The 44,505-nt window shown below is 56.1% G+C and carries 34 protein-coding genes (1 of these 34 only partly in view); 19 read left to right on the forward strand and 15 right to left on the reverse strand.

Annotation, left to right across the window (positions count from 1 at the left end; translation table 11 throughout):
* The 6 genes from gspL to IPZ49_RS15185 all read left to right on the forward strand — a co-directional run.
* Window positions 1-622 carry the 3' portion of a type II secretion system protein GspL gene (gene gspL / locus IPZ49_RS15160; RefSeq protein WP_063146166.1) on the forward strand. The gene continues 512 nt to the left of window position 1, outside the view, so the window shows 622 of its 1,134 coding nt (coding positions 513-1,134); its start codon lies beyond the left edge, outside the window; it ends in the stop codon at window positions 620-622.
* The gene (gene gspM / locus IPZ49_RS15165) at window positions 619-1,104 is read left to right on the forward strand and encodes a type II secretion system protein GspM (RefSeq protein ID WP_063146165.1); all 486 of its coding nucleotides are present in this window, start codon (window positions 619-621) and stop codon (window positions 1,102-1,104) included. The genes gspL and gspM overlap by 4 nt, the downstream gene beginning before the upstream one ends.
* Window positions 1,101-1,898: an A24 family peptidase gene (locus tag IPZ49_RS15170; protein WP_023299702.1), complete on the forward strand. Its 798-nt coding sequence runs from the start codon at window positions 1,101-1,103 to the stop codon at window positions 1,896-1,898. The genes gspM and IPZ49_RS15170 overlap by 4 nt, the downstream gene beginning before the upstream one ends.
* 253 nt (window positions 1,899-2,151) lie before the next feature.
* Window positions 2,152-4,854 (forward strand): glycosyl hydrolase family 18 protein, encoded by a 2,703-nt coding sequence (locus IPZ49_RS15175; protein ID WP_063146164.1) that lies wholly within the window; start codon window positions 2,152-2,154, stop codon window positions 4,852-4,854.
* A gap of 101 nt (window positions 4,855-4,955) precedes the next feature.
* On the forward strand, window positions 4,956-5,396 hold the full coding sequence (gene iagB / locus IPZ49_RS15180; RefSeq protein WP_023299704.1) for a type III secretion system invasion protein IagB: 441 nt from the start codon (window positions 4,956-4,958) through the stop codon (window positions 5,394-5,396).
* A gap of 134 nt (window positions 5,397-5,530) precedes the next feature.
* On the forward strand, window positions 5,531-7,357 hold the full coding sequence (locus IPZ49_RS15185; protein WP_063932824.1) for a chitinase: 1,827 nt from the start codon (window positions 5,531-5,533) through the stop codon (window positions 7,355-7,357).
* A 144-nt stretch (window positions 7,358-7,501) separates the two neighbouring features.
* Here IPZ49_RS15185 and IPZ49_RS15190 read toward each other — a convergent pair whose 3' ends face one another.
* The 8 genes from IPZ49_RS15190 to aqpZ form a co-directional block, all read right to left on the reverse strand.
* On the reverse strand, window positions 7,502-8,515 hold the full coding sequence (locus IPZ49_RS15190; RefSeq protein WP_063146162.1) for an NAD(P)-dependent oxidoreductase: 1,014 nt from the start codon (window positions 8,513-8,515) through the stop codon (window positions 7,502-7,504).
* A 92-nt stretch (window positions 8,516-8,607) separates the two neighbouring features.
* Window positions 8,608-10,044, reverse strand: coding sequence for an SDR family oxidoreductase (locus IPZ49_RS15195; protein ID WP_063928998.1), 1,437 nt, complete (start codon window positions 10,042-10,044; stop codon window positions 8,608-8,610).
* Window positions 10,045-10,054: 10 nt separating this feature from the next.
* Window positions 10,055-11,056 (reverse strand): low-specificity L-threonine aldolase, encoded by a 1,002-nt coding sequence (gene ltaE / locus IPZ49_RS15200; RefSeq protein ID WP_048966132.1) that lies wholly within the window; start codon window positions 11,054-11,056, stop codon window positions 10,055-10,057.
* A 38-nt stretch (window positions 11,057-11,094) separates the two neighbouring features.
* Entirely contained in the window at window positions 11,095-12,813 is a 1,719-nt protein-coding gene (gene poxB, locus IPZ49_RS15205; protein ID WP_023305792.1) for a ubiquinone-dependent pyruvate dehydrogenase, read from the reverse strand.
* A gap of 152 nt (window positions 12,814-12,965) precedes the next feature.
* On the reverse strand, window positions 12,966-13,934 hold the full coding sequence (hcr, locus tag IPZ49_RS15210; RefSeq protein WP_063146160.1) for an NADH oxidoreductase: 969 nt from the start codon (window positions 13,932-13,934) through the stop codon (window positions 12,966-12,968).
* Window positions 13,935-13,944: 10 nt separating this feature from the next.
* A complete protein-coding gene (gene hcp, locus IPZ49_RS15215) occupies window positions 13,945-15,597 on the reverse strand; it encodes a hydroxylamine reductase (protein ID WP_063146159.1) in 1,653 nt (550 codons plus the stop codon).
* Between the two features lie 144 nt (window positions 15,598-15,741).
* Complete coding sequence (locus IPZ49_RS15220; RefSeq protein WP_022647606.1) at window positions 15,742-16,641, reverse strand: lysine exporter LysO family protein; 900 nt, start codon at window positions 16,639-16,641, stop codon at window positions 15,742-15,744.
* Between the two features lie 176 nt (window positions 16,642-16,817).
* Window positions 16,818-17,513: an aquaporin Z gene (gene aqpZ, locus IPZ49_RS15225; protein WP_026080729.1), complete on the reverse strand. Its 696-nt coding sequence runs from the start codon at window positions 17,511-17,513 to the stop codon at window positions 16,818-16,820.
* Between the two features lie 291 nt (window positions 17,514-17,804).
* Here aqpZ and IPZ49_RS15230 point away from each other — a divergent pair, with 291 nt between their 5' ends.
* Complete coding sequence (locus IPZ49_RS15230) at window positions 17,805-19,463, forward strand: ATP-dependent endonuclease (protein ID WP_023299709.1); 1,659 nt, start codon at window positions 17,805-17,807, stop codon at window positions 19,461-19,463.
* Here IPZ49_RS15230 and IPZ49_RS15235 read toward each other — a convergent pair.
* A complete protein-coding gene (locus IPZ49_RS15235) occupies window positions 19,460-20,416 on the reverse strand; it encodes a VirK/YbjX family protein (protein ID WP_063146158.1) in 957 nt (318 codons plus the stop codon). The two genes, IPZ49_RS15230 and IPZ49_RS15235, sit on opposite strands and share 4 nt — an antisense overlap.
* Before the next feature lie 159 nt (window positions 20,417-20,575).
* Between IPZ49_RS15235 and macA the strand changes: the two genes are divergently transcribed.
* Entirely contained in the window at window positions 20,576-21,691 is a 1,116-nt protein-coding gene (macA, locus tag IPZ49_RS15240; protein WP_022647609.1) for a macrolide transporter subunit MacA, read from the forward strand.
* Window positions 21,688-23,628: a macrolide ABC transporter ATP-binding protein/permease MacB gene (macB, locus tag IPZ49_RS15245; RefSeq protein WP_023305795.1), complete on the forward strand. Its 1,941-nt coding sequence runs from the start codon at window positions 21,688-21,690 to the stop codon at window positions 23,626-23,628. The genes macA and macB overlap by 4 nt, the downstream gene beginning before the upstream one ends.
* A 70-nt stretch (window positions 23,629-23,698) precedes the next feature.
* On the opposite strand, the gene cspD is transcribed toward macB, so the two are convergent.
* Window positions 23,699-23,920 (reverse strand): cold shock-like protein CspD, encoded by a 222-nt coding sequence (gene cspD, locus IPZ49_RS15250; RefSeq protein WP_006174390.1) that lies wholly within the window; start codon window positions 23,918-23,920, stop codon window positions 23,699-23,701.
* Window positions 23,921-24,187: 267 nt separating this feature from the next.
* On the opposite strand from cspD, the gene clpS reads away from it, so the two are divergent.
* The 3 genes from clpS (at window position 24,188) to IPZ49_RS15265 (ending at window position 27,518) form a co-directional block, all read left to right on the forward strand.
* Window positions 24,188-24,508, forward strand: coding sequence for an ATP-dependent Clp protease adapter ClpS (gene clpS, locus IPZ49_RS15255; protein ID WP_006174393.1), 321 nt, complete (start codon window positions 24,188-24,190; stop codon window positions 24,506-24,508).
* Between the two features lie 27 nt (window positions 24,509-24,535).
* Complete coding sequence (gene clpA, locus IPZ49_RS15260) at window positions 24,536-26,815, forward strand: ATP-dependent Clp protease ATP-binding subunit ClpA (protein ID WP_022647611.1); 2,280 nt, start codon at window positions 24,536-24,538, stop codon at window positions 26,813-26,815.
* 253 nt (window positions 26,816-27,068) lie between these two features.
* The gene (locus tag IPZ49_RS15265) at window positions 27,069-27,518 is read left to right on the forward strand and encodes a hypothetical protein (RefSeq protein WP_045309092.1); all 450 of its coding nucleotides are present in this window, start codon (window positions 27,069-27,071) and stop codon (window positions 27,516-27,518) included.
* 71 nt (window positions 27,519-27,589) lie between these two features.
* On the opposite strand, the gene infA is transcribed toward IPZ49_RS15265, so the two are convergent.
* The 5 genes from infA to trxB form a co-directional block, all read right to left on the reverse strand.
* Entirely contained in the window at window positions 27,590-27,808 is a 219-nt protein-coding gene (gene infA, locus IPZ49_RS15270) for a translation initiation factor IF-1 (RefSeq protein ID WP_002211347.1), read from the reverse strand.
* Between the two features lie 284 nt (window positions 27,809-28,092).
* A complete protein-coding gene (gene aat, locus IPZ49_RS15275) occupies window positions 28,093-28,797 on the reverse strand; it encodes a leucyl/phenylalanyl-tRNA--protein transferase (protein ID WP_023299713.1) in 705 nt (234 codons plus the stop codon).
* Window positions 28,798-28,842: 45 nt separating this feature from the next.
* Window positions 28,843-30,564, reverse strand: a complete 1,722-nt coding sequence (cydC, locus tag IPZ49_RS15280) for a cysteine/glutathione ABC transporter ATP-binding protein/permease CydC (protein ID WP_023299714.1) — start codon at window positions 30,562-30,564, stop codon at window positions 28,843-28,845.
* Window positions 30,564-32,330 carry a cysteine/glutathione ABC transporter permease/ATP-binding protein CydD gene (cydD, locus tag IPZ49_RS15285; protein WP_063146157.1) on the reverse strand — a complete coding sequence of 589 codons (1,767 nt, stop codon included), beginning with the start codon at window positions 32,328-32,330 and terminating at the stop codon, window positions 30,564-30,566. Before cydD ends, cydC begins: the two co-directional genes overlap by 1 nt.
* A 114-nt stretch (window positions 32,331-32,444) precedes the next feature.
* A complete protein-coding gene (gene trxB / locus IPZ49_RS15290) occupies window positions 32,445-33,413 on the reverse strand; it encodes a thioredoxin-disulfide reductase (protein WP_022647616.1) in 969 nt (322 codons plus the stop codon).
* 543 nt (window positions 33,414-33,956) lie between these two features.
* Between trxB and lrp the strand changes: the two genes are divergently transcribed.
* The 7 genes from lrp to IPZ49_RS15325 form a co-directional block, all read left to right on the forward strand.
* A complete protein-coding gene (gene lrp / locus IPZ49_RS15295; protein ID WP_000228469.1) occupies window positions 33,957-34,451 on the forward strand; it encodes a leucine-responsive transcriptional regulator Lrp in 495 nt (164 codons plus the stop codon).
* A gap of 135 nt (window positions 34,452-34,586) precedes the next feature.
* A complete protein-coding gene (locus tag IPZ49_RS15300) occupies window positions 34,587-38,252 on the forward strand; it encodes a DNA translocase FtsK 4TM domain-containing protein (RefSeq protein WP_063932823.1) in 3,666 nt (1,221 codons plus the stop codon).
* 127 nt (window positions 38,253-38,379) lie between these two features.
* The gene (gene lolA, locus IPZ49_RS15305) at window positions 38,380-38,994 is read left to right on the forward strand and encodes an outer membrane lipoprotein chaperone LolA (RefSeq protein ID WP_063146155.1); all 615 of its coding nucleotides are present in this window, start codon (window positions 38,380-38,382) and stop codon (window positions 38,992-38,994) included.
* Window positions 38,995-39,003: 9 nt separating this feature from the next.
* Window positions 39,004-40,347, forward strand: a complete 1,344-nt coding sequence (gene rarA / locus IPZ49_RS15310; RefSeq protein ID WP_022647619.1) for a replication-associated recombination protein RarA — start codon at window positions 39,004-39,006, stop codon at window positions 40,345-40,347.
* A 92-nt stretch (window positions 40,348-40,439) separates the two neighbouring features.
* On the forward strand, window positions 40,440-41,732 hold the full coding sequence (gene serS, locus IPZ49_RS15315; RefSeq protein WP_003858266.1) for a serine--tRNA ligase: 1,293 nt from the start codon (window positions 40,440-40,442) through the stop codon (window positions 41,730-41,732).
* Window positions 41,733-41,943: 211 nt separating this feature from the next.
* The gene (dmsA, locus tag IPZ49_RS15320) at window positions 41,944-44,388 is read left to right on the forward strand and encodes a dimethylsulfoxide reductase subunit A (protein WP_038415775.1); all 2,445 of its coding nucleotides are present in this window, start codon (window positions 41,944-41,946) and stop codon (window positions 44,386-44,388) included.
* A 10-nt stretch (window positions 44,389-44,398) separates the two neighbouring features.
* On the forward strand, window positions 44,399-44,505 hold a 107-nt coding region (locus IPZ49_RS15325), incomplete at its 3' end, for a 4Fe-4S binding protein (protein ID WP_168929095.1).

Genomic DNA, 44,505 nt, shown 5'->3' on the forward strand with positions numbered 1-44,505 from the left:
GAAAGCCGGAGACGGGGAAGTGTGTTGCTACGGCGACGCGCCTGCGGACGTTCACGTTGACGTACAGCATGCCTGGCAGCATCCGCTGGTGCTGATCCAGCCGCAGTGGAAAACCTGTCGTGTGAATCTGCTTCACGGTGAATTCAGCCTTAAGGCCGGTCATGTCCAGACCGCAAAAAGCATGAAAGCAGCGATGATAGCGGCGGGCCTGCTGTCCGTTGGTCTGCTGCTGGGGCCGCGCATTGCGATGGCCTGGATGCTGGTGCAGCAGGAAAATCGGGTTCAGCAGGAGATCGTTCAGGTTTATCAGCACCATTTCCCCAGCATGCGCCAGCAGACCAATATCAAATATCACTTTGGCCAAAGCCTGAAAAAACAGAGCAAGGGGTTCTTTCTTCAGCTTGAGGAGCTGGAGAAAGCCCGGCAGTCAGTCCCTGCGATGGAGATCGATCTGCTGGAATACGATGCGCAGCAAAACACCCTGACGCTGAGCGTTAGCGCGCAAAGCCAGCCCGCGTTGCAGGCGTTTGTGAACCAGACCAGTGAGAATTTTGATTTTACCTTACAACCTGTTTCAACAACCGAACCGTATACCGCCATGATCGCAGGGAAACATAAATGAAAGAGCGAATCGCGCAGCTGAAATCACGCTATCAGAATTACAGCGCCCGGGAAAAAATCATTTTAAAAATATGTGCCGTTGCCATTGTGGGGGCTGCGGTGTATTACACAGGAGTAATTCCCCTGGATAATATGATCCAAAATAGTAAATCGACGCTTAAAAGACAAAAAGAGACGCTTAACTGGATGCGCAGTGAAATTGATAAAAATCATCTTCAGGTCCAGTTAGTTAAAACGAATAATCTGCGTACGGTGGTCGAGAACAGCGCTCATGAAATTAATCTTTCACTGACGGATGTGCGCCAGGAGGGGCAAACTTTATCGTTCGTGGTGAATCGGGTAAATGTATATGAATTAAAAAGCTGGCTGCGTGAAATTAATCAGACCTCCGGCGTGACATTGCAAAAAATAAACCTCACGCCGGTTGACCACCTCAGCGATGTGAAAGCACAGGTGCAGCTTACCTGGTCAAAAAGCGCATGAATACCTTCACGCTGATGCGGGAGGCCTGTCCGCTCGGTTTCCCGATGATGAGTGCTATCCTGGGCGGGATTATGGGCAGTTTTCTCGGCGTTGTTGCCGAGCGCGTACCGGGAATGGTGATGGATGAGGAGGGGAGCGGCAATCTGCTCTTTCCTGCCTCGCACTGCCCGGTGTGTCAGCACACGCTTGCTGCATGGGAAAATATCCCGCTGCTCAGTTGGCTGTTATTACGGGGGCGCTGCCACCAGTGCGGCAGCGCGATCCCACTGCGACTCTTTTTGGTGGAACTGTTCTCCGCGCTGTTTTTTGGCATCACGGCCTGGTGCATGCCGGACGTTCAGGCGCTGTTCTCTTTGTGGTTACTGGCGGCTTTTTTACTGCCGCTGGCCATGATCGACTGGCAGCATCAGTTGTTGCCGGACTGCCTGACCCAGCCGCTGCTGTGGGCGGGGTTAGTGCTCCATGCTATTGACCACACATTGCCGCTACGTGATGCGCTGTTTGGCGCGGTGGCGGGCTATCTGTCGCTCTGGCTGCTCTACTGGGCTTTTCGTCTGATCGCCGGACGAGAAGGGCTGGGTTACGGGGATTTTAAGCTACTGGCGGCGCTGGGCGCCTGGTGCGGCTGGCAGGCATTACCCTCCATTGAACTGGCAGCAGCGTTAAGCGGTATTGTCGGTTATTTCGCCGTCAATAATTTAAATAAAAATAACCTCACTATTTCTTTTGGTCCTTACCTCGCCTTTTCTGGAATCGTGGTGTTTATTAGTCAGCAGTTTGCTTTCACATTTTAAATATACTGGTCAAGGTTTTTTATAAATCTTTTTGATGCTGGGAGAGAAGGACGACTCTTTACGCTCGGTGTATCGTAGGAGATATAAGCTACACGGGATTTGGCTTGTATCTTTTTATGGAGGAATACAGCGCAGCAACAATTTTTTGTTCACGGCACTCACGTTGGTTAAATACGCATTACGCGAAACGCATCCATGATCTCACGGAAGGCATGGGTTATTACGTTATAAATAAATTTATCAGGAAATAAAAATGAAATTTATGAAACCAAAATATCTGGCGCTCTTTATTGCGGCGGCCACCAGCTCCGCATTTGCAGCTGCGCCGGGTACGCCTTCTATTACATCGGGCAATGATAAATTTGCGCTGGTAGAAGTGGATCAGGCGGCACAGGATTACAACAACCTCATCAAAGTGCATAAAGAGGGTGTTGATGTAAAAGTGGAATGGAACGTCTGGAGCGGTGACGCCCCAACGTCTGCAAAAGTGCTGCTGGACGGCAAGACCGTCTGGACCGGCGCGGGCAGCGCGGCGGGTTCTGCGACCTTCAAAGTCAAAAAAGGGGGCCGCTATCAGGAACAGGTCGAACTGTGTAACGACAGCGGCTGTACCAAAAGCGCAAGCAAACTGATTATCGTGGCGGATACCGACGGAAGCCATTTGCTGCCGCTGAATACGCCGCTGCTGGAAAATAACAAAGCTTTCGCTCAGCATACCGATAAAGTCGTCGGTGCCTATTTCCCTGAGTGGGGCGTTTACGATCGAAACTTCTCTGCGGATAAGATCCCGGTCGCGAACATTAACCACCTGCTGTACGGCTTTATTCCAATTTGCGGCGGTGACGGTATTAACGACAGCGCCAAATCTTCAGGTGCACTGGAATCCCTGAAACGCGCCTGTGCTGGCCGTCAGGACTACACCGTGGCCATTCACGATCCATGGGCTGCGTTGCAGAAACCGCAGAAAGGCGTAAGCAACTGGGACGATCCCTACAAAGGTAACTATGGGCAGCTGATGGCGATGAAAAAAGCCCATCCTGACCTGAAAATTCTGCCATCCATTGGTGGCTGGACCCTGTCCGATCCGTTCTATCAGATGGATAACAAAGTACTGCGTGACCGTTTCGTGGCGTCGGTAAAAGACTTCCTGACCACCTGGAAAGTGTTTGACGGCGTGGATATTGACTGGGAATTCCCGGGCGGCGGCGGTGAAAACGCCAAACTCGGCAATCCTCAGACCGATAAAGCCACCTACACCGCGCTGATGCACGACCTGCGTCAGATGCTGAATGAACTGTCTGCGGAAACCGGTCGTACCTACGAGCTGACTACTGCAATCGGTGCCGGTAAAGATAAGATCGAAGACGTGGACTATAACACCACGCAGCAGTACCTCGACCATATCTTCCTGATGAGCTACGACTTCTACGGTGCCTGGAGCAATACCGATCTGGGCCACCAGACCGCCCTGTACGGTGCTTCCTGGAAACCAGACACTAACTACACCACCGATAACGCGGTGAAAGCGATGCTGGAGCAGGGCGTTAAGCCAGGCAAGATCGTGGTAGGCGCAGGTATGTATGGCCGCGGCTGGACCGGCGTTCATGGTTATACCGGCGATAATCCATTTACCGGCACCGCAACCGGACCAATTAAAGGGACATGGGAAAACGGTATCGTTGACTATCGTCAAATCGTCAACCAGATGCTGGGCAAACCGGGCTGGGAATACAAATATGACGAAGCGGCTGAAGCGCCGTACGTGTTCAACAAGTCCACCGGTGAGCTGGTGACGTACGATAACGCCCGTTCCGTTATGGCGAAAGGCAAATACGTACTGAACAAAAACCTGGGCGGACTGTTCGCATGGTCTATCGAGTCTGATAACGGCGATATCCTGAACGCCATGAACGAAAGCCTGCTGGGCGGAAGTTCCATCCCGGATCTGCCTGTTGAGACTAACCATGCGCCAGTGGCTTCAGCTGCCGATCAAAATGTCACCGGTCCTGCAACCGTGACCCTGGATGGCTCTGCTTCCAGCGACCAGGACGACGATGCGCTGACCTATAAATGGACGCAGGTTTCAGGCCCTTCTGTGACCATCGCCAATAGCACCAAAGCAAAAGCCAGCTTTAGCGTTCCGGCTGTGACAAGCGACCAGAACCTGGTCTTCCGTTTGACCGTAACCGACGCTAAAGGGCTGAGCAATGCTGTTGACGTCCAGGTTGTGAATAAAGCGCCTAAAGCCAACCAGGCGCCGGTAATCAATGCTATGGAAGCCGTTACCGTTCAGTCCGGTGAAGCAATTTCTCTGCACGCGCAGGCATCCGATCCTGATGGTGACGCGCTGACCTACAGCTGGAGCGTACCGGCTGATATGAACGCGACCGGCACTGATTCGGCCAACGTTCGCATCACTGCGCCAGAAGTGCACAATACTTCTTCCTACACCCTGAGCGTTATTGTGACGGACGGTAAAACCAGCGTGCAGTCTGACGTGCAGGTGACGGTGGAGCCTAAGCCAGCTGACGAGGTAACGCCTCCTGCCGATGACGTCACACCACCGGCTGACGACGTAACCCCTCCAGCTGACGACGTAACCCCTCCAGCTGATGATACCGCCGGCAGCTGCGACGCACCTGTCGATGCCAACGCCAGCAAATACGCTGCGTGGGACGCGAGCAAAATCTATAACAACGGCGATACCGTAAGCTTCGACCACCTCGTGTGGAAAGCGAAATACTGGACTCAGGGCAATCAGCCTGGCTTCGGTATGGACGCGTGGGAGCTGGTAAGCAACGTGACGATGAACTGGCGTTCTGACCTGGTCTACAACGGCGGCGACACCACCACCTATGAAGGTAACGTTTACCGTGCGAAATGGTGGACCCGTGGTGATAACCCAGCAAATAGCGACGTATGGGTAAAAGAAGGCGCATCAACAGATTGCAAATAATTTAACCCATTAATTACTCCCCCCTTCTGAGGGGAAGTAATTAGAAATTCATTTACAGGATGTTTCTAAGGAGAAATAACCAATAAAGTCAGCAGGTAAAAATGAAAAAGCTCATTTTGTTGTTATTAATAATAAGCCAGGGTGCTCTGGCAAACTGTTGGGATAAAGCGGCGCGTTATTATCATGTCGACCCTTATTTACTCTACGCGATAGCGAATGTGGAATCCGGTATGAATCCGTACGCGGTTGGGAAAAACCGCGATGGCACGCGGGATGTCGGGCTGATGCAAATCAACAGCTCGCATTTTACCGCGCTGGAAAGCAGAGGCATCGATGAGTATCGCTTAATGACCGAGCCGTGTACCTCCATCATGGTGGGTGCCTCCATTCTCTCCGGAATGATAAGAGTATATGGCTATAACTGGGAAGCGGTAGGCGCTTATAACGCCGGGTTGAAGAAAGAGAATTATCCGCAGCGGATGAAATATGCCCATAAGGTCTGGGCTAAATATCAGCAATTAAAATTAGCAGCACGTGATTAACGTTTTTTATTTTTGAAGAATTCCTGAAGGTGTTCTTCGAAAAGTGAAAACAGCTGAATGTGGTTTATGTATTAACGGAATAATACCTAAGCCGGGATATTAACATTCAATTTGAAACGAACAGGAAAACTGAAATGAACAAAAGGACGTTACTGAGTGTACTTGTTGCTGGTGCTTGCGTTGCACCTTTTATGGCGCAGGCCGCCTCTTTGCAGGCGACCACCGGCGAGCCGTACACCATGAAAGCCAGCGATCTGGCGAAGAAAGAGCATGAGCTCACTAACTTCCCGCTGATGGCCTCCGTTAAAGAGACTATTCAGACCCTGGACAACGCGCAGGTCGAACTGATTGAGCCAGGCCGCGCGGCGAACCCGGACAACGTCAAACGCGTTGAAGGGATTGTGAAAGCCAGCGACTGGGAATATCTCTTCCCGCTGCGTGCACAGGCTTATACCTACAGCAACTTCCTGAAAGCCGTGGGTAAATTCCCGGCGCTGTGTAAGACCTACAGCGACGGTCGTGACAGCGACGCTATCTGCCGCAAAGAGCTGGCGACCATGTTTGCCCACTTTGCCCAGGAAACCGGCGGCCACGAAAGCTGGCGTCCGGAAGCCGAATGGCGTCAGGCGCTGGTCCACGTGCGTGAAATGGGCTGGAGCGAAGGGCAGAAGGGCGGCTATAACGGCGAATGTAATCCGGACGTCTGGCAGGGACAGACCTGGCCTTGCGGTAAAGACAAAGACGGCGATTTCCTGAGCTATTTCGGACGCGGTGCGAAACAGTTGTCCTACAACTACAACTACGGTCCATTCTCTGAAGCGATGTACGGCGACGTGCGTACCCTGCTCGATAAACCTGAGCTGGTGGCGGACACCTGGCTGAACCTGGCCAGTGCTATCTTCTTCTTCGCCTATCCACAGCCGCCAAAACCAAGCATGTTGCAGGTGATCGACGGTACATGGCAGCCGAACGATCACGATAAAGCCAACGGCCTGGTCCCGGGCTTCGGTGTAACAACCCAGATCATCAACGGTGGCGTTGAGTGCGGCGGCCCGACTGAAATTGCGCAGTCTCAGAACCGTATCAAGTATTACAAAGAATTTGCGAACTACCTGAAAGTACCTGTTCCGGCGAACGAAGTGTTGGGTTGCGCCAACATGAAGCAGTTTGACGAAGGTGGCGCAGGCGCCCTGAAGATTTACTGGGAACAGGACTGGGGATGGAGCGCGGATACCCCTGACGGCAAGACTTACTCTTGCCAGCTGGTGGGTTATCAGACACCGTTCAGCGCGTTCAAAGAGGGCGACTACAGCAAGTGCGTGCAGAAGTTCTATAACGTGAATATCGTGAATGACGACGGTTCCTCGGTGACGCCGGACGAAACCCCGGTCACGCCAACGCCAACACCTTCTGAAGATGTTACGCCGGCCCCAACGCCAGCGCCAGTTCCGGATGAAACTCCGGTTGAACCTGTCGCGGTGAACCACGCGCCGGTTGCGCAGATTGCGGGCCCAATCGGTGCCGTAGAAGCGGGCGCGCAGGTTTCTCTGAGCGCGGAAGGCTCTACCGACGCAGACGGCAACAAGCTGACCTACACCTGGCGTTCTCAGGATGGCCAGACCGTGACCGGCGAAGATAAAGCGGTGGTGACCTTTAAGGCGCCTGAGTCTGCAACGGCGCAGCAGTATGAAGTGAGCCTGACCGTCAGCGATGGCGAGCTGAGCAGCACCACGTCTTATCTGCTGAACGTGAAAGCGAAAGCGACAACGCCATCCGGAGAAGATACGTCTTACCCGGCATGGAGCGCGAACAGCAAGTACAACGCCGGTGATATCGTGAATAACCACGGTAAATTGTTCCAGTGCAAACCGTTCCCGTACAGCGGCTGGTGTAACAGTGCGCCGACGTACTATGAGCCGGGTGCAGGCCTGGCATGGGCTGAAGCCTGGACGGCTCTGTAAAAGCAAACGGCAACCCTCGGGTTGCCGTTTTAATGTTTGCACCCTCTAACTGTGGGAGAGAGCCGGGGTGAGGGCATCAGTCCGCACTCTCTGTTTTTTGCCGGGTGGCGCTGCGCTTACCCGGCCTACATGAGGCTGGAACGCTTACCGGTGTAACTTCCCGTGATCCCGCAACCACGCCGCCGTACGCACTATCCCTTCATCGAGCGAGATAATCGGTTTATACCCCAGCTCGTTCTCCGCCCGAGAAATATCCAGCGTAAAATCAAAGTTGAGCTTCGACACACCGTAATGCGTCAGCGCAGGCTCTTTCGCCGATTTACTGCCAAAGCGCTCCATGCTGCGGGCAATCATGTCCAGCATCGGGTAGGGAACGGAACGGATCCGGCAGTCGATTTTTAACTCATCAATCAGCCTTTGCACAATGCTGCGCAGGGTACAGGGTTCGCCGTTGGTAATGTTATAGGCGCGGCCCGACACCAGCTTATCGCACTCCGGCTGGCTCGCCAGCCACATGGCGTGAACGGCATTTTCGTAATAGGTCATGTCTACCAGCGCATCGCCGCCGCGTGGTAACAGCACGCTACCGTAATGGTGCATCATCTGGGCCAGTCGCGGGATAAAGACTTTGTCGTGCGGCCCAAACAGGCTCTGTGGTCGCAGCACGGTAAAGCGGGTGTGCGGATTTGACTGGGCCAGCAGGTCGATCACCTCTTCGCCAGCCGCTTTACTGCGGGCAAATTCACAGGCAAAGCGCGCAGGGCGGAAATCTTCCTGAATATCACGATGATGGTGATAATCAAAATAGAGCGACGGGGAAGAGATATGAATAAAGTTACGCACGCCCCAGGCGACGGCCCATTCGCCCAGACGGCGCGTGGCGCGCACGTTGGCGAGATCGAAGGCTTCCTGGGTACCCCACGGGGAGGTAAAACTGGAGCAGTGCCACAGCGTATCAATACCGGCGAGCATCACCTTGGCCTGAGAGGAGACCAGCTCCGTCAGGTCGGCATGGACAAACTCAGCGCCCATTTTTTGCAAGAGCTTGCCCATCGCCTCGTTGCGACCGGTGGCCCTCACGCAGATGCCTTTGTTGCGCAGAAATTCGACCGCATTTCGGCCTAAGCCGCTGGTCGCCCCGGTAACCAGTACCTTCATAACAATCCACTGTGTTGAAAAGAATTTCGTGCGCATTCTTTCGTGAATTACGATGTGTTGCAATGGGAAAGGTGAAAGATTAAGAGTTTTATTTAGTTACTTTCCCGCTTTTCTTCTGCCAGTTGCGCAATCCGTTTCGCCATTCCGCGGAAGATAAACAGGTGTGCCGGGATCATCAGCAGCCAGTAGAACAGCCCGGGCATTCCGTGCGGGTGCCACCACGCCCGAACGTCCAGCTCGCGGTGATCGCCTTTGTCTTTAAGGGTGAAGCAGAGCCGCCCCAGCCCCGGTGCCTTCATGCCAAACAGCAGCGCCAGCTGTTTTTCCGGCTCAACGATGATCACCTTCCAGCTGTCGACCGTATCGCCCACGTTCAGATACGGGGCGGCAGGACGGCCTTTTGCCAGCCGGTGACCCACCAGCAGATCCAGCGTGCCGCGCGTTTGCCAGAGGATATTGCCGAAGAAATAGCGCTCTTTGCCGCCGATCTGGTTCACAACGTCCCACAGCGCTGAGAGGCTGGCAGTGGTTTTTACCGTACAGCCCGCCTGTTTTGGGTAATAGCCGTACTCGGGCCGCCAGCGGGCAAACGCCTGCGCGTCGTAGCCCCAGTCACTGGAGTTCACCAGCTTCTCTTCTTCTTTCAGCGTATTGCGTACGGCATCGTCGAAGGGGATCAATTCCTGAGGGATCAAGGCACGCAGTTCACGATCGTCCGCCAGCAGATCGTGTTTCAGTCCCTGTATAAGCGCTTTGGCAGTCGTCGGCGGCACGGAGGTGATCACATTCAAAAACCACACCGAAATCCAGCGGGTCGGGAAGGGGACGGGCACCAGCCAGCGGCGGCGGCCACTCACCCGCATAAAATGTTCGAACTGCGCCTGATAGCTCAACACTTCCGGGCCAGCCGCCTCCAGCACACGATGCGCCGCCGCCGGATGATCCAGCAATGCCACCAGATAGTGGAGTAAATTCTCCAGCGCAATGGGCGTGGTGCGCGAGCGTACCCAGCGCGGCGGTGTCAGCACAGGCAGGTTGTAGACCATATCGCGCATCACTTCGAACGCGGCGGAACCCGCGCCGACGATGATCCCTGCCCGCAGTTCGGTGACGGGGATACGGGCGCTTCGCAATGTCTCTGCCGTCAGTTGCCGGGCGCGCAGATGGTCTGACTGCTCGTTCTCAGGCGCCTGAAGCGAGCTTAGAAAGATCACCTGCTTTACCGGCGTTTGCAGCAGCGTATCACGTACGTTCATCGCCACCTGACGCTCGTGGGCGATAAAATCGCCGCCTTCGCCCATGCTGTGAACAAGGTAGTACAGCGTATCGACCCCTTCCAGCAGCGCAGGAAGCGCTTTCGGCCAGTTAAGGTCAACGTTGTGACACGTCACGCCAGGCAAAAGTAGCTTTTGCAGGCGTTCCGTGTTGCGTGCCACTGCCAGCACCTGGTGCCCCTGCTGGCTTAACGCAGTGGTCAGATGCTGACCGATATACCCGCTGGCACCGAGCACCAGAATACGTTGCGGCACGGTATGCTCCTTAACGCTGTAAAAACGCCTGCCAGTGTTTCACCACCTCGGTCAACTGCTCGCGGTTAACGTCAAGATGCATCACCAGTCGCACGACCGGGGAGGCGTTGATCAGCACGCCTCGGGCTTTCATAAATTCGCCCAGCGCGGCAGCATGCTCATTGCCGACGCGGACAAACAGCATGTTGGTGTCATGACGCATGACATCAGCGCCGATTTCACGCAGCTGCGCTGCCATCCACGCCGCATTGTCGTGATCGTCTTTCAGGCGTGACACGTTATTTTTCAGGGCGTACAGTCCGGCAGCCGCCAGAATACCCGCCTGACGCATCCCGCCGCCGGTCATTTTGCGCCAGCGGTTGGCGCGTCTGATGTAGTCTGCATTGCCAACCAGCAGGGAACCTACCGGCGTGCCCAGCCCTTTTGAGAGGCAAATGGTGAACGAGTCGCAATATTGGGTGATCTCTTTCAGCTCGCAGCCGTACTCCACCACGGCGTTGAAGATACGTGCGCCGTCAACGTGCAGGCCGAGCTTGCGCTCGCGGGTAAAATCCCATGCCGCTTTCAGGTATTCGCGCGGCAGAACTTTACCGTTATGGGTGTTTTCAAGGCTCAGCAGTTTAGTGCGGGCGAAGTGAATATCGTCGGCTTTGATTTTTGCCGCGACTTTGTCCAGCGGCAGCGTACCATCCGGCGCGGCATCGATCGGCTGCGGCTGAATGCTGCCAAGCACCGCCGCGCCGCCAGCTTCGTACAGGTAGTTATGTGCCCCCTGGCCGACGATATACTCTTCGCCGCGCTCGCAGTGGCTCAGCAGCGCCACCAGGTTAGCCTGCGTGCCGGTGGGCAGGAACAGGGCAGCCTCTTTACCGCTCAGCTCGGCCGCATAGCGCTGGAGTTCGTTGACCGTCGGGTCATCGCCGTAGACGTCGTCCCCGACCGGGGCGGCCATCATCTCTTCGAGCATGGCGCGGCCCGGACGGGTAACGGTATCACTACGTAAATCAATCATTTCACATCCCTTTCATTTAAGAGGTCTTGTGAAATGTTTTACCTGAGCCAGTTGGTTTTTGCCAGTTCGATCACTTCGTCACCGCGCCCGCTGATGATGGCGCGCAGCATGTAGAGGCTAAAACCTTTAGCCTGTTCCAGCTTGATTTGAGGCGGGATTGCCAGCTCTTCTTTGGCGACCACCACATCCACCAGCACCGGGCCGTCGATGGCGAAGGCACGTTGCAGGGCTTCGTCCACCTCTGAGGCTTTCTCCACCCGAATACCGGTGATACCGCAGGCTTCGGCGATGCGGGCGAAGTTGGTGTCGTGCAGCTCGGTGCCGTCCGTAAGGTAGCCTCCGGCCTTCATCTCCATCGCCACAAAGCCCAGCACGCTGTTGTTAAAGACCACGATTTTCAGCGGAAGCTTCATCTGCGCCACCGACAGGAAATCCCCCATCAGCATACTGAACCCGCCGTCGCCGCACATCGCCACCACCTGACGTTCCGGTGCCGTCGCTTTTGCGCCCAGCGCCTGCGGCATGGCGTTGGCCATTGAGCCATGGTTGAACGAGCCAAGCAGGCGTCGTTTGCCGTTCATTTTCAGATAGCGCGCGGCCCAGACGGTGGGCGTACCCACGTCGCAGGTGAAGATGGCATCGTCGTCGGCGAAGTGGCTGATCTGCTGCGCCAGATACTGCGGGTGGATCGCTTTTTCGCTCGGTTTGGCGAGATCGTCCAGCCCCTTACGCGCATCGCGATAGTCGCTCAGGGCTTTATCGAGGAATTTGCGGTCCGTTTTTTCTTCCAGCAGTGGCAGGAGGGCGGCGAGGGTGGATTTAATATCGCCGATAAGCGCCATATCCACCTTGCTGTGCGCGCCGATGCTACCGGGATTAATGTCGATCTGGATAATTTTGGCATCCGTCGGGTAGAACGCGCGGTACGGGAACTGGGTGCCGAGCAGGATCAGCGTATCGGCGTTCATCATGGTATGGAAGCCGCTGGAAAAACCGATCAGCCCGGTCATGCCCACATCGTACGGGTTATCGTATTCAACGTGCTCTTTCCCGCGCAGGGCGTGCACAACTGGCGCCTTCAGCTTAGCGGCAAATTCCACCAGCTCTTTATGCGCGCCGGCGCAGCCGCTGCCGCACATCAGGGCGATATTGCTGGAGTATCGCAGCAGTTGCGCCAGCTTTTTAAGCTCTTCATCCGCAGGGGTAATGGTTGGCTGTGGCGCAGAGTACCAGTGGGTGGTGGCGGTTTCAGGTGCGGCCTTCAGCGCCACGTCCCCCGGCAGCACAACCACCGAAACCCCGCGATTCAGGATCGCCTTACGCATGGCTATCGCCAGCACCTGTGGGATCTGCTCCGGCGACGAGACCAGCTCGCAGTAGTGGCTGCATTCACGGAACAGCTCCTGAGGATGCGTCTCCTGAAAATAGCCGCTGCCGATTTCGGATGACGGAATATGTGCGGCAATCGCCAGCACCGGAACATGGTTGCGGTGACAGTCGAAAAGACCGTTGATAAGGTGCAGGTTTCCCGGTCCGCAGGAACCTGCACAGACGGCGAGTTCGCCCGTGAGCTGCGCTTCGGCACCCGCGGCAAAGGCGGCGACCTCTTCATGGCGGGTGGGCATCCATTCAATGGTCTTCATCTTGTTAAGGCTGTCGCTGAGTCCGTTCAGCGAATCGCCGGTGACGCCCCAGATACGCTTTACGCCAGCCTGCTCCAGGGTTTTCGCTATGTATGCAGCCACGGTTTGTTTCATGGTGGTCCTTCTCCTTTATGTGATATCGCTTACAAGCTTAGAAGAAAGTCACTGTATTGGCTGCCTGGTATTCCATACGCACAGGCAGTAGGCACAACGTAAGCCGGGTAAACGCAGTGCCACCCGGCAACAAATGGGGGCACTGCGCCAGATTATGCCAGCACCAGGTCTCCCTGCGGATGGCATGAACACGCCAACACGTAACCCTCTGCAATTTCCGCATCGGTCAGCGTCATGGTGCTGGTGACGGTGTATTCACCGGAAACCACCTTCGTCTTACAGCAGCCGCACACACCCGCGCGACAGGCTGCCGCTACCGGCACGTTATTGCTTTCGAGCGCTTCAAGCAGCGTGGTGCCCACGCGACCAAAGAAGGTCTGCGCCGGTTGCAGCTTCGTGAACTTCATCCCGCTGGTCGCCGCTGCCGCTACAGGCGTGAAGAACTGCTCTTTAAAGAAGCGGGTCACGCCGAGCGCTTTCACTTCTTTCTCCACGATCTCCATGTACGGCGCCGGGCCGCAGGTCATCACGGTACGATCCGCAATGTCCGGCACGCTTTGCAACATTTCGCGGCTCAGACGCCCCGCGACAAAACCGTGCGTCGCGTTGTGCTCAGCCACCAGGGTCACCGGATAATTTCGCCATTCCTCGGCAAAAATCACATCTTCCGGGGAACGCACGCTAAAGATCACCTGCACGTCGGCCTGAGGACGGTATTTCGCCAGCCAGCGGCGCATCGACATAATCGGCGTTACGCCACAGCCTGCCGCCAGAAGCAGGAATTTGTCTTCCTTCTTGTCGTCACAGGTGAACTCGCCCTGCGCGTCAGACAGCCAGATGTAATCCCCGCGCTTTACGTCACGGGTCAGCCACCGGGAGCCTGCGCCGTCATCAATACGACGGACGGTGAGCGTTATGTATTCGCTCACGCCCGGCGTGGAGGAGATCGTGTAGGCGCGCAGGGTATCCACCGAATTACGCACGCTCACCAGCGCATACTGACCTGCGCGGTACGGGTAGTAGTCATGGCACAGCAGCGACAGTGTCCACACATCCGGCGTCTCCTGTTGGATGTGATGAACCTGCATCCGCCACGGACATTGTGAGGTTGGCATGGTCATGAGTTACTCCTTACGCGCTCAGCAGTTGCTTCATATCATCTTCAACGTTGGTCACGGAACGCAGACCAAATTTCTCGTTCAGGATGGCCAGCAGGTCCGGCGTCAGGAAGCCTGGCGCGGTCGGCCCGGTGACGATGTTGGTCACGCCGAGAGAGAGCAGGGTCAACAGAATAACGATCGCTTTCTGCTCGAACCAGGAGAGCACCAGCGACAGCGGCAGATCGTTCACGCCGCAGCCCAGTTTCTCTGCCAGCGTGACCGCCAGAATGATGGCTGAATATGCATCGTTACACTGACCAGCATCCACCAGGCGTGGCAGACCTTCGATGTTGCCGAAGTCCAGCTTGTTGAAACGGTATTTACCGCAGGCCAGGGTCAGGATCAGACAGTCTTCCGGAACGCGGGTGGCGAAATCGGTGAAATAGTTACGTTCCCCGCGCGCGCCGTCACAGCCGCCGATCAGGAAGATGTGACGTAGTTTTTCACGGCTGACGAGGTCAATCAGGGAATCCGCCGCACCCAGCAGGGTTTCACGGCCAAAACCGACGGTGATGAGGTGCGGAATTTCGCTGTACGGGAAGCCTGCCATCTGCTGCGCCTGCGCAATAACCGGACCGAAATCATCGCCTTCAAGGTGGCTCACGCCCGGCCAGCCGACGATGCTGCGGGTCCAGATACGGTCGTCATACGCGCCCACGGTAGGGTCGATAATGCAGTTAGAGGTCATGACGATTGGGCCAGGGAAGCGGGCGAACTCCACCTGCTGGTTCTGCCAGCCGCTGCCGTAGTTACCGATCAGATGCTTAAATTTACGCAGTTCCGGGTAGCCGTGCGCGGGCAACATTTCGCCGTGGGTATAGACGTTAACGCCGGTGCCTTCGGTCTGCTTCAGCAGGTTGTAGAGATCTTTCAGGTCGTGGCCGGAGATCAGGATGCATTTACCTTCGGTCGCTTTGACGTTGACCTGCGTCGGCGTTGGGTGACCGTAGGTGCTGGTTTCACCGGCATCCAGAATGCTCATCACTTTGAAGTTCATCTGGCCGATTTCCATCGAGCATTCCAGCAGGGCGTTCATGTCGGAAGGCCAGGTGCCCAGCCATGCCATGATTTTGTGGTACTGGGCATAAATGTCGTTGTCGTACTGGCCGAGTACGTGCGAGTGCTCCATATACGCCGCAGCACCTTTCAGACCGTACAGGCACAGCAGGCGCAGGCCGAGGATGTTCTCGCCAATCGCCGCTTTGTCTTTATTGGGAGTAAATTCGGCGGCCTGACGCTGTAGCTCGCCCAGGTCGTCGCTCACCAGCTGTAGTTCCGCCATCGGGTTGTCCACGCGGGCGCTGGCGTCGGCATTCAGGCATTGCGCTTTCAGGGCTTCACGCAGGGCAATCGCTTCGCGGGCATAGCCCACAATGCGTGGCGAATCGAAGTTAACGTTAGTCAGCGTGGAGAAAAATGCGCGCGGCGCAAAGCTGTCGACATAGTGATCGACAAGGCTATATTCACGGGCCTTGAAGGCCCAGGCGGATAAGCCTTGCAGCGCCGCAATCAGCAGGTCCTGGAGATCGGATGTTTCTGCGGTTTTGCCGCACATACCCTGCGCGTAAGAGCAGCCGTTGCCTGCCGGGGTACGGATGGTTTGTTCACATTGCACACAAAACATAATCACACCTGTTAAAGTTATATTTGAGATACATGTTTAAGGTTATGCCTGTGCCACAACGGAGAAAAGTGCTTTCTTATACTAAGTGGAGGGTTATTGATTTAGCGCAATTTTGGCGGCAGGTTCACTACCGCCAAAGCAGTATCAGGCTGAGAAGAACGCCATCAGAATGGGGACCAGCAGGCTCAGAATAAAGCCGTGTACAATAGCGGCAGGAACCATCTCCAGACCTCCCGAGCGCTGTAACACCGGCAGGGTAAAGTCCATTGAGGTGGCCCCGCACAGGCCCAGCGCGGTAGAGCGGCTGCGGCGTACCAGGCCGGGGATCAGCATGATGGCTATCAGCTCGCGCGCCAGATCGTTAAAGAAGGCGGCGCTGCCGATCACCGGACCAAACGATTCGGTCAGCAGAATACCGGAGAGCGAATACCAGCCAAAACCGGATGCCATCGCCAGGCTGGTTTTCAGCGGCAGATCGAGAATAAAGGCGTTAATCACTCCCCCAGCCATTGAGCTGGCCACAACGATAACGGCAACCATCATGCCCCGGCGGTTCAGGACAATCTGTTTCAGCGTCATGCCATTATTTCGCAACTGAATACCGATCAGGAAGAGCAGGAAAATCAGCGTATATTCGCTGGCTTCCGTAGCGTGCTGTAAAAAAGCCCATCCGGTTAGCCCCAGTAAAAAACCGAGCACCACCACGCCGCACAGCTTTAATGATTCCAGCGCCATCGCAATTCGGGAGGGAAGCTTTTCCTGATGGTGGTGATTTTTCCAGGGAATAGTGCGTTCCAGCCAGAACAGCGCGGCAATATTGCACAGCAGAATCACCACTACCGTAACCGCAGAATAATGCAGGATGGAAAGCAAGTTCGTCGCCAGATTATCCAGGAAGGCCAGGCTGATCCCCATAAAGAACAGAATGACGTAAACAATCCAGCTGAGAAAACGATTAATAAGCTTTAAGGCCGATTCATGACGCAGCGGAATAAGGTAGCCCACTATCAGGGGCAGAAGAATGATGAGGAGTCCTGAGAACATGAACAGCCGGTCCTTTTGAGTATCATTTAAGCGCCAGAGACACTACCCAATAAAGGCTGTGAGGTAAAGCTACAAAAAAAGCCGGGTGGCGGCTACGCCTTACCCGGCCTACAAAGTGCACACTCACGTAGGTCGGGTAAGCTTTAGCGCCACCCGACATTACAGGCCGCACTTAATTAATCGCGTTTTTCCAGCAGGGTGCGATACAGCACGCCGCCCAGAATACCGCCAATAATTGGCATCACCCAGAACAGCCACAGCTGTTCAAGCGCCCAGCCGCCCTGGAAAATAGCCACCGCGGTGCTACGTGCCGGGTTAACGGAGGTATTGGTCACCGGGATGGAGATCAGGTGGATAAGCGTCAGCGCCAGACCAATAGCAATGGGGGCAAAGCCCGCAGGCGCGTATTTGTCCGTTGCGCCGTGGATCACCAACAGGAAACCTGCGGTGAGCACAATTTCAATCACGATAGCAGACAGCATTGAGTAGCCGCCTGGAGAGTGTTCGCCGAAGCCGTTTGACGCAAATCCGCTGGCCGCGGCGTCAAACCCGGCTTTTCCGCTGGCAATGACGTACAACACCGCCGCGGCAATAATACCGCCAATAACCTGGGCAATAATATAGCCAATAATATCTTTCGCCGGGAAACGTCCGCCCGCCCATAAACCTAACGTGACGGCCGGGTTGAAATGACCGCCGGAAATATGCCCCACGGCGAATGCCATGGTTAATACGGTTAAACCGAATGCCAGCGCGACGCCGACAAATCCAATACCTAATTCCGGAAATGCGGCTGCCAGTACTGCGCTACCGCAGCCACCAAACACCAGCCAGAATGTACCAAAGCATTCTGCCGCTAATTTTCTGAACATAACCACCTCAATAATAAACGTCCGCGCCCATTCCTGCGCGCGGGTTATATCGCCATAAAGGGATGACGACTCAAAGAGCCAGTATTTTGAAACCATCAACATCCCTTCGCCACTCAAATAAATTCACTAAATTTGATTTAAGGCAATGTGATGTCAATCCTTGTTCAGAGCGGAGGTAATTAGAGCATAGCCCAATATTTAAGGGGGCGTATATTCTGCTGTCGTGACCTACAGCCTGCCGCTATACTGCTGATAACTTGAAGGAAAAAGTGGCCGAATTGCGGGGGATGTATGCTACTCGAACGTGTGGAGATTGTCGGGTTTCGCGGGATTAACCGCCTGTCGCTGCAACTGGAACAGAACAACGTCCTGATAGGCGAAAACGCCTGGGGTAAATCCAGCCTGCTGGATGCCCTGACGCTGCTGCTTTCGCCCGAAGAGAACTTGTACCACTTCGTCCATGATGACTTCTGGTTTCCGCCGGGGGATGTCAACGGGCGCGAGAAACACCTGCATATCATTCTGACCTTCCGCGAATCCGAGCCCGGTCGCCATCGCGTGCGTCGTTTTCGCCCTATGTCGCCCTGCTGGGTGCCCTGTGAAGATGGGTTCCAGCGTATTTTCTATCGCCTTGAGGGCGAAATGGCGCAAAACGACGGGGTATTAACCCTGCGTGAATTTCTTGATGAGAAGGGGAATCCGATCCCGCTCGATAATATTGACGAGCTTGCCCGCCATCTTATCCGCCTCTCCCCCGTGTTGCGCTTACGAGACGCGCGCTTTATGCGGCGGATCCGTAACGGCACCGTGCCGAATATGCCCGAGGTGGAGGTGACCGCCCGCGAGCTGGATTTCCTCGCCCGTGAACTGGTCTCACGGCCGCAGAACCTCACCGACGGCCAGATCCGTCAGGGGCTGTCTGCCATGGTGCAACTGCTGGAGCACTACTTCTCCGAGCAGGGAACGGGGCAGGCGCGCCACCGCCTGATGCGCCGCCGCTCGCACGACGAGCAACGAAGCTGGCGCTATCTCGATATTATCAACCGCATGATCGACCGCCCCAGCGGGCGCACGCATCGGGTGATCCTGCTGGGATTATTCTCCACGCTGTTACAGGCGAAAGGGACGGTGCGCCTGGATCGGGACGCGCGCCCGCTGCTGCTGGTAGAAGATCCGGAAACGCGGCTGCACCCGATTATGCTTTCCGTGGCGTGGCATCTTCTTAATCTGCTGCCGTTGCAGCGTGTCACCACCACGAATTCCGGCGAGCTGCTCTCCCTGACGCCGGTGGAGTATGTCTGCCGCCTGGTGCGTGAATCCTCGCGGGTCACCGCCTACCGGCTCGGGCCCGGCGGGTTAAATGCCGAAGATGGCCGACGCATTGCGTTTCATATCCGTTTTAACCGTGCCTCTTCCCTGTTTGCCCGCTGCTGGTTGCTGGTGGAAGGGGAAACCGAAACCTGGGTGATAAACGAGCTGGCTCGCCAGTGCGGACACCACTTTGATGCCGAAGGCATCAAAGTGATCGAATTTGCTCAGTCTGGCTTAAAGCCGCTGATCAAATTTGCGCGCCGGATGGGGATAGAGTGGCACGTGCTGGTGGATGGCGATGAGGCGGGTAAAAAATATGCGGCGACCGTGCGCAGCCTGCTCAATAACGATCGTGAAGAGGAGCGGGAACATCTGACCACGCTGCCCGCGATGGACATGGAGCACTTTATGTACCGCCAGGGATTTGACGACGTCTTTCACCGCGTGGCGATGATCCCGGTGGATGTGCCCATGAATATGCGTCGGGTGATCGCCAAAGCTATCCATCGGTCGTCAAAACCGGATTTGGCCATTGAAGTCGCGACGGAAGCGGGCAGGCGGGGCGTGGAGTCGGTGCCCACGCTGCTGCGTAAAATGTTCTCCCGCGTCCTCTGGCTGGCACGCGGGAGAGCCGATTAACGGGCAGTCGCCTGCGATACCTGTTGATGCAGGCTATCAAGCAGGATATAGCGGCGGCGGTACTCGGACCGTTTTTTACTCGCAATCTCTTCCATCGGTTTGCGTGGCATGGTCAGTGGCAGGGCAAAGTTGCCGTTCTCCTGCTGCTGTCCGCCAAGGGAGCGCCAGAAGCTGTCATAGTCAGCCAGCAATTTTCCCTCTTTTTTCTTGCGATAGCGCCAGCTGCGGTAGATGTGGGTGGCGTTACTCACCGCGAGGATCTGCTCGACGGGGAAGGCGCCTGCCAGCGCCATGACCGCTTCAACCAGCAGACGTTTTGGGAACAGTCCGTGACAGGCTTTGGTCGCCAGCTGAATGTGCTCGTGCGGGACATGCGCTTTCGCCCCCTGCATTCCGCCGATGAAGAGCGTTGACTTGCCCTGGTATTTGCACAGCGTAAAGGTCAGCTCGGCCAGCACCGTGTTCTGGTGGTCACAAAAAGTGAGGGTCGCTTCCCCTTCTTTGTCCAGAAACGCATCCGCGCTCAGGCGAACGCTAAACTGCTGCTCCTCTTTGCCCGTTAACGTCACCAGCGTGATGCCCTGGCTGGAAAGGTAGCCGTTCAGCAGTGACGCCGGAAGATGGCGGCTCATCATCTGATAGTGATTGTCCAATGCGTCCAGCGTATTCTGACGGCCCATATTGACGGTCAGCCACGGTCGGTGCAGGCGGCACGGCAGGCCGGGCTGCACGCGCAGGATCTGCATCAGACGGGGCTGTTTTGCAAGGTTTCCGAGCAGGCGCGCAGTGGTGAACGGCGTTGCCAGCGAGCGCAGCATAAACTTACGTCGATAGGCCGGATTTTGCCACGCCAGCCCCGGCGTGAGGGAACCCGATGCCAGGCTTTTAAACAGTTGCCAGCCCGATTTAGGCTGGGACAGCGTTGAATAAGGTGTATCGACGATGGAAGACATGTTAGATCCTGCTTCTGGTGGAATTTCGCTATTTCAGCAGGCGCTTTATCAACATCGGGTAAACAATTCCCGACGATAACGGGGATCGGGGGTTTCGTTGAGGAGTGGTTTAGATAAAATCAACGGTGATGATAGCCAGAACAATTATTTGGAATATTTATGAACCTGAAGGGAAAACGCAGAAAGCTGTTTCTGCTGCTGGCGGTAGTGGTGTTAGCAGGCGGATTCTGGTTATGGAAGGTACTGAACGCGCCGGTACCCCAGTATCAAACGCTGATTGTTCGTCCGGGCGAGCTGCAACAAAACGTGCTGGCGACGGGGAAGCTGGATGCCCTGCGTAAGGTTGACGTGGGCGCGCAGGTCAGCGGTCAGCTTAAAACCCTGTCGGTTGAGATTGGCGATAAGGTTAAAAAAGGCCAGTTGCTGGGCGTGATCGATCCTGAGCAGGCGCAAAACCAGATCCGCGAAGTGGAAGCGACGCTGATGGAGTTGCGCGCGCAGCGCGCTCAGGCTCAGGCGGAGCGTAATCTCGCTCAGGTCACCCTGTCGCGCCAGCAGGCGCTGGCGAAAACGCAGGCCATCTCGAAACAGGATCTGGACACAGCCGCCACGGAGCTGGCGGTGAAGCAGGCGCAGATTGGCACCATCGATGCGCAAATCAAGCGGAATCAGGCCTCGCTGGATACGGCGAAAACCAACCTCGATTACACGCAAATCGTTGCGCCAATGGCCGGGGAAGTGACGCAGATAACGACCCTGCAAGGCCAGACGGTCATCGCCGCGCAGCAGGCGCCGAACATCCTGACCCTGGCGGATATGAGCACCATGCTGGTGAAAGCCCAGGTATCTGAAGCGGACGTCATTCACCTTAAGCCGGGGCAGAAAGCCTGGTTTACGGTGCTGGGCGATCCGCAAACCCGCTATGAAGGGGTGCTGAAAGATATCCTGCCGACGCCGGAGAAGGTCAACGACGCCATCTTCTACTATGCGCGTTTTGAGGTGCCAAACCCGCAGGGCGTGCTGCGTCTGGACATGACCGCTCAGGTGCATATCCAGCTGACCGGCGTGAAAAACGTGCTGACGGTTCCGCTCTCCGCGCTGGGCGAATCCGCCGGGGACAATCGCTACAAAGTTAAGGTGCTGCGCAACGGTGAAACCCGCGAGCGGGAAGTGGTGATTGGCGCACGTAACGACACCGACGTGGTGGTGGTAAAAGGGCTGGAAGAGGGTGAGGAAGTGGTCACCAGCGAAAGCCTGCCTGGAGCCGCGCAATGACGGCGCTGCTTGAGCTGAATGACATTCGTCGCAGCTATCCGTCCGGCGACGGGCCGGTGGAGGTGCTGAAAGGCATCTCCCTGCGCGTTGAAGCCGGTGAAATGGTGGCGATTGTCGGGGCATCGGGCTCGGGTAAATCAACGCTGATGAACATTCTCGGCTGTCTGGATAAGCCTACCAGCGGCACCTATCGCGTGGCCGGGACGGATGTTTCCACCCTGGACGGCGACGCGCTGGCGAAGCTGCGTCGCGAGCATTTTGGCTTTATCTTCCAGCGTTACCATCTGCTTTCACACCTGAGCGCGGCGCAGAATGTGGAAGTGCCAGCGGTGTATGCGGGCGTCGAGCGCAAAAAACGCCTCGAACGCGCGAAGGCGCTGTTAACGCGTCTTGGGCTGGCGGAGCGTGTTGATTATCAGCCTTCGCAGCTTTCCGGCGGTCAGCAGCAACGCGTGAGTATTGCCCGCGCGCTGATGAACGGTGGGCAGGTGATCCTCGCCGATGAGCCAACCGGTGCGCTCGACAGCCATTCCGGTGAAGAGGTGATGGCGATCCTGCATCAGCTTCGCGATCAGGGGCATACGGTGATTATCGTCACCCACGATCCGCAGGTGGCAGCGCAGGCGGAACGCATTATCGAGATCCACGACGGCGAGCTGGTCAGCAACCCGCCGCCACGTCAGTCCAGAGCGGCGGCGGCGAAAGAGGCGCTGCCGGCCGCAACTGGCTGGGGCCAGTTTTCCAGCGGTTTCCGCGAGGCGCTGACCATGGCCTGGCTGGCGATGGCGGCCAACAAAATGCGCACTCTGCTGACCATGCTTGGCATCATTATTGGTATTGCCTCAGTGGTGTCGATTGTGGTGGTGGGCGATGCGGCGAAACAGCTGGTGCTGGCAGATATTCGCGCCATCGGGACTAACACCATCGACGTTTACCCCGGCAAAGATTTTGGCGACGACGAGCCGCAGTATCAGCAGGCGCTGAAGTATGACGATCTGGCGGCTATTCAGAAGCAGCCGTGGGTGAACTCCGCCACGCCTGCCGTCTCGCAAAACCTGCGTCTGCGCTACGGCAACATCGACGTGGCGGCCAGCGCTAACGGCGTCAGCGGAGATTACTTCAACGTCTACGGCATGACCTTCAGCGAAGGGGCGACCTTCAACGCTGAACAGCTGGCGGGCAGGGCGCAGGTGGTGGTGTTAGACGCTAACTCCCGCAGGCAGCTGTTCCCGAATAAGACCAATGTGGTGGGGGAAGTGATCCTCGTAGGCAACATGCCAGCGACGGTGATCGGCGTGGCGGAAGAGAAGCAGTCGATGTTCGGCAGCAGTAAAATCCTGCGCGTCTGGCTGCCGTACACCACCATTTCCGGGCGCATCATGGGGCAGTCCTGGCTTAACTCTATTACCGTTCGAGTGAAGGAGGGCTACGACAGCGGGCTGGCGGAACAGCAGCTGGAGCGGCTGTTAACCCTGCGCCACGGGAAAAAGGATTTCTTCACCTGGAATATGGATGGCCTCTTGAAAACGGCGGAAAAGACCACACGTACTCTTCAGCTGTTCCTGACGCTGGTGGCGGTGATTTCGCTGGTCGTCGGCGGGATAGGGGTGATGAACATTATGCTGGTGTCGGTGACCGAACGTACGCGGGAGATCGGCATCCGCATGGCGGTCGGAGCCAGAGCCAGCGACGTGCTGCAGCAATTTTTGATTGAAGCGGTGCTGGTGTGTCTGGTGGGCGGTGCGATGGGGATTGCGCTCTCGATGATGATCGCCTTTGCGCTCCAGCTCTTCTTACCGGGCTGGGAGATTGGCTTCTCGCCGATGGCGATCCTGACGGCGTTTTTATGTTCCACCTTCACCGGTATTCTGTTCGGCTGGCTACCGGCGCGAAACGCGGCGCGGCTGGATCCGGTGGATGCGCTGGCGCGCGAATAACCCGAAAATAAAAATGCCAGCCGATCGGGCTGGCATTTTGCCTGCAGGGTGTACACAATGAATCAGAGAGCTATGCAACCGCTTCTGCTTCAACGGGGACGATCAGACTGGCATGATTGCCTTTTGGCCCCTGGTGTACATCGAACCGGACGGACTGCCCGGCTTTGAGCGTCCTGTAACCATCCATCTGAATGGTGGAATAGTGAGCGAAGATATCCTCGCCGCCGCCTTCGGGGCAAATGAAGCCAAACCCCTTGGCGTTGTTGAACCACTTAACAGTACCCATTTCCATGCTTCGACATCCTTCGTAAATCTTATAAATTAAGATGGAATGAACCGGTGGTGGAGTGGGGGCTGTTCAAAACCTCGCCAACTCACGCTTGTACAATTTAGAGAAACGGAAGAAGCCGTCAAGCGTTTGGCGCTGGAGTTGGGACAATAATCAACCAAAATTTGAGGCAGTTAACGCTATTGCAACAGTTTGTGACAGACATCGCGGATGACAGTAATAGATGATTGTTATCTAACATCTGAGGTAGATTCAAAGTGGTTATGCATAATGGGTAAGACCAACGATTGGCTGGATTTTGACCAGCTGGCGGAAGATAAAGTGCGCGACGCGCTAAAACCGCCATCTATGTATAAAGTTATGTTAATGAACGATGATTACACGCCGATGGAATTTGTTATTGACGTGCTACAAAAGTTCTTTTCTTATGATGTTGAACGTGCAACGCAACTGATGCTTACCGTTCATTATCGTGGCAAAGCGATCTGCGGCATCTTTACTGCCGAAGTAGCGGAAACCAAAGTAGCGATGGTGAACGACTATGCAAGGGAGAACGAGCATCCGTTGCTGTGTACGCTGGAAAAGGCCTGATAAGGCATAAAATTGGGGGAGGTGCCTATGCTCAATCAAGAACTGGAACTCAGTTTAAATATGGCTTTCGCCAGAGCGCGTGAGCACCGACATGAGTTTATGACCGTCGAGCATTTGCTGCTCGCACTGCTTAGCAACCCATCTGCCCGCGAAGCGCTGGAAGCCTGCTCCGTGGATCTGGTGGCGCTACGTCAGGAACTCGAAGCCTTCATCGAACAAACCACACCGGTGCTGCCAGCCAGTGAAGAAGAGCGCGACACACAGCCGACGCTCAGCTTCCAGCGCGTGCTGCAGCGCGCGGTTTTCCACGTCCAGTCTTCCGGACGTAGCGAAGTGACGGGCGCCAATGTGCTGGTCGCCATCTTCAGTGAGCAGGAGTCCCAGGCGGCCTACCTGCTGCGTAAACACGAAGTCAGCCGGCTCGACGTGGTCAACTTCATCTCTCACGGAACGCGAAAAGACGAGCCTAACCAGGCATCGGATCCCAGCGGACAGATCAACAGCAATGAAGAGCAAGCAGGCGGGGAGGATCGTATGGAAAACTTCACCACCAACCTTAACCAGCTTGCTCGCGTTGGCGGTATCGACCCGCTGATTGGCCGCGACAAAGAGCTGGAGCGTGCCATCCAGGTGCTGTGCCGTCGCCGCAAGAATAACCCGCTGCTGGTGGGGGAATCTGGCGTGGGTAAAACCGCGATTGCCGAAGGTCTGGCCTGGCGCATTGTGCAGGGCGACGTGCCGGAAGTGATTGCCGACTGCACCATCTACTCGCTGGATATCGGCTCGCTGCTGGCGGGCACCAAATACCGCGGTGATTTTGAAAAACGTTTCAAAGCGCTGTTAAAACAGCTGGAGCAGGACACCAACAGCATCCTGTTTATCGATGAGATCCACACCATCATCGGCGCAGGCGCGGCTTCCGGTGGTCAGGTAGATGCCGCCAACCTGATCAAACCGCTGCTCTCCAGCGGCAAGATCCGCGTGATGGGCTCTACGACGTACCAGGAGTTCAGCAACATCTTTGAGAAGGATCGTGCGCTGGCGCGTCGTTTCCAGAAAATCGACGTAACCGAGCCGTCGGTTGACGAAACGGTGCAGATCATCAACGGCCTGAAAACCAAGTACGAAGCGCACCATGACGTGCGTTACACCGCGAAAGCGGTGCGTGCGGCGGTGGAGCTGGCGGTGAAATACATCAACGATCGTCATCTGCCGGATAAAGCGATCGACGTGATTGATGAAGCGGGTGCGCGTGCGCGCCTGATGCCAGCGAGCAAGCGTAAGAAAACCGTGAACGTAGCGGATATCGAGTCCGTGGTGGCCCGTATCGCACGTATCCCTGAGAAGAGCGTCTCTCAGAGCGACCGTGATACGCTGCGCACCCTCGGCAATCGCCTGAAAATGCTGGTCTTTGGTCAGGATAAAGCCATTGAGGCCTTAACCGAAGCGATTAAGATGGCCCGTGCTGGCCTGGGGCATGACCACAAGCCTGTCGGTTCCTTCCTGTTCGCCGGCCCGACCGGTGTGGGTAAAACCGAGGTAACGGTGCAGCTCTCCAAAGCGCTGGGCATTGAGCTGTTGCGCTTTGATATGTCCGAGTATATGGAGCGTCACACCGTCAGCCGTTTGATTGGTGCGCCTCCGGGCTACGTGGGCTTTGACCAGGGCGGCCTGCTCACCGACGCGGTGATCAAGCATCCGCACGCGGTACTGCTTCTTGATGAAATTGAGAAAGCGCACCCGGACGTGTTCAACATCCTGTTGCAGGTGATGGACAACGGGACGCTGACCGATAACAACGGGCGCAAGGCCGATTTCCGCAACGTGGTGCTGGTGATGACCACCAACGCCGGGGTGCGTGAAACCGAGCGCAAATCCATCGGCCTGATCCATCAGGATAACAGCACCGATGCGATGGAGGAGATCAAGAAGATCTTCACGCCGGAGTTCCGTAACCGTCTGGACAACATTATCTGGTTCGATCACCTGTCTACCGAGGTGATCCATCAGGTGGTGGATAAGTTCATCGTCGAGCTGCAGGTTCAGCTGGATCAGAAAGGCGTGTCGCTGGAAGTGAGCCAGGAGGCCCGCAACTGGCTGGCCGAGAAAGGCTACGACCGTGCGATGGGTGCCCGTCCGATGGCGCGCGTGATTCAGGACAACCTGAAGAAACCGCTGGCGAACGAGCTGCTGTTTGGCTCGCTGGTGGACGGCGGCCAGGTGACCGTGGCGCTGGATCAGGCGAAGAACGAACTGACGTACGATTTCCAGAGTGCGGCGAAGCACAAGCCGGAAGCGGCTCACTGAGTTGAAAGGTAAAAGCAAAACGGCAACTTCGGTTGCCGTTTTTTTTGTTTGCTCCCTCTCCCAGTGGGAGAGGGCTGGGGTGAGGGCATCAGGCCGCAGAGGAATTTTGCGCGGCGCTTTCCAGATTCTTTCGAAGTCAGTTGCTGGATAAATCTACAGTAATAAAATGGCGTCGCACCTGCAAAATCGGGTGCCGGGATTGGCGTCCTGAAAGTGTGTGCACAGACAATCTTGCGTGCATAAAGGATTACATATGACTAATATTAATAGCTTCGCCCAGCTCTACACCGAACTCTCCCTCAACCCCGATCTCCCAACCCTGGCCGAGCGCTGCAAGCTGCTCACCGAAATCCTTCTCGACTGCAAATCTCTCCCGCAAACGCAGCCCGTTTGCCGCTGTCTCGGAGCTTATCTGGAAGAGGTAAAATCCGGCCTCACAGAATCCATGCGTGATTTTCAGGTGGTGGAATTTGAGGACGAAGCGGAACAGCCGCGACAAAAAGAGTGGTTGCTGGAAGATACAGAAACGAAATGTGACTACTGCCGGGCGTTAAACCACGTGCTGCTGGTTTCGCATTTTGACCGCGATATGTTGCCGCACCTGACGGGACTGTTGCATGACATTACCCACGCGATAGCTGAAGATTTAATCGTACCCATGAACCCGTGCATGACAATACATCTGCCGACACAGCCACACTAAGGCCATAAATAAAAAAGGCCGGGATTGTCCCGACCTTTTAAATATTCATCTGCCATTACAGGCGAAAACAATTAGCGACTACGGAAGACAATGCGGCCTTTGCTCAGGTCGTACGGGGTCAGTTCAACAGTCACTTTGTCGCCCGTCAAAATGCGGATATAGTTTTTGCGCATTTTACCGGAGATGTGCGCAGTTACCACGTGACCGTTTTCCAGTTCTACGCGAAACATGGTATTAGGCAACGTATCAAGTACGGTACCCTGCATTTCAATATTGTCTTCTTTGGCCATCTAATCCTCTGGGGTATCACTACCAAGTTTTGAACCGGCAAGATAATGCCGAAATTCATCAATTAAGTAAAGAATTGCGCGTTTAAAACGCAGCAAAACAATTTCAGCGTATTGCCCAAGCGTCACGGTACAACCGAACGGAAAGCGCATTCGTAAAGGGGATACGACAGGATAAACGTCAGGACGTTATCTGAAGCGAGGGTCCCAAACGGCGGCGGGGCAACAGGCAGAAGCTACTCTGCGGCGTAATTATAACACCCTCATAAAAAATATGCGGAAAACATTTAGGCATTGGGCATAAAGAGCATTCTGGGAACCCAAAAATCGCGCGGAAGAGTCTCCTGTCGGCACTGTTCAAGGTGTTCGATATAGCGTCGGCGGGAAATTTCAACCGCGCCGAGCGAGGCGGTGTGCTCATTCAGCACCTGACAATCCATCAGTTGTCCGCCGCGTTGGGCAAATTCCTGGCTAAAAACCAGCAGCGCGGTTTTCGACGCATTCGTGGCGCGGGAGAACATCGACTCACCGCAGAAAAGCGTGCCCTGCGCCACCCCGTACATCCCCCCAACGAGGTCATCATCTTTCCATACTTCGATGGAGTGCGCGTAGCCCAGCTCATGAAGCTGGTGGTAGGCGATAATGATGTCGCGGGTTATCCAGGTGCCTTCATGACGATCTTCAGCGCAGCCTTCGATAACCTGCCCGAAGGCATGATTGAGCGTGACGCGATAGGGCGAATTTGCGTGAAAACGTTTCATGCTGCGGCTCAGGTGAAACTGCCCGGGCCACAGCACGGCTCGCGGGTCCGGAGACCACCATAAAATCGGGTCGCCGGGAGAAAACCACGGGAAGATGCCGCGCTGGTAAGCCATTAAGAGACGCGCCGGGCTGAGATCGCCGCCCAAAGCCAGCAATCCGTTAGGTTCACGCAGCGCCCCCTCCGGAGAAGGGAACGCAATATTATGGCGAGAAAGCTGCACCAGGCGCATGACAACAGAACTCCAGTACGCGAGAGAGGACGCTACAAATATAGTCTACAGGCGCTGTTTAAACTGGTAGTAGCGACCCTGTTTTGCCAGCAGCTCTGCGTGATTACCTTGCTCAATTATGTGTCCGTTGTCCATCACAATTATTCGATCGAAATTCACCAGCCCGCGCAGGCGGTGAGTGACCATCAGCACGGTTTTGCCTTTCATCACCTTTGTCAGTAAATCAAGAATTTGACTCTCGGTTGTGGCATCCAGACCTTCTGTCGGTTCATCCAGCAACATCAGCGGCGCATCGTGCAGCAAGGCGCGCGCGATGGCCAGACGACGCAGTTCGCCGCCGGAAAGCTGTCGGCCCCCTTCACCCAGCCAGCTGTTCAACCCGTCGTCCTCAAGCAGCTTGTGCAGCCCAACCTGTTCCAGCATCGCCCGCAGCGTATCGTCAGAGGCGTCCGGTGCCGCCAGAAGAAGATTATCGCGCAGCGTAGCGCTGAACAGGTGCACACGCTGGGGCACGACGCTGACGGTTTTACGCAAGGCCGCTTCGCTAAAATCAGACAGCGGAAGGTCGTTAAACCGAATCTCGCCCTGCTGCGGGTCCCAGGCGCGCGTGAGGAGTTGCAGAAGCGTCGATTTGCCACATCCCGTACGGCCAAGGATCGCAATGCGCTGCCCGGCATCAACAGAAAGGCTGATATCTTCCAGCGCGTTTTGCGCCTGCTTGTCGTAGGCGAAGGTGACGTTGCTGAGCGTCAGCGCGACCTGCTCCGGCACAGCGGTTTGACCCGCGCTGAACTTCACTTCCGGCTCCTGCTCTGCAATATCCGTAATGCGCAGCGCAGAGGCAATCACCTGGCCGAGATGCTGAAAGGCGCCGGTGACCGGGGCTAAGGCTTCGAAGGCTGCCAGGGCACAGAAAACAAACAACGCAATCAGCGGGCCAGGCTGCGGGTTACCGCCCACGCCACCGGAGGCCATCCAGAGCATGGCGATAACGGCAAACCCACCGATTAACATCATCAGCGCCTGAGAAAACGCGGTCAGTTCAGACTGGCGACGCTGGGCTTCATGCCAGTTCAGTTCCGTATTTTCCATACGGGTGCGGTAGCGCTTGCTGGCACCAAAAATGGTGAGCTCGGCCTGACCCTGCAACCAGGAGGTGAGCTGCTGGCGGTATTCCCCGCGCAAACGCGTCAGGTTTTCCCCGGTGGTTTTACCTGCACGATAAAACAGGGGCGGCAGAATAATCAGCGTCATCAGCATGATGCCGCCGAGCGTCAGTGCGATGGGAACATCCAGGAAACTCAACCCCAGCGTGACCACGACAATCACCACAAACGCGCCCACCATGGGCGAGATGACGCGCAGATAGAGGTGATCCAGCGTATCCACATCCGCAACTACGCGGTTGAGTAATTCGCCCTGCCGAAAACGTGCCAGCCCGGCAGGGGAGAGGGGCAGCAATTTGCTGAACGTATAAATACGCAGGTGTTGCAGCACGCGGAAGGTCGCGTCGTGGCTGACCAGGCGTTCGAAGTAGCGCCCGGCAGTTCGCGTAATCGCCGTGCCGCGCACCCCGGCGGCAGGCAGCATGTAGTTAAAGCTGTATAGCCCGGCAAAGCCTGCGGCCGCAGACGCGGAGAGGAACCAGCCAGAAAGCGTAAGCAGGCCGATGCTGGCGAGCAGAGTGATAATCGCCAGTACGATCCCGAGCGTCAGCATCCATTTGTGGCGTTTATACAAAGCAAGATAGGGAAGCAGGGCGCGCATCAGATATCCTCCTGACGGTTCGCCAGCAGGGTCGCAAAGGGCCCCTGCGCGGCAACAAGCGCGGCGTAATCGCCTTGCTCAACAATGTGTCCGTTTTCCATCACCCAGATCTGATCCCAGTCGGCAATACCTTCCAGCTGGTGGGTCACCATCAGGGTAGTTTGCTGGCGTGAGGCTGCGTTAAGCGCATCCATCACGCGCTGCTCGCTGTGAGCGTCCAGGCTGGCGGCGGGTTCGTCCAGCAGCATTAACGAACAGGGGTTCAGCAGCGCACGGGCAACCGCGACGCGCTGTGCCTGGCCCACTGACAGCCCGGCAGACTGATCGCCAATGACGGTATCGACACCCTGCGCAAGCAGCGGCAAAAACTCGCTGACCCAGGCGCGGTCGAGGACAGATTGCAGCTCATCGTCACGTGCATCCGGCCTTGCCAGCAGCACATTCTCGCGCAGCGTCGGGGCAGGCAGCTGAGGGTTTTGACCCACCCAGCTTAGCTGTTTACGCCAGGCATCAGGATCGAGCTCGCGTAGCTCCGTTTTGTTGATACGCAGCGATCCGGTGTACGCCATAAAACCTGACAGCGCATTCAACAATGAGCTTTTACCTGAGCCGCTGGTACCCACCAGCACCATACGATGCCCGGCAGGCAGGGTAAAGTTCAGCGGGCCGGCCAGCACTTTGCCTTCAGGCGACAGAACAGAAAAATCCTGTGCTTCAATGGTCACCGGATCGTTCGTATTCAGCGTCACCTCACCACGCTCCGGATGCGCCAGCGGCGTTTCCATAAAGGTTTTCAGGCTGTCGGCAGCACCCACCGCCTGCGCTTTGGCATGGTAAAAGGTGCCGAGATCGCGAAGCGGCTGGAAAAATTCCGGGGCCAGGATCAGCGCCAGGAACCCGGCGGAAAGCGTGACCGCCGTACCGTAGTGGCCAAAGTCCAGCGCGCCGAGGTAGGAGAAGCCAAAGTAAACCGCCACCAGCGCAATCGACAGGGAGGTAAAGAACTCGAGCACGCCGGAAGAAAGGAAGGCCATGCGCAACACTTCCATGGTGCGCTGACGAAAATCCTGCGACGCCAGGCGAATGTTTTCGGTTTCCGCTTCACCACGACCAAAGATCCGCAGAGTTTCCATTCCGCGCAGACGGTCCAGGAAATGACCGCTCAACCGACCCAGCGCAAGGAAGTTGCGACGGTTAGCATCTGCCGCGCCCATGCCGACCATCGCCATAAACAGCGGGATGAGCGGGGCGGTCCCCATCAGGATCAGAGCCGCTACCCAGTTAACAGGGAAGATGGCGATAACAATCATCAGAGGCACAAACACTGCCAGCGTCATCTGTGGAAGATAACGCGCATAGTAATCGTGCATATCGTCGATTTGCTCAAGGATCAGCGTCGCCCAGCTACCGGCCGGTTTGCCCTGGATCCACGCAGGCCCGGCTTCCGAAAGCCGGTCGAGCACTTTGCGGCGGATCTCATAGCGGATGTGCTGGCCGGCATGGAACCCAACCCGCTCGCGCAGCCAGACCACCCACGCACGCAGGACGAAAACCAGCACCAGAACGATAAACGGCAGCAGCAGCGCTTCGCGCGGGATGCTCTCCATGATCATATGATTGAGAATGCGGGCCAGCAGCCATGCCTGGGCAACAATCAACAGACCGCTGATAAATCCCAGAACGCGGGAGATCATAAGCCAGCGGCGGGACAGAACGCTTTGCTGTTTCAGCCAGCGCGTTAACTCTTGTTGACGGGTTTTTTCCATTGCGTACTTTGCAGGTGACGTTATAAGAAATTAGACATCTGCATGTTACACGTGAGCAAAAATAAAGGCGACCAGTGGCCGCCTTTATTTACGTTTGTTACTGACTTGTAAAGATTATTTACCTTGTTCTGCCAGTCCGTCCAGATAGCGTTCTGCGTCCAGCGCGGCCATACAGCCGGTGCCCGCAGAGGTGATCGCCTGACGATAAATATGGTCCATCACGTCGCCAGCCGCGAAGACGCCTGGGATGCTGGTCTGCGTGGCATTGCCGTGAATGCCAGACTGCACTTTGATGTAGCCGTTCTCCAGCTCAAGTTGGCCTTCGAAAATGGCCGTGTTCGGGCTGTGACCGATTGCCACAAACAGGCCTGCCACCTCCAGCGTTTCGACGGTGTCGGTGTTCTGCGTATCACGAATTCGCAGACCCGCCACACCCATCTGATCGCCGGTCACTTCTTCCAGCGTACGGTTGGTATGCAGCACAATGTTGCCGCTCGCCACTTTATCCATCAGGCGTTTGATCAGGATCTTCTCGGCGCGGAAGGTGTCGCGACGGTGGATCAGGTGTACTTCTGAGGCGATGTTCGCCAGATACAACGCTTCTTCCACAGCGGTGTTGCCGCCGCCGATCACCGCAACTTTCTGGTTGCGATAGAAGAAACCGTCGCAGGTCGCGCAGGCTGATACGCCGCGCCCTTTGAATGCTTCTTCAGACGGCAGACCGAGATAACGGGCAGAGGCACCGGTAGCGATGATCAGCGCATCGCAGGTGTATTCACCGCTGTCGCCGGTCAGACGGAACGGACGGTTCTGCAAATCCACTTTATTAATGTGGTCGAACAGGATTTCGGTTTCGAATTTAGCAGCATGCTCGTGCATGCGCTCCATCAGCAGCGGCCCGGTCAGGTCGTTCGGGTCGCCCGGCCAGTTTTCCACTTCCGTGGTGGTGGTCAGCTGACCGCCTTTTTCCATCCCGGTAATCAGTACCGGTTGCAGGTTAGCGCGTGCAGCATAGACCGCTGCGGTATATCCCGCAGGTCCAGAACCAAGGATTAGCAGCTTACTGTGTTTGGTCGTGCCCATGAGATCCCCATTGTTGTTGGCAGGCAATGGGCTGGATTGTAGGGAATTTGTTGCCGTAAAAAAAGAGCACGACAGTTTTGCTTCCGATATATGCAATAGTCACGCCCTATGGATCAGACACGGTCATATCACGTCTGCTACTGAAAATCGCGCGTTTATAAGGCAATAAAATGATGATTAATACCCCCCCGTAATGAATATCCGGCATCTTGTACTAAAAATCGATGTTTTGCTTTGACAATCCCCTGCGCTTTTGCGAAAACATTCAAGGAAGAAAAAAAGACGCATGAACTGCATGCCGAATAGACATGCACGTAAATGCCATTTTTACCGGGTCAGTGAAATCTACGCATGGTGTGGACAGACGCCATACGTGATGTCTGTGACTGCTTTCGGGCAACGGTCTTCTTACCGCAGACCCCGAATCCACATCGCGTCTAATACATAACCAGGCGATGTGATGAATAACGGGTGCAGGCTCTGAACAGTGATGTGCACAGGGTCCAGGCAGGAGTAGGGAAGGAATACAGAGAGACAATAATAATGGTAGATAGCAAGAAGCGCCCTGGCAAAGATCTCGACCGTATCGATCGTAACATTCTTAATGAATTGCAAAAGGATGGGCGTATTTCCAACGTCGAGCTTTCAAAACGTGTGGGACTTTCCCCGACGCCGTGCCTTGAGCGTGTGCGTCGACTGGAAAGACAGGGTTTTATTCAGGGCTATACGGCTCTGCTAAACCCGCATTATCTGGATGCCTCACTTCTGGTATTTGTTGAGATTACTCTGAATCGTGGTGCGCCGGATGTGTTTGAGCAATTTAACGCCGCTGTACAAAAACTTGAAGAAATTCAAGAGTGTCATCTGGTTTCCGGTGATTTTGACTACCTGTTAAAAACCCGTGTGCCTGATATGTCCGCCTACCGTAAGCTGCTGGGTGAAACCCTGCTGCGTCTGCCAGGCGTGAACGACACCCGTACTTATGTGGTGATGGAAGAGGTCAAACAGAGCAATCGTCTGGTTATTAAGACGCGCTAACACGGAACAGGTGCAAAATCAGTGTAGTTTGATTACACTCCTGTTAATCCATACAGCAACAGTGCCGGGGATACCCGGCGCTGTTGTCCGTTTTAGCACACAGGCAGGACATGCCTGATACCTGGAGAGCCTTTCTTGAGCCAGGAATACACTGAAGACAAAGAAGTCACATTATCTAAGCTAAGCAGCGGACGTCGTCTCCTCGAGGCGTTACTGATTGTTATTGCCCTTTTTGCCGTCTGGCTGATGGCCGCCTTACTCAGTTTCAACCCCTCAGATCCCAGCTGGTCGCAAACCGCATGGCATGAGCCTATTCATAACTTAGGTGGCGTTCCCGGTGCCTGGCTTGCGGACACGCTCTTTTTCATTTTCGGAGTGATGGCTTATACCCTTCCCGTCATCATTATTGGCGGATGCTGGTTTGCCTGGCGTCATCGACAGAACGACGACTACATCGATTATTTTGCCGTTTCGCTGCGCCTGATTGGCGCCCTGGCGCTGATCCTCACCTCCTGTGGGCTGGCGGCGATCAACGCTGATGATATCTGGTACTTCGCCTCCGGCGGGGTGATCGGCAGCCTGTTGAGCTCCGCGCTGCAACCGATGCTTCATAGCAGCGGCGGCACGCTGGCGCTGCTCTGTATCTGGGCGGCGGGCCTGACGCTGTTTACCGGCTGGTCCTGGGTGAGCATTGCTGAGAAGATCGGCAGCTTTATTCTGACGCTGCTGACGTTCGCCAGCAACCGTACCCGTCGTGACGATACGTGGGTCGATGAAGACGAGTATGAAGATGAGTACGAAGAGGAAGACGAGGCGCCTGTACAGCGGCGTGAATCTCGCCGCGCGCGTATTCTGCGCGGTGCTCTGGCGCGCCGCCAGCGCGTCGCTGAAAAATTTGCTAACCCGTTAGGCCGTAAAACGGATGCCGCGCTGTTCTCCGGCAAACGTATGGATGAAGACGAGCAGATTGAGTATCGCGGTGCGGCCGTCGACCCTGATGACGTACTGTTCTCTGGCCATCGAGCCACGCCGGGAGAGTATGACGAATACGATCCGCTGCTGAATGGCCACTCCGTGACTGAACCGGTAGCCGCTGCTGCTGCCGCAACGACGGCTGCTCAGGCCCATGTTGCGCCTGTTGAAGCCGTGATGCCGTCCTCGCCTGTTCCGGCACCGAAGTCCGCGATCCAGCAACCGCAGGTAGACTGGCAGACTGCGCCAGGCGTCCATACGCCTGAACCGACCATTGCACCTGAGCCTGAAAGTTATATTCCTGTGCAGCAGGAACAGTGGCAGCAAACGTATCAGCCGCCTGAGCCTGCCAGCGTACCGCAACAACCGTATCAGGCTTATACGCCCGAACCCGCTGTACCTGAACAGCCATACGTTGCACCGGTGTCTGAACCCGAAGTGGTGGAGGAAGCGAAGCCATCCCGTCCGCCATTATACTATTTTGAAGAAGTGGAAGAGCGCCGCGCCCGTGAGCGCGAGCAGCTTGCCGCCTGGTATCAGCCCGTGCCCGAGCCGGTGCAGGAGCCTGTTGCAAAAGCGCCTTCGGTCAGCGTTCCACCTGTAGAACCTACGCCAGCCGTTGCGTCGGGTGCAGAAGCCGTGAAGCAGGCAACGGCAGCCGCTGCCGCGTCCGCTCCGCTATTCAGCCCGGCAACCGACAGCGCCCCGCGTCCTCAGGTGAAAGAGGGCATTGGTCCACAGCTGCCGCGCCCTAACCGCGTGCGCGTACCGACTCGCCGGGAGCTGGCCTCTTATGGCATTAAACTGCCTTCCCTGCGTATGGCGGAAGAAAAAGCCCGTGAGTCCGAGTACGAAGATGATGCCGACGAACTGCATCAGGATGAGCTGGCGCGTCAGTTTGCTGCCCAGCAGAATCAGCGTTACGGCGAAGAGTATCAGCATGACGTGCCTTCACAGCAGGACGAGGATGATGCGGCCGAAGCGGAGCTGGCGCGCCAGTTTGCAGCAACGCAGCAGCAGCGTTATTCCGGTGAGCAACCTTCGGGGGCAAACCCGTTCTCGCTGTCGGATTTCGAATTCTCACCAATGAAAGATCTGGTGGATGATGGCCCAAGCGAACCGCTGTTCACGCCGAGCGTAATGCCGGAAGCGGAGCCGGTGCGTCAGCCGCCTGCACCACAGGCTTACGTGCAGCCGCAACAGCCGGCGCCGCAGGCGTATGCGCAGCCGCAGACACCTTCTCAACCGCCTCAGCCACAGTTCCAGCAGCCAGCACCACAGCCGCAGGAGAGCCTGATTCACCCGCTGCTGATGCGTAACGGAGACAGCCGACCGCTGCAACGACCAAGTACGCCGCTGCCGTCGCTGGATCTGTTAACGCCACCGCCAGCGGAAGTCGAGCCGGTGGATACCTTTGCCCTTGAGCAGATGGCCCGTCTGGTGGAAGCGCGTCTGGCTGACTTCCGCATTAAAGCGGACGTGGTGAACTACTCACCGGGCCCGGTGATCACCCGTTTCGAACTGAACCTGGCACCGGGCGTAAAAGCGGCGCGTATTTCTAACCTCTCCCGCGACCTGGCGCGTTCTCTGTCCACCGTGGCGGTACGCGTGGTGGAAGTGATCCCAGGCAAGCCTTACGTTGGCCTTGAGCTGCCAAACAAGAAACGCCAGACCGTTTATCTGCGTGAAGTTCTGGATAACACCAAATTCCGCGACAACCCGTCTCCGCTGACCGTGGTGTTGGGTAAAGATATCGCCGGCGATCCGGTGGTTGCCGATCTCGCAAAGATGCCGCACCTGCTGGTTGCGGGTACTACCGGCTCCGGTAAATCGGTCGGGGTGAACGCCATGATCCTCAGTATGCTCTACAAAGCGCAGCCTGAAGATGTGCGTTTCATCATGATCGACCCAAAAATGCTCGAACTGTCCGTCTACGAAGGCATTCCGCATCTGTTAACGGAAGTGGTTACCGACATGAAGGACGCCGCCAACGCATTACGCTGGAGCGTCAATGAAATGGAGCGTCGCTACAAGCTGATGTCGGCGCTGGGCGTGCGTAACCTGGCCGGTTATAACGAGAAAATCGCCGAAGCGGCGCGTATGGGCCGTCCGATTCCGGACCCATACTGGAAGCCGGGTGACAGCATGGATGCCCAGCATCCGGTGCTGGAAAAACTGCCTTACATCGTGGTGCTGGTGGATGAATTTGCCGACCTGATGATGACCGTTGGCAAGAAAGTGGAAGAGCTGATTGCGCGTCTGGCACAGAAAGCGCGTGCGGCGGGCATCCACCTGGTACTGGCAACGCAGCGTCCGTCCGTGGATGTAATCACCGGTCTTATTAAGGCAAACATCCCGACCCGTATCGCGTTTACCGTGTCGAGTAAAATTGACTCCCGTACTATCCTTGACCAGGGCGGAGCAGAGTCGCTGCTGGGGATGGGGGATATGCTCTATTCCGGGCCGAACTCCACCTCGCCGGTGCGTGTTCACGGTGCGTTTGTTCGCGACCAGGAAGTGCACGCGGTTGTGCAGGACTGGAAAGCGCGCGGGCGACCGCAATATGTTGACGGCATCACCTCTGACAGCGAAAACGAAGGTGGCGGCGGTGGTTTTGACGGCGGCGAAGAGCTGGATCCGTTATTCGACCAGGCGGTTAATTTCGTCACCGAAAAACGCAAAGCGTCCATCTCCGGCGTGCAGCGCCAGTTCCGTATCGGTTACAACCGCGCGGCGCGTATCATTGAGCAGATGGAAGCCCAGGGCATCGTGAGCGAACAGGGGCACAACGGTAACCGTGAGGTGCTGGCGCCACCGCCTTTTGAGTAATCTTCAGCGATTGCAAAGAAGGGTAAATCAGCAAAAATTAAGCATATTCTTCTGTCGCCTGCCTTCGGGCAGGTACAGAATAGAAACGGAACCCCCATATCGGGAAGACGTATTTTAAGGAATAACAATGAAAAAAATCGCCATCGCCTGTGCATTACTCTCCAGTTTTGTTGCCAGCAGCGTCTGGGCTGATGCAGCCAGCGACCTTAAAAGCCGACTGGATAAAGTGAGCAGTTTCCACGCCAGCTTCACGCAAAAAGTGACTGACGGCAGCGGCAACGCGGTGCAGGAAGGCCAGGGAGATTTGTGGGTAAAACGCCCAAATCTGTTCAACTGGCACATGACCCAGCCGGATGAAAGCGTGCTGGTGTCTGACGGTAAAACCCTGTGGTTCTACAATCCGTTTGTTGAGCAGGCGACCGCCACCTGGCTCAAAGACGCGACCAGCAATACGCCGTTTATGCTCATTGCCCGTAACCAGTCCAGCGACTGGCAGCAGTACAACATCAAACAAAACGGTGATGAGTTCGTCCTGACGCCAAAAGGCAGCAACGGTAATCTGAAGCAGTTCACCATTAACGTGAGCAGCAACGGTACCATCAATCAGTTCGGCGCGGTTGAGCAGGACTATCAGCGCAGCAGCTATCAGTTGAAGTCTCAGCAAAACGGCGCCATTGATGCATCGAAATTCACCTTTACGCCGCCGCAGGGCGTAACGGTGGACGACCAACGCAATAAGTAAGAGGCATGAGTGAGCAACCTGTCGCTCGATTTTTCAGATAATGCGTTTCAACCTCTGGCCGCCCGTATGCGGCCAGAAAATTTAGCGCAGTACATCGGTCAGCAACATCTGCTGGCTGCGGGGAAACCCTTGCCGCGCGCTATTGAGGCGGGGCATCTGCACTCCATGATCCTCTGGGGGCCACCCGGCACCGGAAAAACCACGCTCGCTGAAGTGATCGCCCGCTATGCCAACGCGGACGTTGAGCGCATCTCGGCGGTCACGTCGGGGGTGAAAGAGATCCGCGAGGCGATCGAGCGGGCGCGACAAAACCGCAATGCCGGACGTCGCACCATTCTGTTTGTCGACGAAGTTCACCGCTTCAACAAGAGCCAGCAGGACGCCTTTCTGCCGCACATTGAAGACGGTACGATTTTCTTTATTGGCGCCACCACGGAAAACCCGTCGTTTGAACTGAACTCTGCGCTGCTCTCCCGGGCGCGCGTGTATCTGCTTAAATCGCTGACCACGGAAGATATCGAAAAAGTTCTGACGCAGGCGATGGAGGACAACGCGCGTGGTTACGGCGGGCAGGATATCGTTCTGCCGGACGAGACGCGTCTTGCTATCGCCGAACTGGTTAACGGTGATGCCCGTCGTGCGTTGAACACGCTCGAAATGATGGCCGATATGGCCGAAGTGGACGATGCGGGCAAGCGCGTATTAAAGCCTGAACTGCTCACCGAAATTGCCGGTGAGCGTAGCGCGCGTTTCGATAATAAAGGCGATCGTTTTTACGACCTCATCTCTGCTTTACATAAGTCCGTGCGCGGCAGCGCTCCGGATGCGGCGCTCTACTGGTATGCGCGTATCATCACCGCCGGTGGCGATCCGTTATATGTCGCGCGTCGCTGCCTGGCGATTGCGTCAGAAGATGTCGGTAATGCCGATCCACGCGCCATGCAGGTCGCTATTTCCGCCTGGGACTGCTTTACCCGCGTCGGGCCTGCGGAGGGCGAGCGTGCCATTGCGCAGGCAATTGTCTATCTGGCTTGCGCACCGAAAAGTAACGCGGTGTATACCGCCTTCAAAGCGGCGATGTCGGATGCTCGTGAACGTCCGGACTACGATGTGCCGGTTCATCTGCGCAATGCGCCTACCAAATTGATGAAAGAGATGGGTTACGGGCAGGAGTATCGCTACGCCCATGACGAACCCAACGCCTACGCCGCCGGGGAAGAGTATTTCCCGCAGGAGATGGCACAAACCCGCTATTATCACCCCACAAACAGAGGTCTTGAGGGTAAGATTGGCGAAAAGCTCGCCTGGCTTGCCGGACAGGATCAAAATAGCCCTATAAAACGCTACCGTTAGTTCAATCGTTGCGGTAATGTTGGCAATATATCTCTGTGGCTGCAGGCTGTGGTCACTTTTTCCTCTTTTAATTCGATAAGCACAGGATAAGCATGCTCGATCCCAATCTGCTGCGTAATGAGCCAGACGCAGTCGCTGAAAAACTGGCACGCCGGGGCTTTAAGCTGGATGTAGATAAGCTGCGCGCTCTTGAAGAGCGTCGTAAAGTTTTGCAGGTACAAACAGAAAATCTGCAGGCAGAGCGTAATTCTCGATCGAAATCCATTGGCCAGGCGAAAGCGCGCGGGGAAGATATTGAGCCATTACGCCTGGAAGTGAACAAACTGGGTGAAGAGCTGGATCAGGCGAAAGCTGAACTGGACGTTCTTCAGGCTGAAATTCGTGATATCGCTCTGGCGATCCCAAACATTCCTGACGACAGCGTCCCTGTCGGCAAAGACGAAAACGACAACGTTGAAGTGAAACGCTGGGGTACGCCTCGCGAGTTTGACTTCGAGGTGCGCGATCACGTGACGCTAGGCGAAATGCACGCGGGCCTGGACTTTGCGGCTGCGGTTAAGCTGACCGGTTCTCGCTTCGTGGTAATGAAAGGTCAGATTGCTCACCTGCACCGCGCGCTGGCGCAGTTTATGCTGGATCTGCACACCGAGCAGCATGGCTACAGCGAAACCTACGTTCCGTATCTGGTTAACCACGATACGCTGTACGGTACAGGCCAGCTGCCGAAATTTGCCGGCGATCTGTTCCATACCCGTCCGCTGGACGAAGAAGCTGACAGCAGCAACTACGCGCTGATCCCAACCGCGGAAGTGCCGCTGACCAACCTCGTGCGTGATGAGATCATCGACGAAGACGATCTGCCAATCAAACTGACTGCGCACTCTCCATGTTTCCGTTCTGAAGCCGGTTCTTACGGTCGTGATACGCGCGGTCTGATCCGTATGCACCAGTTCGATAAAGTTGAGATGGTGCAGATCGTTCGTCCGGAAGAGTCTATGGACGCGCTGGAAGAGATGACAGGTCACGCAGAGAAAGTGCTGGAGCTGCTGGGGCTGCCATACCGCCGTATGGCGCTGTGCACCGGTGACATGGGCTTCGGCGCCTGCAAAACCTTCGACCTCGAAGTCTGGGTGCCTGCGCAAAACACCTACCGTGAAATCTCCTCTTGCTCTAACGTCTGGGATTTCCAGGCGCGTCGTATGCAGGCGCGTTGCCGCAGCAAGTCCGATAAGAAGACCCGTCTGGTTCATACCCTGAACGGTTCTGGTCTGGCGGTTGGCCGTACGCTGGTTGCCGTGCTGGAGAACTACCAGCAGGCAGATGGTCGTATTGAGATCCCTGAGGTGCTGCGTCCTTACATGAAAGGCCAGCAGTTCATCGGCTAATATTTTGCTGCAAAACAAAAAAGCGCCTCAGGGCGCTTTTTTTATATCTTTGATTTGATACGACGCAATATTCCCTCCCTCTAAAGTAGTAATACTCCTCCGAACGAAAGTTAGCATAAAACACCTGTAACGAAGGAATTCGTTATATATAAAACTACATAGCGGTATGCGCCGCCTCTCTTTTCTTTGTGAGCAACCAAAGTGAGTCTTTATGAAAATCAAAGCGCCTGAAGCGTTAATGGCTGCCGAGGTCACTCGCCGTGGGTTGATGAAAACCACAGCAATAGGTGGTCTGGCGGTTGCCAGCAGCGCCTTTACGCTTCCTTTTACCCGTCTGGCGTCGGCGGCGGAGGCTCTGTCTCCCGCTTCAGCCCCGGAAAAAGTGGTGTGGAGTGCCTGTACCGTTAACTGTGGTAGCCGTTGTCCCCTGCGTATGCATGTTGTGGACGGTGAAATCAAATACGTTGAAACCGACAATACCGGCGATGATAACTACGAAGGGTTACACCAGGTTCGTGCCTGTCTGCGTGGCCGCTCAATGCGCCGTCGCGTTTATAACCCGGATCGTCTGAAATATCCGATGAAGCGTGTCGGTAAGCGTGGGGAAGGGAAGTTCGAGCGCATTAGCTGGGACGAAGCCTACGATATTATCGCGACCAACATGCAGCGCCTGATCAAAGAATACGGCAACGAATCCATCTACCTGAACTATGGCACCGGGACGCTGGGCGGCACCATGACCCGCTCCTGGCCGCCGGGTAAAACGCTGGTAGCGCGCCTGATGAACTGCTGCGGCGGCTATCTCAACCATTATGGCGACTACTCTTCCGCACAGATTGCCGCGGGCCTGAACTACACCTATGGCGGCTGGGCAGACGGTAACAGCCCGTCGGATATAGAAAACAGCAAGCTGGTGGTGTTGTTCGGCAACAACCCGGGCGAAACGCGTATGAGCGGCGGTGGGGTAACCTATTATCTTGAGCAGGCGCGCGCCAAATCCAACGCACGAATGATCATCGTCGATCCGCGCTACACCGATACCGGCGCGGGGCGAGAAGACGAGTGGATCCCTATCCGCCCTGGTACCGATGCGGCGCTGGTCAATGCGCTGGCGTATGTGATGATCACTGAAAACCTCGTCGATCAGCCGTTCCTTGATAAATACTGCGTCGGCTATGACGAGAAGACGCTGCCAGCCAGCGCACCGGCTAACGGGCATTACAAAGCGTATATACTTGGTCAGGGCAGCGACGGGGTAGCGAAAACCCCTGAGTGGGCATCCACCATCACCGGCATTCCAGTCGAACGTATTGTTCAGCTGGCCCGTGAAATTGGTTCAGCAAAACCGGCTTATATCAGCCAGGGCTGGGGACCGCAGCGTCACGCGAACGGCGAAATTGCCACCCGCGCTATTTCTATGCTCTCGATTCTGACTGGCAACGTCGGCATTCACGGCGGTAATAGCGGGGCGCGTGAAGGCTCGTATGAAGTACCGTTTGAGCGTATGCCAACGCTGGATAACCCGGTTCAGACCAGCATCTCCATGTTTATGTGGACGGACGCGATCGAGCGCGGCCCGGAAATGACCGCGCTACGCGACGGTGTTCGGGGCAAAGATAAGCTGGATGTGCCGATCAAAATGATCTGGAACTATGCCGGTAACTGCCTGATCAACCAGCACTCAGAGATCAACCGCACCCACGAAATCTTGCAGGACGACAAGAAGTGCGAAATGATTGTGGTGATCGACTGCCACATGACCTCATCGGCGAAGTATGCCGATATTCTGCTCCCAGACTGCACCGCGTCTGAGCAGATGGATTTCGCGCTGGACGCCTCCTGCGGCAACATGTCCTATGTGATCTTCACAGACCAGGCCATCAAACCGCGCTTCGAGTGCAAAACTATCTATGAGATGACGTCCGAGCTGGCGAAACGTCTTGGCGTTGAGCAGCAGTTCACAGAGGGGCGTACTCAGGAAGGGTGGATGCGCCATCTGCACGAGCTCTCACGCAAAGCCATTCCAGACCTGCCGGACTTCGATACCTTCCGCAAGCAGGGCATGTACAAGCAGCGCGATCCGGAAGGGCATCACGTGGCGTATAAAGCCTTCCGCGACGATCCGCAGGCCAATCCGCTGACCACGCCGTCGGGCAAAATCGAGATCTACTCCGAAGAGCTGGCAAAAATTGCCGCAACGTGGGAATTGCCGGAAGGGGACGTTATCGATCCGCTGCCGATCTATACGCCAGGCTTCGAAAACTACAACGATCCGCTGACGGAGAAATTCCCACTTCAGTTAACCGGTTTCCACTACAAAGCGCGTGTTCACTCCACCTACGGCAACGTTGACGTTCTGAAAGCGGCCTGCCGACAGGAGATGTGGATCAACCCGATGGATGCGAAAGCGCGCGGCATCAGTAATGGCGATCGCGTACGTATCTTCAACGGACGTGGCGAAGTGCATATCGAAGCTAAAGTGACTCCGCGCATGATGCCTGGCGTTGTCGCGCTGGGGGAAGGGGCCTGGTATAACCCGGATGCGAACCGTATCGATCAGGCGGGCTGCATCAACGTTCTCACTACGCAGCGTCCATCGCCGCTGGCGAAGGGCAACCCATCCCACACAAACCTCGTTCAGGTTGAAAAGGCGTAAGGAGTAACCGATGACAACCCAGTATGGATTTTTTATTGATTCCAGCCGCTGCACCGGGTGCAAAACCTGCGAGCTGGCCTGCAAGGATTATAAAGACCTGACCCCGGACGTCAGCTT

It is taken from the genome of Enterobacter cloacae complex sp. S2 (assembly GCF_015159675.1).
GTDB classification, from domain to species: Bacteria; Pseudomonadota; Gammaproteobacteria; order Enterobacterales; family Enterobacteriaceae; genus Enterobacter; species Enterobacter intestinihominis.

Coding starts and splice junctions, on each gene's coding strand:
- gspM (WP_063146165.1), top strand. CDS start 619: ATGAAAGAGCGAATCGCGCAGCTGAAATCACGCTATCAGAATTACAGC.
- IPZ49_RS15170 (WP_023299702.1), top strand. CDS start 1,101: ATGAATACCTTCACGCTGATGCGGGAGGCCTGTCCGCTCGGTTTCCCG.
- IPZ49_RS15175 (WP_063146164.1), top strand. CDS start 2,152: ATGAAATTTATGAAACCAAAATATCTGGCGCTCTTTATTGCGGCGGCC.
- iagB (WP_023299704.1), top strand. CDS start 4,956: ATGAAAAAGCTCATTTTGTTGTTATTAATAATAAGCCAGGGTGCTCTG.
- IPZ49_RS15185 (WP_063932824.1), top strand. CDS start 5,531: ATGAACAAAAGGACGTTACTGAGTGTACTTGTTGCTGGTGCTTGCGTT.
- IPZ49_RS15190 (WP_063146162.1), bottom strand. CDS start 8,515: ATGAAGGTACTGGTTACCGGGGCGACCAGCGGCTTAGGCCGAAATGCG.
- ltaE (WP_048966132.1), bottom strand. CDS start 11,056: ATGATTGATTTACGTAGTGATACCGTTACCCGTCCGGGCCGCGCCATG.
- poxB (WP_023305792.1), bottom strand. CDS start 12,813: ATGAAACAAACCGTGGCTGCATACATAGCGAAAACCCTGGAGCAGGCT.
- hcr (WP_063146160.1), bottom strand. CDS start 13,934: ATGACCATGCCAACCTCACAATGTCCGTGGCGGATGCAGGTTCATCAC.
- hcp (WP_063146159.1), bottom strand. CDS start 15,597: ATGTTTTGTGTGCAATGTGAACAAACCATCCGTACCCCGGCAGGCAAC.
- IPZ49_RS15220 (WP_022647606.1), bottom strand. CDS start 16,641: ATGTTCTCAGGACTCCTCATCATTCTTCTGCCCCTGATAGTGGGCTAC.
- aqpZ (WP_026080729.1), bottom strand. CDS start 17,513: ATGTTCAGAAAATTAGCGGCAGAATGCTTTGGTACATTCTGGCTGGTG.
- IPZ49_RS15230 (WP_023299709.1), top strand. CDS start 17,805: ATGCTACTCGAACGTGTGGAGATTGTCGGGTTTCGCGGGATTAACCGC.
- IPZ49_RS15235 (WP_063146158.1), bottom strand. CDS start 20,416: ATGTCTTCCATCGTCGATACACCTTATTCAACGCTGTCCCAGCCTAAA.
- macA (WP_022647609.1), top strand. CDS start 20,576: ATGAACCTGAAGGGAAAACGCAGAAAGCTGTTTCTGCTGCTGGCGGTA.
- macB (WP_023305795.1), top strand. CDS start 21,688: ATGACGGCGCTGCTTGAGCTGAATGACATTCGTCGCAGCTATCCGTCC.
- cspD (WP_006174390.1), bottom strand. CDS start 23,920: ATGGAAATGGGTACTGTTAAGTGGTTCAACAACGCCAAGGGGTTTGGC.
- clpS (WP_006174393.1), top strand. CDS start 24,188: ATGGGTAAGACCAACGATTGGCTGGATTTTGACCAGCTGGCGGAAGAT.
- clpA (WP_022647611.1), top strand. CDS start 24,536: ATGCTCAATCAAGAACTGGAACTCAGTTTAAATATGGCTTTCGCCAGA.
- IPZ49_RS15265 (WP_045309092.1), top strand. CDS start 27,069: ATGACTAATATTAATAGCTTCGCCCAGCTCTACACCGAACTCTCCCTC.
- infA (WP_002211347.1), bottom strand. CDS start 27,808: ATGGCCAAAGAAGACAATATTGAAATGCAGGGTACCGTACTTGATACG.
- aat (WP_023299713.1), bottom strand. CDS start 28,797: ATGCGCCTGGTGCAGCTTTCTCGCCATAATATTGCGTTCCCTTCTCCG.
- cydC (WP_023299714.1), bottom strand. CDS start 30,564: ATGCGCGCCCTGCTTCCCTATCTTGCTTTGTATAAACGCCACAAATGG.
- cydD (WP_063146157.1), bottom strand. CDS start 32,330: ATGGAAAAAACCCGTCAACAAGAGTTAACGCGCTGGCTGAAACAGCAA.
- trxB (WP_022647616.1), bottom strand. CDS start 33,413: ATGGGCACGACCAAACACAGTAAGCTGCTAATCCTTGGTTCTGGACCT.
- lrp (WP_000228469.1), top strand. CDS start 33,957: ATGGTAGATAGCAAGAAGCGCCCTGGCAAAGATCTCGACCGTATCGAT.
- lolA (WP_063146155.1), top strand. CDS start 38,380: ATGAAAAAAATCGCCATCGCCTGTGCATTACTCTCCAGTTTTGTTGCC.
- serS (WP_003858266.1), top strand. CDS start 40,440: ATGCTCGATCCCAATCTGCTGCGTAATGAGCCAGACGCAGTCGCTGAA.
- dmsA (WP_038415775.1), top strand. CDS start 41,944: ATGAAAATCAAAGCGCCTGAAGCGTTAATGGCTGCCGAGGTCACTCGC.